This window comes from Microcoleus sp. FACHB-SPT15 (assembly GCF_014849525.1).
Classification (GTDB): Bacteria; Cyanobacteriota; Cyanobacteriia; order Cyanobacteriales; family Coleofasciculaceae; genus Symplocastrum; species Symplocastrum torsivum.
This window is the reverse complement of the sequence record NZ_JACJNU010000037.1, coordinates 1-56,884: the sequence shown is the minus strand read 5'-3', so window position 1 is coordinate 56,884 and position 56,884 is coordinate 1. Positions and strand designations below refer to the sequence as shown.

Below are 56,884 nucleotides of genomic sequence, written 5' to 3'. Positions count from 1 at the left end.
TCGTATCTGTTTATGGAACTGCAACAGCCATACCAGCATTTCTAAGGTCAGCAATTGAGATGCACTCAGTTGGCTCTCAAGAGTTGTGAGATACAATTCGGGAAGCATTTTTTGTTTGAGCGGTTTCGTTAAAAACAATGAACCGCTCTTTTTTACCATGAAAGTTTGAGCGGGATTCTAAAAAACTATGAAGGGAGGGCAAGGTGTACCTTGCCCTCCCTTCCCCTAGATATGATTATCATTCTCGCCAACAGCGGCGGCGAGACATCTATTCTCAACAAGCCTGTCAATAAGCTGATATCTTTGTGTCATTCAATGGAGGAGAAACCTTGATGAATCAAGCTTTCAGCTTACTCGTCACCCCTTCAGCAACCACAGCTTTCGGATTAGCTTTAATCTTCTTTTTCATCCGTCAACTTCTAACGGTATGCCTGATTGTGACAGTTAAGAGGTTATTTCGTCAACTTTCAACGGGCGTTACCAGTTGACGAAGTAAGAAAACTTTACATTCTTCATCACTCTTGACTTTATATTTCTGTTGTGTTGTCTCATTTGAGACGTTTGGTCGGGAGTGAATAGATTAGTAAGTGTGTTCTAACCCCCTTTCTAAGAAGAGCGATAGTTTGGGCACCCGACCGTTACGATTGACATCGCTGGCTGAGGAATGGCTGTCTCAAGTAAGCATAGCTTGGCGCGTCTTGCTAACGGCAGTTGAGAGAATTTCTGCTGCTTGATCTATTTCTTCATCCGTCGTAAATTTGCCAAGACCAATACGCAATGCTCCTTCAATCACGTTATCAGGTAAGCCTAGTGATTGAAGGACATGGGATGGTGTCTCTATACCCGATGAGCAGGCAGAACCAGTGGAGATGGCAAGTTGAGAGCGTACTCTGGCAATGACTGCGCTGTTAGGAATATCGGGGATTGAAATGTGGAGATTGCCTGCAAGTCGGGAAGTGGTATCTCCATTGATGACTAAACCAGGAATTTTGTCTAGCAGTAAGCTTTGAAGTCTGTCTCGCTTGGATGCGATCGCTTTCTCATCCTCTTCCATTTCCAGTTGACGCAGGCGGCAGGCTTCCCCTAAGCCAACAATACCAGGAACGTTCAGAGTTCCAGACCTCATTCCTTTCTGATGACCACCACCAAATATGATCGGTTCTAGGTGATGTCCTTTCCTGACAACTAATGCACCACAACCTTTGGGTCCGTAGAGTTTGTGGGCAGAGATGGCTAGGTAAGTGATTCCCCACTCCTCAAAGTTTATGGGGATTTTCCCCACGGCTTGGGAGGCATCGCATAAGAAAGGGATGTCATATTTTTGAGCAATCTGACCAACTTTTTGAATTGGGTACATATTGCCAACTTCATTGTTAGCTGCCATTACGCAGAGCAGTGAGACTCCGCTTTTGCAAACCTGCTCAAGATGCTCTAAATCAAGTCTGCCCTTTGAGTCAACACGGAGGCTGATAATTTTCGCCAATCCTTTTTTATCTAAGGCATAACAGGTGTCTAAAACTGCTTTGTGTTCGACTGGCGATACAGCAATGCAATGATGTGTCTTGGCACTAGCGTCAGAAGATATGCTGCCTTGAATAGCTATGTTAATGCTCTCAGTTGCTCCAGATGTGAAGACAACTTCCCTAGATGTTGCTCCGACTAACTCAGTAATGTGGAAGGCAGATTTGGAAACCGCTTCTTCTGCCTCATCTCCATATTCATGCTCAATACTACTAGCATTACCAAATGCCGTAGTCATGTAGTGTAGTACTAACTCAGCAACTCTTGGATCAACAGGAGTTGTTGAGTGATAGTCTAGGTATATTAAATGGCTCTTTCTAATCACTTCGCTTCAACATAAACTTCTCTACCGAATTTCCTAAATTCATCATCGAGATAATATAGAGAATTCCGGATTTCTTGACGCAGTTTCTGGGCAGGTTCTAAGCAATCACGTTGGTAATCCATTAATGTTAAATCTAAGTGAGGATAGAGAATTTTAAGGAATCCTGATGCTGACTTGAATATAGCATTTTGATCACGAATTGTTGCATTTTTGTCGAATTTGGTATGCTGCTGTGCGTAGGATATAAAACGATTGTCGTGGCGCAGAGATAGCAAAGATTCGCCAAAAAAATCCATTTTAAGTCCGAATTGATAAGATGTCATTTCTCTTTGAAACTTAGGGATTTTCCAACCAGGAATAATACCAGTAAAGCGGTCTAAAAATGCAGTTTCTGCAAAGAAATTAGGTAGGTTAGCAATGATATTATCTTCATTTCGAGGTTGTAAATGCTCGTCCAGCTCAATATTTGCAAGCATGACCAGTGAGCAATCACTGCTGATATCTGCAAATCCAGAGCGGTTATAACGACCACTAGCTAGATAATTTTTTAGCGGACCAATAACTTCCTCAGGATTGTCAAAAGTTAAGCTCTGGACTTCATCTAAAACAAGAACATCATGGCGACCCAGCAAACCAACTTCTTTAGTTTTACCGTTGATGAAAAGCTGTGCTGAAGTCACTTTGCCGCCACTAATCAAGGCAACTTTACTATTGATATTTTCAAATACGAAGCTTTTACCTGTTCCTTTTGGGGCAAGCTCCATAATGTGGTAGTTAGATTCTACAAGTGGAAGTAACCGAGCCAATACCCAGGTTTTAGATTCTTGGTTATAGCTAGGGTGCTGTGGGTTAAAGCCCATTGAACAAAAGAGTAAGTCTCGCCATTCTTCTGTGTTAAATCTTGCTCGACAGTCGGCATATGCCTGAAGGTCAACTTTGGAACACTGGAAGGGGTCGAAGTCGATTACTTCAACTTTGCCATCAGGTTGCATAGCAAGACTAATTTTGCCCCATACTCCTTGGCGTAGCAGCATTTTGTTACGCTCAATTAAACCAAGCGGAATAGCACAATCTGATAAGTTGAGTACGGGAATTCGAGCAATGGGGTCAGGAATTTCCTTAGATCCCTGCTCCAACCTGACTCGTACCTGCATGAGAGCAATCAATTTGCGAACTTCGCCCTGAGTCAAATCAAAAATAATTTCGTTACGATCGTCCTTTCGAGGAAAGGCTTTTTTGACGAAGGTATTGACCTTTTCTAGCTCAGTAGAAGTCAATGTACCTGAACCCGGTACAATTTTATCCAGCAGCCATTCAGCAACGAAACTAGGCACTCCAACAGCCGTCAAGCCACTTGAAGGTAGCCGAGTTTTATCGATACTCAGATTGCCAAAGACATCTTGAACCAGATTGCTGTTATAGGAAATCATCAATATCTAATCCACTGCTGAACATTTGCTTCACAGTTAACAGAGATTCAGAATCCAAGTTAGCGGCACTAACCTCAATATCAGCAAATTTAAATCTAAGTTCACCTGTCAAGACTAATTGATTTCCCTCATGGTTAGGAGGGAGTTCTGGATAACTAGAAACTGGAACTTGAATAGAAGCTTTTTGTCCTGCTGGAATTTCTACATTCAAAGGATAGCCAGTCTTCAGATCAGGCAGTTCATTGATGTACAAACAAAGCTGTGTCAGAGGTACCGAATTGAAGTTGTCGATCGTCAGGTTCAATTCTCCCGTCTGACTAGGTGTTCCCTCACCACAACAGATGACGTGAACCGGAAGGCGAGCCACAAACTGACGAAGTATAGATACTCCAACGACGACTTCTTCTGGAAATATTCCCCCATGAGAACCAATAATTTCATTTTTCTCAGTGTAGCTAAATGCATTTAGACAAGCTGCGCCTCGCACAATGCTAAGGTCATGAGGCAGTCCATAACGCTCCGCATCTAGGACGACAAAGCGGGGATCATCAGTTTTGCCAATCGCCATCCGTCCTTTAAGATCCAGCCCTTCTGGACAATCGGATAGATGTTCAGCTTCACCTATCATCTGACCATGATCGCTAGCAATCACAATCCTGAGTAGTTCAGGGTTAGGGTGCTGCTTCACACAGTACTCGATATCTCTAGCAATTCCTTCCAAGACGTATGGACGCTGAACTTGATAGAGGTTTTGCCAGTCTTGCTGTGTGTGATAAAGATGGTCAAACTTGTCAGTATCCCAGCAGTAGAGCTTATGAGCATTCTTCTTCAAGTCTCGGTGAAGAGTACCCCGTTTGTAGTCCCGATCTGTGTAACGCTTTCCAGTACCCATCATCGGAAAGCCTTTACCAGCATCAGGTATCCAAGAGGAGTGGCTGGGGGGAAGTTGACTGTAAAGGCTCCACTTAGCGTACTCAGTTTTTGTGGGAAGAATGCTGATGCGAGGTTGAAGAGCAGCTTCAATTGTAAAACTGTTGTTCCGGGTCAGATAAGCCAGAAGTTCCTGATGATCCAGCCATCCTAACCCATCTACAACAACCCATAGAACGGGTTCTTTTTGACAAAGGTCTTGAACGAGAGATGCCACACCATAGTTCAAAATAGAGCTATCAAATCTAATTTCTGGGTAGTGTTTGAGTATCCAACTCACAAAAGACTCAGCTAAATGATCGCTTGCTCTGGGTCGAGATGAGGATGGATTAATGGCGCTATCCCAGCGGCGAAAGGGTAAATATTGATCTGTAACCCACTGCATCGCCTCCTTGGGACTCGCTTCTAGAGCGAGCGATTTCGGCTGGAGCGGCGGTTGAAGGCTATCCAGATCGCTAAGTTCTTGATAGTTAAGGTAGGAGGAGAGTTTTCGTTTTCTTTCCTTGGTGATCCAATTGGGATGGGTTTTAAGAATAGAGTAAGCCAGCGAAGCAATTTGCTCCATCCCAGACTGCTTGTTTGGAACTAGTTCATCTAGAGCTTTGCCTCCGTTGGGGATAAGCTGACGCTCCCAAAAAGACTGAAATTCCCTAACTAGGAATTTGGGTACTGGTAGCCTGTAGCGACCTAGAGCCTTGACTTGCTCTGAGGGTTCAACGACTCCTACCCATTGTCGGAGGAGTTGTAGTTTATCTTCCATCTGGTAATAGCCTGCCAGATCTGGATCATGCTCCACAATTTGATTTTGCCAAACACGCTCTAGAGGCTTGTATGCTTCTGGAACCTGGATAGATAACCAGCGAGCTAGATGCTCAATCGAAGGCGACTCAAACCACACCTGCCGATCGCCCTCAATCAAGTCTGCCAGCAAAGGGGCAACAGGATTTTCTTGAGGATAGGAATCGAGTTTTGTGACGAGTTGGAGGATGTTTTCATCAGTCCACTCTGAGGGAATTGGCACTGAGCCAAACAGCGCTTTTAGGCGAGTACGAGGATTTTGCTTTTCTTCGATGATGGCATCTAATTTGTTCCAAACCCGCAGCCATTCACGAGTCCAATCACAAAGCCGGGTTGCTTGTCGTCCTTTCCCTGTCACCCAGTAAAGATCCTCTGATAGGAAGAAGGACTGCATCCATTCAACTTCTGTCCTAATTTCAATGCATCCAACCGGAGGCGGGTATAGTCCAGTTGGATCGAGAATAACTGCCTTGGGAAGCGATCTGCCTGTACCAAATACGGATGGTGCTGCTACTGTTGGCGGAAGGTGATCGAACAGGGCTGTTTGAGCCTTATTTTCTGCTGCTACTGACTTGACTGAATTAGCAGCCAAGGAGTAGTTTTTAGGTTCAGTCGTAGATGTAGAAAGCTGAGACTCAAATTTCTCAGACTGTTCTGGAGGTGTAACTTCAACGGTAGGTAACAGAGGAATTGGCTCAACAACATTTTGCACATTCTCCGGAAGTTCATCACTAGATTCAAGAGGTATCAGATCAAGAGTTTTTTGAGGTTGGTCTGCACTATCTAATCTGTCAGATATAGGATTACTCAGCAGTTCCCCTGACTCAATGTCTTCTTCAACTTGTTCTTCTGGTTTGCGTAAATTGGTGAGAGAAGCGATCGCCTCCAAAAGCTCTGTTGCTGAAGAGAACCGCTCGGCTCGCTTAGGCGCGATCAACCTGGTGAGCAACTGCGCCAATTCATCACTCAAATCTTCACATTTGGCAATTTCATTGGGATTCCGAGGAAGCTTGCCGATGGGAGGACTTGGCTCGTAAAAGGGATAGCAACCTGTAACGCATTCGTAGAAGGTGATGCCTAGCGCATAGAGATCGCGGTCAATTTTCTCATCTCTCGTTGGCTCAAGCCTAGGTTTGAAATCCGGGGGCATGTACTTCCGAGTTCCAGCACTCACCGTTACTTCATCGCTATCAGACACCGCAATATTAAAGTCAATAATGCGGATGCCTTTTGCGGTTAAAAGCAAGTTAGAAGGCTTGATGTCTTGATGATAAACACCGTGCTGGTGAAGGTGGGCTAAGCCGAACGCTGTTTGTTGAGCAATCTGAACTGATTCTTCTAGAGTGAGAGTTTTTAATTCTAAGAAATGCTCAACATCCTGTCCTTCTACATATTCAAAAATAATAAAGGGAGTGTCATCCTTCAGATGACCTGCAAAGATCACCTTCACAATATGAGGATGTTCTGGGATTTGCCTTAGAGTCTTGTATTCTTGCCGCAGCCGCTCATAAACCGAGCGGCGATCGCGCGTAACAAGCTTTAACACCAGAACAGTCTCATCCAAAGTGTCTAGGACTTTATAAGCAACTGCAAAGCTACCGGGGTGACCCAGACGCTCGATCACCCTATATCGATCATCTATAGGACTATCGACAGGCAGATTCGCCAAATCTAAGGTTTGCAGCGTGGCTAGCGTAGTCAACTCTTTCAGGGCAGCATCAGCACTGGAAAAGCGATCAACGGGATTAAACGCGCAGAGTTTTTGTAGCCAGCCGTCTATCCCAGAGGAAAGGTCAGGCTGTAGGATGGACGCTTTAATTGAGAAGATAGCCGTTTGATCACAGATTTGCTCCGCGCTCTCGAAGGCTTGTTTGCCCGTTAATAGCTCATAGAATACTAGCCCTGCTGAAAACAAATCCGATGCAACACTTGCTTTTGCTGGATCGCGGTAGCATTCTGTCGCCTGATAGACGGCATCAATCTCCAAGTCGTCTACGATATCATGCGCGATGGTGCTGGTGCGATTGCTGATCCGGGCATAGTCGAACCCAATCAGGCGAATCTGACCATCAATGCCGACCAAAATATTATCTGGAGTCAAGTTACGGTGAATCACGCCATGTTTATGGGCATGATCAAGGGCGATTAGAACCTCCCCAATGAAGTCAAGTTTCTGGTTGAGTGGCAGATTCTGTTTCTTGATGTGTTGTCGCAACGGTTGACCTGGAATATCCTCAGTCACCAAGACAAAACAGTCTCCATCCTCAGCCGCGAAGAACTCCTGTACGTTAAGGATGTTGGAGTGTTTAGGAATCTGATAGACAGACTGGAAGGCATTGCTGATAAGCTTCTGTTCAGCCTCACGCTCGGCTCGGTCTTGATAGGGGTCAACGCGGTACACCCGCAAGCGTGCTGTCCAACCACTCGCACCCATCAGCAGATGTCTGGCGCGATATTCCGTATAGCGATCGGTTCTACCGAGTTCTTCTTCAACCTGCCAATCTCGATAGCGAGGTGGAGAGCTTTTAGCGCGTGCTTTACCTTGAATTGCTCGTTTAATATCAGAGAAAAAGGCACGAATATCTTTTAGACGATGGGATGGAATAAAGTCATGGCTTTGAAAGTAGGTGATGCATTTCTCGTTGCAGTAGGTGATGTGATCGCTATCCCTACCATCGAGGTCAATAATGTTCACATCTTCCGCAATCATCAACGTAACGGCATGAACATGAACCCGTCCCAAATCGGGTTTCAAGCGATTAGAGTCTTTGAGTAAAGTGTTTAGGACTTTAGCGATGTTCCTGAGTTTGGCGACGGGGGAAGCATAATACTGGCGATTTTCTGGATACCAGCGCGGTCCAATAATCTCGATCTGGCCATGAGTTCCCTTGACATCCACTACGAACACGCATTGGGGAGCAAGAATGACTAGATCGACTTCAAACGTTTCCTGATTCTGTTTGATTTCCAGGTTGTGGAAGATTTCAAAGGTATCTGGCAAACGGCGCAGGTAGTAAATCGCATCCCGTTCCCCCTCATTCGCAGGCTGACCAAAAGGCGTGATTTTAGCCATTGAATTCCTCCGTCGGGTCTGACAGATAAGCTTCTAACTGACGATACAAGCTCACTCGCTGAGAACGTGGAAGCTGCTGGAACAAGACCTTAATCTGGTTTTCTCGATCCTTGTCAATTTCTGCCTCACATTGATGCTCAATTGATTTTAAGAAGTCTTGATGGCTCGAACTTAACCTCTCAATATATTGGGTTTGGTCACGTTGAATCTTTTGTAACAGCCTATTGGCAAGTTTGCCTTTTTCCACCTCATCTGTCAGATTGCCGAGTTCTGCTGCCTGATTTTCCAGCCCTTTCAGCCACTTTTCTACATCAGTTTGTTGCCGTTTCAGGATCTGAGCCTTAGCTTTCTCCGTGACTTGATAAATGGCATCAAAGCGTTCTTGGAGCGAAGGAAGTAGGGTATCTATGCCCTCATTCCATCGGCTTAATTTCTCTAATTGAGCCTGACAAGCCTCAAGGGTCTTACCACTCTCTGCCTCAGAAATTTGCAGCAGATCGATCAGGAGTTGAAAGTTTGTACTGATTGTTTCATATCGATTGGCTGAGTCTGAGTGAGCGTAGCGTGATGAGTTTTTCAGTAACTCTCCGTGTAATCTCTTGGCTTCTTTTGCTGTCTCTAAATCGTCTAATTTCTGCTCAAATTCTTCTAGCTCCTGGATAGAGATTTGCAGTTTGCTCTGTAAACTGCCCTCTAGCTCAGTGAGCTTTTGTTGAAAACGCTCCCGATTGTGTAGCGTACCTCGCTCATTGCCGATTGCCTCTAGCACTTTGCGACAATCGGCAATCGAAAAACTTTGTTGGCATTGTGCTTCCAAACTTTGCAGTTTGTCTAAATCATCTCTCAATTGTTGAATTTGCTGCTGGAGTGATTGGTAGGCTGAATACTCTGTAGAACCCTCGAAGACAAAACCTAATTTGGCATGATCTGTTTGAATCATCTCTAAGCCTTTGAGGTCGTTTATGCAGGAAAGGCGCTCGTGAAAATCCTCTAGGCTTCTTTTGTGGTTGGTAACTTTGTCTCGAAGAGACTGCAATATTTGTTCAATCTCTGAAGTGAAAGAGGCTGCATCATAAAGTCTACCCTGCGACTCTTGTACCTCTCTGATTCCGTCTTCTAGAAATTGCAGCGTATTTGTCTTGGGTAATTTGTACGTGCTGCGAATGGAGCGGATAATTTGCTCATCTTGTGCTTGTCTTTGCTGCTCTTGATGTTGCTCTTGCAGTTCTCGATATCGAATCTCAAGACTTTGTAGGGACTGCTCAAGGCTGGCTTTTACATCTGTAAAGTCTTCATAACGTGCGATAAAGTTCAGGCGCTGTTGAAGAGAAGCGTTCAGTTTATCGTAGTCTTCCAGCCGTTTTAGCTCTAGATCATAGACCTTAGCAAATCCTTCTGAAACAAGAGCACTTCGCCCTTTGACTTTAAACCCTTCTAGCTCTTGCTGATATTTCTCTAAAGCAATGGATGAATCGACAGACGGAAGAGTGATTTCCATCAATTCTTGGTAGCTCTGGAATGCGTCGGACAGCTTATTTGCCGCTACATCACGGATACGCTCCAATTTACGATTGGCATTGGAGAGCGTTGCCTTGATTGCTTTAACGGCATCATCTTTACTCTGCCCTCTACTTAGCTCTCGCTTGAGGTATTCCAGTAACTTGGTGATTTTCTGAATGCTCTCGTCCTCTGTAAAGCGGTAGCGTCGGCCATTGATTTCCTCCATTAGCTCATGGATTTGATCAGGAGAATCTAAGCCCAAAGATTTTTCTTCCCAGATTTCTACTTGCTGGGTTAGATCATTAAACTGTTGATCCAGCTCTTGCAAGATTTGTTTGTAGGCTTCCTCCTGCTTCACTGCCGGAACAGCATAAGCCAATGCCTCAATTTCATCACGAGTTGAGAGGTAATCCTGCTGACTTGGGGAGTTTCCCAATGCTCTGTACCGACTCTGAATTTGAGATAAGCAATCTTTTACCTTTGCCGCTTCTTTGAGTTCCAGTAACCGACGCTCTGCGGTTTGGAGAGAATACTGCAAGGTATCAGTCAGATGAGGAGGTAAACTCGACACCTGGCTCATTTGGGTCAAAATTCTCTGAACTTCGGCTCTGTAAGTTCCACAGGCTTCTTCTGTTGGCAGCGATTCCGATCGCTCACTCTCAGCATCTACCCATTGCTCAATCTTTTCACCCACAAATTGTAAAGCTTGGGCTTGGCGATCGCGTTGTTGTTGGGTCGGCTGAACGGAAATCACATCATCTCTAATGATGATTGCAGGTGGAGTTGAAAGCAGCTTGGGATAGATCTCTAATAGTGATTCGAGCGGTGCCGTATCACTTAGCTCTGCGGCTGCCTCTACAGGTTGAAACCAATCTCTGATGCGAGTAACGCCTGAATTGACCTGATCTCTAGTTTTTGTGATGGCAATGACTTCGGTTGGATCGGGTTCACCTGCCTCTAAATAGGTTTGAATTACCTGGAGATATTGCTCTGCTTCGCTGTAGTTAATGGATGATTGAGGTGGAGGTGGAGGTGAAATTTTCTTGCGTCGGATCAGTTTTGCTTTGCCTGTGACAATCCATTTTTTGACAAAATCATCTGGTTTCTCTAGGATGTTTGTCGCTGCCCAGTCTTTCAATGACTTAGTTTCTACAGTTACTGATGCGGCACCTTTTTTGCTAGCAGGAGGAATAGTCGCATTTCCTTTCAGAGAGACCTCTTTTCGGTGGTATGATAGCCATCCTGCCAAAAGCATAGTGAAGGTATATTCGCTATAACCATAAGGCGGCGCAGAGAGAGTTTTCCAAATCTGCTGTAGGTCAACTATTCTTTCCGGCTTTTGTAAATCAATTACTTGGTTTACTCCATCTAATTCAGTCATCTTGGAGATCAAATCCCAAGCAGCTTTTATCCGCTCCTGCTTGGGTTCTTGAGCTGAATATCTTTGAGAAGTCTTCTTGAGTAACTTCCAGTGACTGACAAATAGGTCATCAACAAATTTGTAGGTGTTGTCGGGGAAAGGAAATGTTAGATTTTCTGCTAAAAGCTGCCGGGAGACAAATCCAACGACCTTACTACCTGTCGTATGACCTGACTTTAGCTTCTCAATCCCATCAATTGGGGGTACAAAGGGATATAGATTTTTTAGTAGAACGCTAATGACTCGTTGAGGTTTTTCTCGCTCAGCCGGAGGGATTTTGTCTAGTCCAACACAGTGATAGGTACAGGATTTCAACAAGTTTTCAGCTTGGGTATTGACCTGATCTTGCCAACGTTTCAATTGTTCTTCGTAAGCTGCACCTAGACTACGCCGCTCAGTCACCTCTTTATTTTTTAGAAGTTGAATCTTCAACAAAACCTTGGCTAATTCGCCTGTTTCATCAGAGGGGATGGCTACAGCAATGCGATCGCGAATTGCCGACTTTGCCAAGAGAGCATCTACTCTCCGACGAAAATCTTGGAGTTCTGCCTGTGTTTCAGCCAAGATATACGCCAGAAAGCCGCGTTCTTCTGTCTTCCTCAAGGTTAGATCACTATTCAAGTCACGGATAAAACTATCAATGGTGTAGACCTTATACTCAAATTTCCAATCAGCCAAAACAAGTTTATTTGTCTCAACAAAATGTTGGGCAGCTAGAGTTTTACTACCTAGGAATTGCTCAATGTTCGACTGACAAAAGGCAACGACTGGATAGAGCGAGATGTCCTGCTTTCTTTCTTTGATTTGTTCTTCAATTTCTTCCTCAATACCCCCAGGAGTGGGACCTGTCCAAAAGCGATACAATTTCACTTCTGGTTTGTAGTAGATGACATCCCGTGTATTCGCAAGTTGATCGAGGGCTGTTTTTACTTCTAGCACCGATAAACCTGTTAGGCTCGATAAAACTTCTTCATGAGGTTCTCGGTCTGTCTTGGCAAGTTTACCGCTACTGGCATGATAGAGAAACAGCGCTTTTAGGACAAGCGATTCATGCAGATTATCTGATCCAACTACTGCGCTGTAAGCCTCTTTATACTTGCTATAGTTCGAGTCATCGGCAAAGTTTTCGAGGAAGGTATCAACTAGGGCGATCGGATAAATGAAGTTGAGTTTGCTGTCTGCCTGCCCCCGCGTCAATGGTTGATTCTGAATAAACGCTTTGACTTCTTTTTTGATGAACTGCAACGCCGTTCGATCGACAGTAAAGGAGAGATTGCAGAGCAAGTAAGCCGTTAGAGGATGGAGAGGGAAGCAGCCAATCGTCAGGACTTGATGAAACTTGTCGCGAGTCCAGCCTTTCTGTTTATAGAGCGTTATTCGTTTTTCGTAAGCATTGTTTGTTTCGCCGCGCAAGGCATCGTTCCAAGTTGTCCAAAACGACTTCCACTCAGGGGTGTCTTTGTCCTTAATGAGTAAGTTATCCAGCACTAATTCCAAGCTAGAAGCCACTTTTTGGTAGGTACTGCCTTTGGGGGCAAGGCGGGAAACTAGTCGTCGATGATCCTCAAGCGCACCTGCGGGAATACCTATTCCCATTGCTGGGTCAACTTGCGTAAAGCTCAGTAAGGCAATTTTGCCTTTATAGGCTTCACAGATATTGGTGATGTTTTGCAGCGCGGTTCCACCTGCACCAATCGGATCTTTTGCCCAGTTCTGTAAGTAGAAGTTGAGTTCATCAAACAGAATCAGAACACCTTGAAATCGGGGGGTCTCTCCTGAACAGTGCGTGGTAATCAGGTCTTTTAGGATTTCCTCAATGTCCAGGTTAACATTCCAGTCGGGAACAAAGCCTGTGAGATGTTTGGCAAGATTTTTGAGGGTGGGAATCACCGCCGGGTTGTTTTTTTGCAGTTGTTGAGTGATGGAGTTTAAGTCACCATCGGGGCTACCAATACTCTCTAAGTACGTGTCTGCTCGTTCCCGTTGGTCTGCATTCAATCCTTGTAGGTAGCTGAGGGGTTCACTGCAAATATGTTGGGCGACAGAATTGGTAATTCCTTCGGCTTCTAAGGTCTTGAGTAATGATTGGAGGAAGTGCTTTCTGATGTCGCCGGAGCGATCGCCACTCAGACAGAGTACTAGATGTCTGCCGCGTTTTTTGTAAAGCCGCAGCCTTTCGGCAGTGCCGTTAGTCCGACCTGCGGCGTTTTCAATTGCAGTTAAAATCCCCTGGACTTCGGGACTATCTGCGGCTTTGCTGAAGTAGTTGGCGATCGCGACGGCAAAGTGAGACTTGCCCTTGCCGTATTGCTGAACTAGTAAATGAACGTTGGCGTGATTGCGGCTGTCGTAACTGCTTCGCAAGGCTTCTAGCACACCAATGGTCGATTCTTCAGGCTTGTCCTTGTCATAGTTAAAGACAAACCCTTTACAAAGCTTCTGATTTGTCTCCTGCTCCTCCATCAAGCCAAAGTTGACAGAATCTGCGACAATTCCAGCTTCATTAATTCTGACGAGTTGGTTTAGGAGCATAGATTGAGCGTCCGTTTCAGAGAGAGGTGGATGGGATGCGTTTGATGCGAGCTTCAGACCAAGTTTTTGGGGCTAGTTTATGGGGGAGTAGTATCCACAAAAGACGGTGCAGCTTACGAGTGTTTTCTAAACTGCTCCAGAAAAGTGTGATATAGTCACCAGGCTGGGTATTTAGATAGGTAATCAGGCAATCCAAGCCCTCTAGCAGCACGACTGGTTTTACTGCTTGGTCACAGATGGATTTGATGATTTCTAACTCTTCATCGACTTGGTGATGCAGGGTCAAAAATTTTGCGCCAGGGCTAATCCGTTGCACTAGGTTTTCTCGATAGCTCACTCGCTGAGCACCGTTATAAAGGGTGATTTGGCTTAACTCGACAGGGTTAGGGGTATCCCAGAGCAGCAAGTGTACTCGATCGTCGGGTCTAGCATTACGGAGGAGGAGGTTAGAGATCGCTGTCATAGGCTTTCTCCAGCAGCATAAGGGGGTCGTCCCAACGCGGAATAATTTGGAAGGGGGGTACTGCCCGTCGTTGCTCAATAATGTTGTATGTCTCTAGCGTGTTGAGTTGCTCCTGTAAGTCTTCTGTGTTAATTCCTAAGACAGGAGCCAGTCCCATGCCATGATTTAGGACAGATTCAGTGAGAACAGACCGCTCATCTTTGAAGTCACGCTCCCAAAGCTTTGCTAGAAAGTAGCCTGTCAGGTAAGGATTCGGTAGGTTGGGGTGTCCGGCAATGAACTGGTCATCTGCTTGAGTGAGAAACTTACAGTTCGCTAATGCCTGCTCTTCGGTGTATGCTCGTAGAACAATCTTGAAGTTTTTGGTCAGGTTTTTAGGAGTTTCTTGGTCAAAGATCAGGGCACTGGTGTGAACCAATTCATCGGTTGTGAAAGCACGATATTGGGGCAGGAAAGTATAGACAAAATACGTCCAACCGCCCCAGTCAGTAGGATTTTTTGGTGGAGTTTGGAGTCCTTTGTCACCCAGGCTGAGGTAAAAGTGCATCAACCAGTTAGTGACAGGAGACTCTAAGTAGGGATCTTTTGCGAGAACCAGTTTGCCTTCCGGACTCAGGCGATTACTGCTTTTATCAATTAAGCCTGCACGAATTCCCCAACTTTTCATCGGGACAACTTTTTTATTACCTAGACCAGTTTTTTCTATCAAGTCCTCTAGACTATCGTTTAAGCCCTTTTCTTCAGAAGCCGCCTGAATAATTTTGAGCAGATCTTCTTTTTTAAGAGCAAAGGTAGTATGAAAACTGAGTTGTAGTTTAGGCATAACTTGTTTTTGTAGCAAAAATAAAATTAATTTTCCTGCTCAGTCTGGCGAGTTGGTGAACCACGCCTTTTATAAAAGGAAAAGACTTTCCAAAGAGTTGCTAAATAGCTAACTCCTGATCGCTGAAAGAATGGCGATACTGTCTCGCTCGAAGTGCCGAAAGCTTTAGAGGTGTCAATCATCTTTACTCCTTTAAGAAAGTTCGTTATTGACTAAAGATGACACGCAAGACACGGCAATTCATCATCCTCGCTATCAAGCACCTCTTCCAATACCTGAGCTAACGCTCGGTTAGGATTATCTTTCTTCTCCCTCAATATTGCCTTTTCATGTTCAGCGATAATTTGCTCCTTACGGGCAAGCAGTTCTAGCAAAGTCTCCCCCTGAGTCCAGGTATATTGTCTGCCGTCGCTATGCTCTTGCTCATACTCAACAGCCTCGGCAAATAAATCAGGATGTTCCTCTGCTAACATTACCCACTCATACTTCCGTTGGAAGAAGCAGAAAAAACAGCCCGACCGACTGCGCCAACGGTAGTAGTCTGGTAATCCAATCCCACTGTCCTCAAGTAGACGGATGATATCTGCTTTTACAAGTTCCTTTTCCTTGAAGGGAAAGACAGGCTTGATATGGGGCTTAGTAGAAATGTATCCCTCACGATTTTCATCAGCTCGGATACCAATGTAACTGATCGCCTCATCGTCACCGATGAACTTCTCTAGGGGAAGAATCTTCATTTGCTTGGTACACCAGCGCATCTTAGGTGAGGGCAGTAATCCTCCGTATATATCAAGCCAGTGATCAAACCCCCGCTTGGCGCTGAGGTAGTGAATCTTGATACCTAGACGTGCCTTAATGCGCTCAAGATATTCGTAAGTCTCTGGCAGTTCCTTGTGAGTGTCGCAAAAGAAGTATTCCATCTCTGGAATCTCCTTGTGCAGTAGAACTGCCAAAGCGGTACTATCCTTGCCGCCTGATAGACCTAGAATGTGTCTGACTTTTTTCTTGCTCATACTCTTGATCTTGTCGCTTATCCCGAATCTGAGCAAGGTTGTCTTGGGGAACTGAACCCAGAACCCTCTCAGTCAGTCTAGCAACGACAGCTTGCTGTAATTGATTGTCGTACTTACTTAGTGTTCCCAAAATTTCCTCCAGGAGACACTCAATCCGATCTTTTTGCTCATTGTCAAACCAAACCATCCGGTTGGTTTCCTCTCCATCTGGACGAGTGACTGTAATTTTGCGTGCCTCAAACCCCTCACCCTTGGCGGCAACCTCCTTTTGTAGGGCTTCCAGGTTCTTAAATCGCCTAGCAATGTCACTCAGCTTAATCTCAAACCCCGTAACATCTTCATCCGTCCACGATTCAGCAGGTTTATCCGCCACAATCATTACCAGGGCTTCTAACCACTCTGTATCGGTTTTTGTCTCATCCGTTGCTGCCAGCGTGAACCTCTTCAGAGTGCGTTCAACAGATTGCCCCATTAGATAGGTTGCTCGAACCCGCAAATCCTCCCGCAGCTTGGCTTCCTTACTACTAACCCCGAAGGCATCGTGCAGACGTGCCTTACATTCACTCAGCAAGCGGTCATAGGCAGTCTGAATCTCGTGAAGCGCCTGAACTAGCTTTTTCCGTAACGTTTTCGCCGTTGTACCATACTCGCTTTCGGCTGCGTCCGCTTCGCTATCCTCAGCTTCACCCGTACCGATAGGCGGCAACCCACAAGCTAGAGGCAAGGATGTAAACAGAAGTTCATCCGGTTCTTGTGCCTGCTGCAAGGCTTGCAAGACATCATGCGCTTCCGAACTCAGGCGCTTGGTTTTGAGTGTGTAGGCAGGTAGCTTTCTCACAAACTGAAATAGAGGCTTAGCTACCGCTAGCACCGTCACGTTCCGGACTCCCGTAGGTATCCGCATCTTGGGCGATCGCAAAATCGCTTCGAGTTCCTTAAAGACTTGCGATCGCAAACCAGCAATTTCAAAATACTTAACTGAAAACCGCGAAGGGTCTTTCACCAGCAGCTCAAAATGTTCTGCCCCTAAAATTGGGATAAACGTCCCATCCTTATAAACACCCACATCATCAACGTGGTATAGCAATACAGCCGCCAGCAGCACTGGAATCGGTCCCTGCTTAACCCCATAAGGTGGTGCTTCTAAGTACTGGTAGAGTTTGTCTAAGCTCTGCTGTTTGTCCTTCGCTTGCAGACAGAACTCCTCAATTGCCTGCCAAAGACTCCACAAACCAGACTCTTTTTGAGGTGGGTAGAATCCCCACTCTTGTTCTTCAACGCGATAAATTTTCGTCTCCTCTAGCAGGGAATAATACATGGCGACTTCGGGACCATACCCCTCTAATCCCATTCTTTCCTTATCGGAATGCTCCAACATCGCCTCAATTAGTTCCCGCCTTGCCTTAGCACCTTGAGTCGTTAATTCCCGGCGATTAATTAGCTCATTCCAAAGAATCGGAGTTTTGTGATAAACCTCACCACAAACCTTCGACAGCTTTGCATTAAAGTCTGTAACGTGGCTTATCCTTTCACGTTTTCCCCGAATCCAACACACATTCTGATTAACAGCCACATCAAATGCTTGGCTTAAGCTTGCATCAAGCAATCGTTTAGTGTCGAATAACCGATACTGTACTTCGCGCCTAGCAACAGCATCCGTTTGCAGTTGTAAAGCACTCCTTTGGATTTTCTGAAGTGCAGCGAATTCTAGCGCCTGAACTCGTAGGACACCTAGTTTTGTTGCACATAAAACAATTAGCGGCTTGCCATCGGCTGTTTTGGCTGGAGGTTCGCTTGGTAGTTCCTCATCTAACCAGCAAGCAATCAACCCATTAGCATCCTTGCTCTCACAACGAAGTTTGGCTAAATCTTCGGCAGCATCAACATATCGCCGCTCAAAATATCTCAACGTCCCTGTTTTATAGCTATGCCGTTGAGCGACTAAAGGCTTAAGAGGGTAATTTTCAGATAGAAGACTGGCTAAAGGCGATCGCTCTTGCTCGATTAGAGCAGCCACCTCACCCTCTACATTAAAATCAGACCCTTCCCAAAGCCGCAGTTCATCTAGTAACCGACGATGGGTGATAACATTTCGTCTTAACAGGTGATCGATAATATCGTCCCATTTCTGCCGTTGGTCTTCATCCTTGGGTAAATCGCACAATGCCAACGATACCAATTCAGGCGTTGCCTTAACCGCGCCAGTCGTCGTCACTAGGTTTAACGTGCCGATTGTTTTCAAAGCCCTGAGATAATCGTCATCAAGGTGTTTGGCATCGGCAATTAAATTCTGAATCTCCACCCACCGCTGTAAGTTGGGTCTAGATCCCAAACCCATACCTGCCGCTTCAATGAAATAGTCATAGACGCGATCGAGCTTTAGGGTTTCTGGAATCGATCCATTAAGCGTTTCCTCTTCCAAAAAATTCCGAAAAGAATAGGGTTCAGAACTCGTGAGAAATGTGAATAGCGAGCGATCGTTCTGCCCATACTTGGCGCATAACATGGGCAACACCAACGCTGCCAGTGGATGTAAGGGGTAGACAGCACCTAAATCTTTAGAAGTTAGTTCTTCAGCTTTGGTAATACTGTCTAGACTCTCAATCCATTCTTGAGCTTGGTTGGAAATTGCACAATCAAACTGTTCCGCCTCAGATTGATTGATGACCTGACCCATCAACCGTACCATCTGCCCTGCTGACTCAGTGAACGGAATATCCTCAAACCGTCCCTGAATCTTTGCCCATTCATTACGCTGGACAGCAGCTAATCTCTGACCGTAGTCTGTGAACGCCTGGTGCAATATTCCAAGCAAATAGACAGCCGAACCGCTATCTTTTGGCAGTTCAGATAACTGCTGCAATAGATATAAGTCTTCAGCCCCTTCGTTGTAGACAGCAAATTCTAGATTCTTGCCCAGTTCATCAATAATTAAGAAGACATCTGTTTTGGCAGCTTGGGCAACTTCCTGCACTAGGTTGGGAATTTCTCGGCTGTTTACCGTCTCACCACTGGAAATCTCTGCTTCTAGGTCTACTAATTGACGAGCGATCGCAATTTTTGCCTGTTTGGCTGGTGACCAAAATAGCCTCGCCCCTCGTGCCAAAGCGCGGACAATGGTATTGCCAATCGGTTCGCGCTGTGCAGTGACAACAGCACGAAATAAACCTTGGCTGGGTATAGCATCTCTTAAACTACAGTACTCGGCACTATCAGACCCCAGTGCCTTTTGAGTAATCTCTAACGCTGAGGAGCGCATTGAATTATCTACTGGAGCAAAAAGAGAGACGAGATAATGGACAAAAGCCGATTTCCCCGTGCCATACACGCTTGTCAACGTCCAAGCACGATTAGCTTGGGAGTCTGTCAACCCCTTCAAAATTCGTCTGAGGGCATCAACTGACCGTTCGGTGGGGACATATCCTACCAATGCCTCAACCCGCTCTAGATCCCGCTCTAGATTAATCGAACGAGAATAGCGGCGATCGACGCTGAAATATTGAGATAGTGGTCGTTTCATTACTTTGCCCCACCGCGTCTAGTACTAAAGTACCTGTCTAGGATATCCTGTGCTAGTTCATTTGCATTCCTTGTAAAGGAAAACTGAATCAACCCAGCCGAGTCAGATAGTGTAAGGTAGTTTGACCATCGCTCTACCTGCTCGATCGCATCACAGAGCGCACTTTCATTCAGCTTAAAGGCTAAGCCAGGGCTACCCGGATCGAAAGTGAGACTGGAAATAGATATCGTTTTCTGGCTTCCCTTCGAGGCAGCGAACTCTAAACAAGCTGCAACGACAACCTCAGCAGGTAGGTTAGCTTTTGAACCAACCTGAAACGTGTAGCGTTTTGAATCTCCCAGCGTCTGGATGATTCCTAACTCTGTAAAAGGACAATCTATGGAATCCTCGCTGACACCTGTTCTAGAACCTTGTTCCACATACATCCGCAAAATGCAGGTGATGTCTTTTTTCAGCGAAGCATCGACGATACGACTGCCCAGACTGTCCCTATATTTACAAAGAGCCTCAAACAAGTCGTCTGCCGAAAATTCTACTTGGTGAAAGACATGAAATGTAAAATACCAAGCAGCCGCTTCACAGGTAGGCTTGAGCAGATTCCAATGCAGGAGCCATAAGGAAGCTGGGTCTTCTAGAAACTCATCCCAACCGTTTTCATCTAAAAGCTTTTTGCCAAAATCTGACGGGGTACTGTAACGAGCCTTACTAGTAACATCTGGATCATCCTCAAGTACCTTGAAGGCAGAACACCAGTAGCGAATGGAAGTAACCATGTTCTTCCCAACGCCTAAACGAACAGGCGCATCGTCTCTCAGAAAAACCTCTGAATCTCGCTTTGCCCAATCAAAACCCTTCTTCAGCCAACCAAACCGAGGGTGAAACGTCTCGTGACGGGCAAAGACGGGATTGACATCAGGGACTTGAGTAATAACGCCTTCTAAAGGAAGGCTAATTTGTTCCGCCATGAATTCCAGTTTTATAGGCTAAGAGCGCAATCGCCTCTGGCGCTGCGCTTCGCGCAATCGCGGGAGGGATCGGGTGAGACGTGCGATTGCACCCTTCTAAGTCTGGCGAGATATTCGCTTCAAGTCAAACCCAAAACTGGCGCGATCGCTTTAGCGAAGCTCAGCGTTAGTAAATTCTTGTATTATGGCTTTCTGCCCAAACCTGCAAGCTCTCAATGCCCTTTGGGAAAGCATTATTCAGGAAGCCCAGCGATAATACAGAAGAAGCGTTCTCCCGCCTTGATGCCATCTTCGAGCAAAGATTGTCAGCTTTAACTTCTTCAAAACACCGCCAGCAGTAGCATAATAAGTTCCAATCAATGTCAACAGGCGAAATCTAAAGCTGCTGAATCGATGTTCTGTAGTTTTGACCAATTCAGCGAAATTTTTGCGACTTGCCAACGCAGTAAGGTGGGCAAGCTTTTGCCTGATGCTTTATACGTCCACGTTACAGCCCTACAAGCGTTAGACCCTCTCCTGCAAGACTACGAGAGTGAAGCTCGTCAGATTGCCCCTGATGTCGAAGGCGCAACACTTGTCAAGTTCAATATCAGCAAACCCAGTATTTCTTACCTGTTCTATCCAGAGTTTGATGCCAATCCCCATCCGGCTCTACAAACCAGTATTCAGGTTAATTTAACGAACCGTGAAGTAAACCACCGCGACTACAGCAACACGGATAACCCGTTCATTCTGCATCGTAAGGAGACATTCGTTACCCCAGACTACCCCCACTATCAACAGTTTGCGGCATTGACCCGCCAGGAAGAAGCCTTGGGATTGCTGGATAATGCCCGTGCCATCGGGACTCGCTTGGCATGGGAGGAGCGACTCGCACAGTTCAAGGTAACATTTCAGGGGCACAGCTTGGTTCATCGATCGCTTGTCAATTCCCAAACGTCCTCAATCAAGATTGACCGGCACAAAGCCGCCATCAGCCGCAACGATTTCTCCAAGCCGATGCGGCTAGCCTTGGAAACAAGTCTGTTCACGCCAGAAACAACATTTTTTGACTATGGCTGCGGACTGGGGGGAGACATCGAGCGGGTTGCCAAATTCGGGTACAGCAGTTCCGGTTGGGACCCTTATTATCGCCCTGATACACCCCTGAGTTCGGCAGATATCGTCAACTTGGGCTACGTCATCAACGTGATTGAATCCCAAGCAGAGCGACGAGAGGCATTGATTAAAGCCTGGGAACTAACCCGCAAAGTGCTGATTGTGGCAGCGCAAGTTTTGATTACTCAAGGGAACAGCCAGATTGCCTACGGGGATGGGGTAATCACGACGCGAAATACGTTTCAGAAGTATTACGATCAGGAGGAACTGAAGCTCTACATCGACCAAGTGCTGGGCGTTGATGCGGTTCCAGTGGCTCTGGGTGTCTACTTCATTTTTCGAGATGAAGCACAGGCGCAAAGTTTTAGAGCATCTCGGTTCCGATCGCGTGTCTCGGTTCCCAGGATTCAACTGGCTAGCAAGCGATTTGAGGACTACAAAGAACTGTTGGCTCCCCTGATGGCGTTTGTGGCGGAGCGAGGGCGACTCCCAGTTAAGGACGAGTTGCCACAAGAGGAAGCCTTGAGCGCTGAATTCGGCAACTTGCGCCGCGCCTTCCAGATTGTTCTACAAGCAACAAATCCTCAAGAGTGGGATGAAATCACCGAACGTCGTCGTCAGGATTTGCTGGTTTATCTTGCCCTTTCCCACTTCAGCCGTCGTCCCAAACCGCGAGATTTAGCTGCCGATGTTCGCAACGATATCAAGTGCCTTTTCGGTAGCTACCACCAAGCCTGCACGGCGGCTGATATCATGCTGATGAGTGTGGGAAATTTAGAGACAATTGGGGAACGCTGTCAAAGTAGCCCCATCGGTAAGAAGCTTCCCAATTCTCTTTGGGTTCATGTTTCGGCGATCGAAGCTCTTGACCCGCTACTACGTCTGTATGAAGGCTGTGCTTCCCGCACCATCGGTCGCCCAGAAGAGGCAACAGTTGTCAAGTTTCACTTTCGCAAGCCTAAGATTACTTATCAGTTTTACCCGGACTTCGACACCGCTCCTCATCCTGCACTGTACACGAGTATGCAGATCGATTTGCGGGATTTGCACGTTCACTACCGGGACTACGATCCAAATGACAATCCGCCAGTGCTGCATCAGAAGGATTTGCTGGTCAAATCAGACTATCCCCTCTACGAGAAATTTGCCAAGTTGAGTCGGCAAGAGGAGGATTGGGGGTTGCTCGACAATTGGAAGGCAATTAGCGATCGCAACGGTTGGCTGAAATGTTTGGAAGAACACTGTGCCGAGTTGAGGGGGCATCGACTCGTTTGGCGCAAGGATGCCGATCCGTATCAGGTAAAGTTAGTCCGTTCTGCAATTCGGGCAAAGCAGGCAGAGCGGAAAAGTGAGGAATAGCGATGCTTGACTTAGTGAAAATCCAAGCCATTGCCCAATCCTACTCACCACAGAAACTCTTTGCCATCGTCATATGGAAGCTTCAGCTAAATGGTGAGCTTTGGAAATAATGTGTGAACAACGTAAAATTGTCGCTTACAGCACAAAACCAGTGAATTAAGTTTTTTTGCTTTGTCCTGAAATCTATCTTAAGCCTGAGTCTCATATAGAAAGATTTGTATATTTGCTGTTTTAACAGCAATTTTAGGCTGGCAAATAAACTGGAGAGATTCATGGAAGGGCAGACGGAGCTTTTTGTACTTGCCTCGCCTGAGGTTGAAGATATTTTGGCGGACAACGGAATCAATTTGGAAGATCTTCTAAAGCGTGAAGGTTGTGCAGTTAAGGAACATAAAGGACAAGATCCTGCCAAGCTTGGTTCTGGGGAAAAGGACGTTGCAATAATAATATTGGCATCAGCAGCACTTGTAGCAGCTCTTACCCCTATTCTTTCAAAAGCAATTCAATCTTTAACTTATAAAGATGTTGTAGTTTATGAAACTGTTTTAGTTCCAGTCGAAGATTCTGCTGGAAACGTTGTTAGAGACAGTTCTGGTGAACCAAAGATGCAATGGATAAGACGATCAAAACTTTTGGAATCTACAAGAGACAAAGGACAGCAGGAAATAAAGATTAAAGCACTTGGCTTTGAAATAGAGATCACAAATACCGCTGCTTAGAGGTAATGGAATGCGTAGAGCTTTTGTAGTGGGATCGAACGGGCCTACTAACCTTAGCCCTCTAAGGTATGCTCGTAAGGATGCAGAACGTATAAAAGCTTGTCTTGAAGGTTCTCGCTGCGGCTTTGAGGTCATGTCTCCACAATTTGGAGCAAAACCGTTTGAGGTTCGTGAGCAGCTTTATGAATTTGCTGAATCGTGTACTTCAGAAGATACCTTTGTATGTTATTTTTCAGGTCATGGAATTCTTGAAAAAGGAGCACTTTTTCTCCTGTGGGACAATACAGAAATCAATCGGCTTGGTACTACATCAATACTTGTTTCGGACATAATACAGGCATTCCGTTTTTGTAAAGCCCATAGCACATTGCTTATACTTGATTGTTGTCATGCAGGTGCTGCTGTAAATATGACTGGGTTGAGAAATGCCGTAGGTGAGCCGATTGAGGAGCTCATTCATCCTAATAATCACTTGGTACTCATGGCAAGTGATCGCTTGGAAAGAGCACGCGAACTTGAAGAATTAGAAGGAGGTTTTTTAACAACAAATATTTGCTCTGCACTTGGAGATAAGTTTCATGAAGCTGATGAAAATAATGACAATAAACTATCGATTCAAGAGCTAATGCAATGGCTGACAGAGAGAGCAAGGGAGCATAATCGTCAATTTTCAGATAAACGTGTCCCTTACCCTTATACATTTGGGCAAGAGCGAGGAAACTTCTTTTTATCTAGAGATGATTCTACGTGGACTCCTTACGAAATTCCCTGGGCAGATGGAAGTACTATGGTTGTTCTTCCAATTTATCCCCAAAAAGGAATGGCTTTCTGTATTGGTAAGCATCCAATAACCAATGCCCAATACAAGAAGTTTGTAGAGAGCAGACTACTAGGTAAGGAGCCAGTAGGAAAGCATTATTATGAACTCAATGAAGTTAAAAGTGGATGGCAAGGACCTTTCTATCCTTGGCAAGAAAAAGATTTTAGTGAACCCGAAAAACCTGTTGTCTGTGTTTCATATGAAGATGCAGTTGAATATAGCGCTTGGGTTAACTCGTGTGATCCTTACAACTATACTGAAATTCCGTTTACAAAGCTTTGGAACTTCGCTGCCTTAGGAACTGAGTATCTAGGGCTTGATCCAAAAACTTGGGTTAACCAAACTCCACAATCGCACCAACAAGCATCTTCACCTGCTCCGATAGATTTACTAGGATATCGCTGGAATAGTAGGGGAGTCTCAGATATGTTCGGAAATGTCTGGGAGTGGTGTACAGAAGCAGATCCTCCAGCATTAGGCGATGACCCATCAACGAAGGTTGCAGTTCGAGGAGGAAGTTTCCTTGATTACCTCTATAGGTCTGCACCATTTCTATCGGCATCTAACTTATTGGATAATGTAGAAACACGTCATTCTGATCTAGGTTTTCGTATTGCTGGTAAGGTATATGTCAAAGATCTACCTGAAGAGATAAAGTTACAACTTGAATTATGTAAGAAAATTTCAGCACTAAACACCTAAACCCTGACAGGCCAATCACAAGGCGAACGCTCGGTAAATCAATAATCCGAAAATCACAGGCAGCACCGAGGCGATCACTTTAAGGACAGGAAGCGATCGCGCCTCGTCCCCGAAACAGAGAAAACGTGATACTTATTCGCTGTCAGTTCCTCCCAACTTCTCTATCAACGTTTCCCAAATTTGAATTTGCCGCTCTAATTGCTGGATGCGATCGCGTTTGAGGATTAGGGGATGCGATCGCTTTTTTTGGGAAGGGAGGCGCGATTTTCGTCAGAAACGGAATGCTAGTCTCCGAAGTGTTTAGTACTACACTCCTCTGTAAGTTGAATCCTTTCTGTTGTTGCCCAAGCTTCAACAGAGAGCCTGTAGTGCTGAAATCGACTCATCTGAATTTCAAGTACCTACCTATTTTTATAGTTTGCATCTGTTCCAACATCCTCTGGAGCGGGAACTCTAAGTCTGTAACTACAGATTGGGAGATTCTACTTATATGGCTCTTTTTATCACGAAGTCAAACTTCATGAGCGGTCTGCAATGTCAAAAGCGCCTCTGGCTTGAAGTGAAAGAGCCTAATCGAGCAACTGCATTAGCTCCAGCACAACAGCGAATCATTAATCAAGGCAATGAGGTCGGGCACTACGCCCGTCAGCAGTTTCCAGATGGAAAATTGATTACAGGAAACAGCTTAGATGCAATTCAAGAAACCCAGCAGGCAACTTTGTCAGGAGCCTCTTGCCTTTTTGAAGCCGCCTTCGTTTTTGATGGTTTGCTCATTCGATGCGATATTCTTCTCCGAAATGCTACAGGAGATTGGGAACTGATTGAGGTCAAATCTTCCAGCAAAGTTAAAGATGAACACATTGAAGACGTAGCGCTCCAAAAGTATGTCTTAATAGGTGCGGGAATCAGCCTGAACACAACAAAGTTGATGCACATCAATACCCAAGACTGCTTTTATCCGCATTTATCTAACCTTTTTACACTAGAGAACATCACATCAAAGGTCGATAAAACTCTCAAGAAGATTCCATCACTCCTGCAAAACTCTAAAACAACCTTAGCTAGCGATATCGAACCAGAGTTCACAGTTGGCAAACATTGCGACAAACCCAATCCTTGTCCCTTTAAAAACTCATGCTGGCAGGGAATTCCAGAAGCCTCCATATTCACCATTCCCCGTCTTCACGAGGAAAAATTGAAAGACTTAGTCCAGCGAAAAATCTTTGACCTCCTGAGCCTGCCTACTAACTTTCCACTCACCGAGAATCAGCGTATCTACGTTGATTCTATTCAGACTAAACAGCCGATGATTGATCAAGAGGTGATCGCCACTAGCCTCACAAACCTAGAATATCCCCTCCACTTCTTTGATTTTGAAACTCACAATCCTGCCATTCCCAGATTTAAGGGGCTAAAACCCTACGAGCAATTTCCTTTCCAATACAGTTGTCACGTTTTGCAGGAAGATGATAGTTTAGAACACTACGAATATCTCCACGCTGATGAGTCTGACCCAAGACCATCTCTTATTGCCGCCTTAGTAACTGCTATCGGTCGCGTAGGCTCTGTAATCGTTTACCATAAATCCTTTGAGAGTAAATTGCTGAAGAAGCTCGCTCTAGATTTTCCGAGATACAGACAACAACTAGAATCAATAGCTAACCGACTTTGGGATCAAGAAGACATCTTCAAAAAGCACTACAAGCATCCGGCATTTCTGGGAAAAACATCCATTAAAAAGGTTTTACCCATTCTTGTTCCTGACCTGAGCTATGACGATTTAGAAGTCAAACGTGGTGACGAAGCCCAAGCTATTTGGGACGAGATGATCAAAGCCTCAGAACCAAGGCGAAAGCAGAAGATGACTGCTGCTCTTAAGGCTTATTGCAAACTCGACACTTCTGCAATGGTCGAAATCCATAAAGCTCTGAGTGCAATCGCCCGTTAAACCTATGAAACACTAGGACTCTATATTCTTGATTCTTGATTCTTTAATCTAGGTTCTTCCGGATTTGGCTCTGGGGTTTGAGTTGGAGTTTTGGTTTCCGTCTTACTGAAAATCCCCTGTAACAAAGGGTTGTCACCTAGAACCGAGCGTGACTTATTCTTACTTACTGCCATTGGTATACCTCTTCAACTAATTCACGATAAGCCTTTGCCCCAGTGCCATTTGGGTCGTACTCAAAAATCGATGAGGAGTGCTACGTGAGCCTCCCGTAACTTCACTGTCTCTGGAATCACGCTTTTGAACATTTGGTCGCCAAAATGATTCTTGAGCGAAGCAAAAACCTCTTTCGAGAGGTTGTTCCGACCATCAAAACGGGTCGCCAGCACCCCCGCAATGCGAATCGGGTGGTCTAAATGCTCTCGAATTAAAGCCAGCGCTCGTTCGATACCCCTTATCCCCAATAGTCCCAGGTACGCCATGTCTACTGGGATAATCACCCCATCCGAAGCCATCAGCGCGTTGACCGCAAATACTCCCACATTCGGTGGACAATCAATGAGAACAAAGACGACAATCAATCAAAGGAAGCGCAACAGAAGGCGAGAGCGAAGAAAAAGAGATAAGTAAACAGCATTGATTCGATGAGTGAGGCTGGCGTACCACTCAATTACCCTGAGTGAAAAACTAAGACGCTATCAAACGAGCGATCGCCCTGTGTGTCCCCAGCCTTCACCCAGCTTTGAGGAAAAGCTCAAGGCTTTCCCCTCTGCCGTGCGGTCTGTTGCTGAGTCACTGGCACTGAGGAATAGGGAAAGGGCAAAGTGTTATATCGTACAGTCCCTTTCAGTTAATCGGGGGGTAAGCTCATGAGTGAAACACCGGAACGCTATGCTCAAGACAACGGTGAACCGTTCCCAGATCAGCAGCTTGCAGAAATCCACTCCACAATTCGGCAGCTTGAAGAGCGTGATTATGAGTTTTCCGAGCGCTCAAATTTACTACTAGACCAAATCACTCAAACCAGCGATAGCCTCAACAGCTTGGTCAAGACCATAAATAACTATGTTGTTGAAGTCAGGGCTGAGCGGGAAGCCGAGCGAGAGCGCTTAGGACTTATAGAAATGCGCTTGGATGCTGAGCGGGAGAGAATATTAGCCTGTGAGGAACGGTTCAATATTATGCAACAGAACATTGAACGCCTTTTGCAATATTGGAAAATCGTTACCCAGGTAATGGTAGTGGTAGCAATGACTAAAGGCTTTGCTGTTTAGCGATCACCTTTCACCTGTTCCCCACCCTCTTTAGTGGGGAACACTAAGCCAAGTTTTCTTAAACATCGCTTTAATCTTCATTCTTAACAGCACTAAGAGCTTCACTAGTTAAGACTAGCGCACTCTTAATTTCCGCTCTCATTGCTTTAGCTTTTGTCCGAATCCCCTCCGCCTGTTGTTGTAACTGCGTTACGTGTGTGTTGATTTGATTGATGTAATTCAACGATGACTGTATTTGCTGCATTTGAGCTTCTATTGCTCTAGCATCCAGTTTCGAGTTGAACGCTTGTTGAGTGGCTAATTGCTGCCGCACGATGAGGAACTGAATCGCAACGGCAAGCAGCTCGTGTGTGGTCGCTACCCAAATTCCATACTCACATTCTCCCAATGCCCATATACCAATTTCCTGTGCCAACCCCTCTTGAGAAGAACTCAGGAAAATTGCCGTATTCGCTTGATGTATCGCCATCGCTTTCGTTAAGCGCTTGGAAATCAATTGCCGACCCCAACGTTCAGAAGGGCGGTTTCTCGCTTCAATGATGATGGAAATCTCTATTGTCGCTATTGAGTTGGCAGTGAGCTTGAGGAGAATATCACCCGGTCGGTTTTCTTTAGCGACATAATGTACTTCAGCTCCACAGACCTTTGACCAATCCTGAAGTTCCACAACAACAGCTTCTTCATAAGTGATGCCTTTGACAAGCGTTTGCTCTAGTACTGATGCGGTAACGGCTTTGTCTCGAATCTCACGAGCGAGTTTGTCTACTTCCTCTGCTAAGGGTTTGACGGCTTCACTGACAACACTGCTTACCGTTTGGGCTAAAGTACCCTTGTCTGTACTCACATTCTTTATGGCTGTGTCGAATGCACCTTGAATCGAATCAGAAAGTTTGGGGTTGAGTAAATCCCGAATGGTTTTAAGGGCGTTACCAAGAACAGAAGTTTCCTTAGAAGGATCGATATCTTGTGCTAAGAGAGTTCGGATACTATCGACCTGCATGGTAAGGACAGTCGCTGTCTGGTCAATCTGGGTCTTAAGAGGTGCCAAGACTTGACCATTTTCCGCACCGATTTGACTCAGCAACTCCTGCTCGAAGGACTGGGCAATTCCTCTAACGGCTTGTTGAAATTCAACCAATAGAGATTGCATCCGTTGTTCGACAAAGGTTGTATCTTGACGGGCTTGAGCAAATTGTCGGCAGGCGAAACCCATCTCAAAAATCCCCACAAGAGCCGCTTCTTGTTGTGAGTGAGGGAGCTGTCTCAAGTAGTATGCTGCTTCTGGATGACGGATTTCTAGCTCACGCATGAGAATGTGGTCATCAATAATCTCGACAGTAGTGGGAGGTTGATTACCGTTACGGATAGAGAGAAAGGTCATAAAACTAGGTATAGTGTTGCAGCCATCAACTCAAAGAGAAGGCTTAGACAAAGAATCTTTTACTAACGATAAAGCCATCTCAAAAGCTGAAGATGCTACTAATCGAACGCCTGTTATCCTGACAGGATTTTGATGAGAGGGATTGACAGGATCGTTCGATTTGAGTAGGTTCTCCTGATAGCTAGCTACTCAAGCTTGATGGCTTTTCTCTAAGTGCAAAAGATAAATTGTCAAGGGCTATTGCGTAAGCCTGTTGTCATGACAGGAAAGATTGGTCTTATTACACACGCAGAGGCATTGTTTAAGGTAGCCAGTTAATTCCTGCCGACTTCAAACAATGGCTACCAATAAACCTCAAGTCCTTGCCTATTTACATACTCCCGTTTATGAGCGTTTAGCCGAGTTCAAGCAGGAGCATGGCATTCAATCTTTGTCACGAGCTGTAGAAATAGTTCTTTGCGACTACTTTGGGATAAAAGCACAAGGGGTTTTGCTTCCTGTTGGTTTGGAAAAATCGAGAAACTGTACCGATAAAGATGAAATCAGTTTGGAGATGAAAGTAGCCGTTTTATCTTTAAAGTATGAGTACCTGCGCGACGCACTAGCTAAACTAGCCAACGAACCGAACACAACACTTCAACAATTCAGTGCTACAACCTCCTCTGTACTAACTCAACCTAATCAAATAGAGTTCAAGCCAGCAGACAGGACATCACTGCCATCTTCTTTCGTGCTACCTAAAGGATTGTCAACTGAGGTTGTCAAGAAAGGGTTAACTGGAACCGCCTTGGCTAAAAGACTCAATTCCTCTTCTTCAACTGTTAGTAATAAACGCTCAAAACCTGATTTTTGTGAGTGGTCAATGGCATTAGACCAAGATGGTATTGCTTGGGAATATCGTTCTGCTACTCGGAGATTTCATCCCATTGAATTGAAAAAATAAATAATGAAATGCAGGCTAGCTTGTCAATGATTAGTAGTAACAGCGCTACATTAAGTAGCTGTTTTTTTAATTTCAACTTAAAAATAACCGAAAAGCTAGAGGGAGCTGAAACAACGGAAAATCGTTGAGTACGAGTTCGTACTGAAAAAAGTACGAAGCTAGGAGCTATAAGTTTCGTGAAACAACCGTCTACTATGGATTATAAGATTTTTGACGCTTATATTTATATAAGACTTTCATATTTAAAGTTTTATATAAAGAGCATAATTTCGTACTTTTTTATTTTGGTGCTGTTTTAGTCACTTACTAATATTATACAGAAACTCTTAGATTTCAATCAGCGTCTCACACTCGAATTAAATGATTACATTAATTAGCTATAGACTATCTCTCTTCATTCAGTAAAATAATTTATTAAACTAGCAACTCGCTAAGTACAAGCAACTCTGTTCAATCGTCTTCACTAACTCTAAATCAACTCTTTTTTTAGCTAAATTCAGGACAATATTTTGACTTATACAAATATTTTAATTGTTGAGTAAATAATTAGGAGCTTTATAAGTAGTTACTTACTTTTAGTAAAATACACCAATTTGATAAAAAGAACTCTACCTATTCAAGGTAAAGTTCTTTTTATCAAGACTTCTTCAACATTGAAAAATTGATTACGGTTCTCTAATCATTTTCATTCTCGTCCTCTTCTTCCCACCAGTTATCCGAGAAGTTATTAAGCCGATCTAATGTGGTCATGATCTGGGCAGCGTATTCGTCTCCCTGTGTCTCACTGTGTCCCATCAATTCGGCTAAAGCTTTTGTATCACCTCTAAGCTTGCGAATGTGCTTAGCAGCAATGTGACGAAGTGCATGAGGATTGGTCCAACACGGCTCTCCATATAACATTGTTGTAGCTTGGGCAATAGCTGTCGTAACTAGTGAATACACCCCGTGCACTGAGAGAGGCTTTCCAAAGCTCTTAGGATAGGTTTTCCCCATCATAAAGAACAAGCTTTTGTGTTCTGTTAAATTAGCTTCAGCAGAAGACCAAGCCTTAATTCGTTTTTTCAGACTAAGCAAGCGTGTTTCTAAGCTTTTTATGTACTTCTGTATGTCCTCCAATTTTCTCTCGGTAACTCCCTGTTTAGCCATCTCGATACGTTGTTGGAGCCGCTCAACATCCTCTATCTTATAACCAGCAAACTCTAACCAACTTTCTTTTGTTTGTACTGCCTCAAAAGCCTTTGGTCGCAAGATGTCAATCCAAGCATCTAAATCAGCCGTAAGAATATTTGGTAGCTTGTATATTCGATCTCTACCTGTCCTAGTCTTGTTTTTGTGGTGAGTAATTCTGGCTTCATAATAGGGATGTCCTTTTTCATCTTTTTTTCTTAATAATGTCTCTCCAGGTTTAAGTTGCCTTATCTCCTGTTGTCTTACAGGTAAGAAGACCAAGATTTTGACGATGAGGTAGACTTGCCAGCTCCGAATAATTTCTAAGTTGGAGCGTTTGTTACCCTTTATACGTTTTCCCGTGAGATGACTGACGTAACCACAATTCTCTGCACAGCAATCCCGCAAATATTGAATTACTTCTCTTAATTGACTATGGGTTAATTCCTTATTCTCCCACTTTGACTGCAAGTATTGCCTTTTCTCATTTTTGTAATTCTCGTTACAATAGTTTTGAAAACCTTGTAAGTTCCTAATTAGGTCAATATCTGACCAGTTACGTCGTTCGGATTTGTTGTAATTGAGCCATTTAGCAACAGCAATAGCAACGCCAAGCATTGCTACACCGCTTGAATGACAGCATTTTCTTTCTTCAACTAACCAAGAGATGTAATTTTCTAAAAGTTCTATATCTGTTATTAAGTCCAACTCTAGTGATTCGATTGAGTGATTTTCAATATGAACATACCACCCTAAGAAACGAACAATAATATTTAATTCTCTTTCAAGAGTTGATTCACTAATTATTGTTATTTTAGGTCTTTTAGACTGCTGTCTACTTGCCCAACTATTTTCCCGCCTTACTTTTTTGCTTCCTGTTAGACGGAAATCTTTATAGTCATCAAGTTGCTGATCTAGGTGAGGAGGAAACTCTTCTAGAGGTAGTCCATAATACTCTCCTGCTGAACGCCTATCCCTTTCGACTTTCTTTGGACGCGGTGGAATGAATTCAGGCATTTGTTGCGGAAACAGTTCTTTCCACCAAATCTGTTGAGGTAAGTACTCACCAAATCGCCCTACAGCGGAGCGATAGTTATGTTTGGTACTTGGCTTAACTAGTCCTAATGCTACTGCCGCTTCAAACTGCTGGTCAAAGGCATTAAGTAGGCAAGCTTTTAAATTTTCTTTCGGCGATGGGGGATAAATCTCTAAATTTTCCTCCTTACTGGAGCTTTTTTCAGTAAATTTCTCCAAGTGTTTCATCAACTTTTGTAGCGTTAGCTTGTCACAAAAATTGGCAAATTCGTTTGACTTCATGTCTTTGGTTTTGAATCCTGAAGCTTCTAGAATATAAAGCTTGAAAGCAATTTTCAGGTACTTTGATAGATTGGGGTTTTGAATATGCTTCTCCCATTTGTAAAACAAGGACGCTAAGGTGTGCTTGTCTTGCTCTGTTATAGAATCTGGCTTCATCAACGGCTCCTTTTGAAGATTAACTAGTTGGGTTATATGCCTCGTTTCCTCTTCCTCAAATTACCGCTCTGCCTTGATATAGCCTTGAAGAACTTCTGTTATTGCAACAGAATATTTCCTCTATTTCTAGATTTTTAAATCTAAAATACAGAAGAATTACCTGCCAAAAGTTTCGGCAGAATTCCACAAGTTTGGAAATATAGCAATAGTCAAAAATCTTAGGACAACAATTCACAAAGGTGCTGTTTAAGGCATCTATTGCCAACTTGTCCTAACAGCTTTGGCGACTGCTATAACCCTCTTTTGTCAAACTGAGGTGAAAGATTGAAGAATTTTCGTGGGCAGAGACAACGTAAACTCCTCAAATTTCCCAAAAGTGACAGAACAGGGATAATTTGCATCCACTCAATTAAGAGTCAGAGGTTAGTCTCGCCAAGTAAAAACAGTTTGACACAAAATAGTAAGCACAGCTCTTCGTCTGTAGTATTTCTATATAATTCGTGAACAGAACTGACCTCAACCCTGCTCCTTGTAAAGTTCAGCTTTCACGTCTTAGATACAAACCCGATATAGAGCTAAAATTTGACGGCTAACCAGTTCTGAGTCATTTGAGGTAGATCTGAGTGATTCAAATCTGCACACCTCAACGAAAGCTAGCGCTAACAAGGCATTAGCTCAATGGCTTTGACGTTATAAATCGACTGTCTCTTGCTGATCGGGTTCGCTGTTAGCCTAAAATCCAGTTCCTGGCTCTTGACACCATTGTTGAATCTGCTCCGGTGTCAAGTGGTGAGCATTTTTCCATAGCACATGAATCTCTGCTAACTTGCGGCAGTGTTTTTCCGCACATTCCCGATAGCCAGTCGCCGTGCGATCACAGAAAAAATGTTCCACACTGCTAACCGACAGACCTAAGATAACCGCCAACTCCCCATAGGACAGCTCATCATAAATTTGCAAAAACTGAAGAGGAGAAAGGGGTGTGGGGTAGTGCTTGTAAGCTTCGAGTAATGCCCACTGGTGTTGCGTTGGGTACATTGGCTATTCCTGTCTTTGTTGCAAGCCTGTTCCTTGTTGAGTGGATTGACCGTTTGGAAATGGCTACATCATTAGCAAGGCATCATCCTCAAAGAGCCAGTCACACAAAATTCCTAGTTCCTTACGTGAATCGCTTTCCAGGTCGAGTAAGAGTAAGTAATGGTATCCCGTCGCCTGTACGGTAGCGCTAGCAGCAAATACGTAACCCACTACACGTCCGAAGTCGCCTGAAGGGACTTTGCCAAACTTCAATGTTTGATCAAGCTGAAATTTCGGCAGCGGGAGTTGGGCAGGCAGGGTTGGAAGCAACGAAACTTCTGGAACACTTATTTTCTCGCTGAACATAAGGAAAGCTCCTGATGAGTTACTGCCATGCAAATTGCATGAGGGGAGTTGATCACCGATAAACGTACACTTTCAAGTGCTTTATGCAGACGCAAGATACTGTAAGAACTCGATGTTCCTGTTCTTTGTACGCAAAAGCTTGGGTGAGCCGTATTGCTGTTGAATCGGATTGAATAACCCTGCACTCACGATATAGCCATCCTTGCAAAGACTGCAAGAAATACTTGCAATGATTGCAAACTATTTTTGGTATCTACGCCGGGGTTTCGCCTCAAAAATCTCGCGCAGATGCTTAGGTTCGTTTTCAAACTGAGTCCAGAAAGCATGGATCTCTGCCAGCCGCCGTTGATCGTCTTCACTCGGTTCTATGCGGTGAACTCCCCTAGAAAACCAATGATTAACTGTACTGAGGCTTTTGCCACAAAGTTTCGCCAGTTCTTCACGCGACACATCCCACAGGGACAAAAACTCTTCAGGAGTCATTTGGAGAGACTGATAGCTTTCCCATATCTCCCAGTGTCTCCGTGTAGGTACTCTCACCACAATCCTTCCCTAACTTCTGCTTGCAACCATTGCAATAATTTTAGGTTGAAGGCTGAGTATAATACAATGTAAGGCTAGGGCTTATCTGTATAGTTTGGAGACTAATTGCGATCACTGCAATCTCAAATACAAGAACTCAACGATATAATTGCCTTCCACTAGCCTAGAGCTTGGAATTCAAGCCGTACAGGATAGTGAGGGCGCAAACGACATCTCCTTTCATGCAATCACGCTCCTGACCTATACGATTGAATTTGTAGTGAGAGAAAAAACGGCTTGTGCAACAATACAAAATCCTTAAAGCATTAAGCTGAAAATATTGCCGTCACGCACTAACGATATCTACTTGAATCATGGCATGAAGAGGAGATGGGACACTTACCGAACCCATACTGGTCATTCGCCGACTTAAAAGTCAAGAGAGAGGGTCAAAAGCTAGTTTTAGAGGATTTCCAGTTCGTGCAACGGCTGCTCAAACTGAAAAAGAAAAGATCTACGAAGAAGCGATCACGTAGCAAGGGCAAATCAACTAAAAACTCGCAAACTTCCGCGCTTTCATTCCCAAACTCAAGTTACGGGGCTTCCAGCTTCCGAGGTGTTTCAGGTGATTCAGTTTCATGAAACCGTGGCAGCTTGATGTTCGTACTCCTTTTCGGATGCGGAGTACTTAGTTCCCGGTACCTGCTTGGACTTCAACTGAGAAGCTGCCATTGCAATTAACTCGCATAATTCCTCCTGATCCATCTGAGTTAGTGTCAGCTGCCAGCAGAAGCGGTGGTATACATCAGGCGGCAATGAGTTCACTACTTGCTCAAAATTCCCCAAAGTTATTTCTCTCTTTCCGTTGCGGAACTCAGAAAGCTGTGATTCAGAAAGTCCAGATAACTCTGCAAGCTTCTTGCCACTCAATTTGGATTCCTTAACCGCTAAAAAAAAGGCTTCTCTTAGTTTCCGTTTCATGGAAATATCTTAGCCACAAAATTAACGTCTGTGGTAATTTTCAACATATTATATTTACGAGCTTGGTAATTTCCCTAGAACTAGTAAGGGAAACCAGGCAAAACCATACTAACACCCATATCAGAGAGCTTTCTATGAACTACCCCGTTCCTAATCTAGCCTGGGACTGCACCGAAATTTGGCACGAGCACCAGCAGTTCTCAGCAGAGATTGAGCCGTTACTGAAGTATTGCAGCATCAAAGGTGCAACACCTTTAGACGGCTCTCTAGCACTGCCAAAGAGCTAAAAACTAAAAAATCAGCCGAACCTTCAGAGCTTTAGAAAGCACGACGGAGTAAGTTCATCGATTACACTCACCATGATACAGCCAACATTTGTCCAAATCCCTTTGGAGTTAATCAGGTATGTGCGATTACGTAAACTCAGCGGTAATCAGTACGACCTATGGCTCTACTTGTGGGAACTTGATCCATTTGGTGATCGCTGGGTTGATATTCCCCCACCTGCTGAAGTTGCCAGAATTCTGAACGTAAACGAGCGAACTATCCGGCGCTCCGCCCAAAGATTGGAAGATTTAGAGCTATTTGACTTTCAGATCGAGAAGTGGAAGTGCCGGAATACAACGGCTTCGGTCAAATTAAAGTCAAGCCCAACGGACAAAAATGTCCGAGCGCGGACAAAAAGATCCAAACGCGGACAAAAAGATCCAAATGTCAGCAACGGGATCGAAATGTCCAAAAATAGACAAAATGATCCAAATGTCACTCCAGAAGCCTCACTGGATAAGGATTATGGCTCCTTTCAGACTTATACAGACTTTATACAGACTCTCTCAGATGACGAAAGAGAGAAATTTTTAGAGTTGGGACTTAAGAAGGCGGCCGAGCTGCCCAAACCGCCAACGCTCCCTAAGAAGTGGATCGAGCGAAATTGGCAAGAGCTGAGGGAAGAGTTTTTTACCGCATCGTCTCAAACACCAAGCCAGGTTGACCCTGCCCAATCAGAACGAGAGCAGCAAGAACAGATAAACGCAGCCCGGAAAGAACTAGCTGAACTGCAAAAACGACAGCAGAGTTGGACACAGCAGGGTCAGGGGGCAAGAGGGTGATGAATTTTTCCTTTGCCAACAACCTCCCACCTCAAAATGTTGATGCTGAGGAATCGATTCTCGGAGGCATTCTGCTAGACCCGGAAGCCATTAGTAGGGTGGCTGAGCTTCTTCGTGCGGAAGCTTTTTACATCAATGCCCACAAAGAAATCTACAAAGCTACCTTAGTTCTCCATAACCAGGGTAAGCCGACGGATTTGATGAGCGTCACAACCTGGCTTTCTGACCATGAATTATTGGAGAAAGTTGGCGGTCAGAGCAAGTTAGCCCAATTAGTTGAGCGTACCGTATCAGCGGTCAATGTTGATCGCTACGCAGCGCTGGTGATGGATAAGTACCTCCGCCGTCAGATGATTCAGGCAGGAAACGAGATTGTTCAGTTGGGTCACGAGACATCAATAGAGTTAGAAACTGTTCTAGACCAAGCCGAACAAAAGGTTTTCGGCATCAGTGTTCTGCATACATCAGAACGCTACCAACTGGAAGACACCTCAGAAATGGGTATCTCTTTGTTCGCCAGCATTGAGACTGGGAAAAGGGCAGGTGAGTTGGTGGGCTGGTACGACCTTGAAGCGCTAACTGGCGGTGTTCACCGCAAGACACTGAGTGTAATTGGGGGTGCGACCTCAATGGGAAAAACCCAAGTCATGCTGGGGCTTGGACACGCCATTATGACTGAACTCAACCAGCCAGTTTTGTTCTTCTCCTGCGAGATGGATAAAGACTCAATTAACCAGCGACTCCTCGCTCGTCTTTCAGGCATCGACAACAGCCGCCTGTTTAAAGGACCACTGCCTGAAGGCGTAAAAGAGGATGAGTGGGAGTTGCTAGCGCAAGCAATACGTATATTTAGCAATTTGCCCTGGATGGTCTATGACGAGCCTAACCCGTCGATTTCCACCATTCGCTCCGTTGTCAAGCAGGCGATTTTAAGGCAAGGGCAACTGGGGGCAGTATTTCTCGACTACGTGCAGATGCTTAGTTTAGGTTCAGCGGAAAAGAACCGCAATCTGGAACTGGGGCAGATCACGCGAGAACTAAGAGCGATCGCTAAAGATTTTGACGTGCCTTTCTATCTTGGTTCTCAGATTAATCGGGAGGTCGAAAAGCGCAATAACAAGCGCCCGACGAAGGCTGACTTAAGAGACTCTGGGGAGATTGCAGAGGTGGCAGACGCGGTGATTATGCTTTACCGCGACGCTTACTATAGCAAAAATTCCCACGACAAAACGATTGAGTTCATTGTTGACAAAAACCGGATTTACGGAAAAGTTGGCACGGCAAAGATGTTAGTCAGCCTGGAAATATCCAAATTTATGCCCATTGCTGGTCTTGGAGCATGGGAGGAAAATAGCGATGCTTAGTCATTCTGGGGTGCAAACACCAGCTAGACAAGATGCTACAAATTCTAGGGGATTTAAGGAGGGCGAGGGTGTCAGAGTCAAAGCTGATGCAAAACTTCCTAAAAAACTCTCATACGCCTGTTGCTGCACTGGAGTAGTCGCCCGTATTGGAAAGCTAGTCTTGGTCAAGCTCAACGGAACCCAAAATTTTGAAACTCCTTGCATATTGGCAAAACCCGAATGGTTGGAGAACTTGCCTGGGCAGACTTCTATAGCGGAATCGGTACAGGTTTCCCCTCAAAGGCTTGTGCTTAAGACTCAGGGTGATTGCCAACAGCCAGTAGAAAAGCCCAGGGGACGTAGAAAATGCAGCCCTAATAAAAAGCCAGCCAGCGGTTCTCTTGTTAGGTGCGTATCGGTCAAAAAAGGCAAGGAGTACAGCACTTGGCAGTACAACTATGATGTCCGCGACCCTGACTCTAAACGACGTTGGAAGACAATAAAGGAAGGAGTACCTAAGTATAAAGTCCCTGCGATCACAGATGCTATCAAAGCAGAGCTATCCATTCCAGAGATTCTTGCTCTATTAGGCAAAGAGCCAAGGGGGCAAATCAGCTGCTAGCCGTGAAATTCTAGGGGAATTATTCGGAGAGGTGCGATCCCGCTCACCATTCAAATTCTAGGGAAAATAGCATTTTATATTTCCCCTAGAAAGTTCCACCACTTTTATCGTTGCCTGTAAGGTGAGTTCCCACACAAGACTTTGAGCGAACCTGCCCCATGCGCGAAAGCATCCGATAAGTACGCTTATGAGACGATAGTATGAGAACAAAAACCCCTGGCGGTCACCAGGGGTAAGTTGATTTGAAAAATCATTTCTATGCTTACACATTATCAAGAGGCTCTAGCCTCTGTGTTTCGGTTGACTGACTGTCAAACCGACGACGAACTCATTGGGCTTTGGTTACATGGAAAGTCACCCCACACCAGAGAGGCTTACAAGCGTGACATCGCCTACTTCCTGGCTTTTATCGAGAGCAAGCCACTGATTCAAGTCAAAATGGAAGATGTGGCGGCTTTTTCCGAGGCGATGGTGTGTCAGGGGTATACCATCAGTTCGATTCGGCGCAGGTTGTACGCAGTGAAGTCCCTGCTCTCGTTCGGACAGAAGGTGGGCTATTTGCTCGTGAATGTGGGCAAGCCGGTGGATCTGCCAAAGGATAGGGAAACACTAGCCGAGCGGATTCTTTCAGAGTCAGAGGTTCTCAAACTCATTGCTTTGGAACCCAAGGAACGCAATAGACTAATGCTGCGATTTCTGTACGAGACAGGTTGCCGCGTGTCGGAGATGTGTCAGCTTAAATGGAAACATTTGAAGCCTAGGGAGGGGAGCGGACAAGTCACTATCTTCGGCAAAGGTTCCCAAACCCGAAATGTGCTGCTCACTCAAGCGCTGTGGGACGAGTTGCAATCCTTTCGCAGAAAGGCATCAGCTAATGCCCCGGTGTTTCATAGTAAGTCTGGGCGACACTTATCTCCTCGCAACGTATGGGATATTGTTAAAGCAGCTGCCAAAAGAGCAGGGATTGAGGGAAATGTATCAGCGCATTGGTTGCGCCATTCCCATGCTTCTCATGCTTTGGAACGTGGTGCCCCGATTCATTTGGTGCAAGCGACGCTCGGTCATGCTTCTGTTGCAACAACAGGTATGTACCTACATGCTCGACCGCAGGACAGCTCTGCCCGTTATTTGCCCAGGTAATCGATATATCAAAAACACTACCGCCGAACCCTACTCTCATCAAGCCCTTGACGGAACAAATCCAGTCTCTCATTACCTTCCAAGTCTCTGGGATTGAGCTGAGATAGAGACTTCGCTGCATTTACCTGCCGCTCAGTTCTGAAATGTTCCTGACTACACTGACACTGGTCATAGATTAATGGCTAACGATTATTGAATAGCGATCACTTAAAGAAGAAGGAAGTCTATCATCATGTCCGAGGACGAATGACACCCGCCCTCCCTGTTCTGGCATAATTTTGTGGTTAGTGCAATGCTGCGACAAACCAATTACCATCCTCTTCGAGAGTAAGTTCTTCTTTGTAGTGTTCCCACCCGTACATCCGAATTGAACAACTCTCCCCAATCAATTTATTGATTCTTAGTCCGACACCCCCCTGCTCTTTTACACCCTAACGTAAGAAAATAGCTGTCCAAATTAATCTCATAACATCTAGCAAGAAGTCGGATAACATTATCCGACTTGCAGCAAGCAACAGTTCGGATAACGTTATCCGACCAAAAACGAGTTACGCTTAACTCCATCGTTGTTGGAGGAGTCAAAGGAATGTCAGTGAAACTCTGTGTTGTTAGTAACGCTGGGGGAAGCGGCAAAACAACCCTTTGCGTCCATCTCGCTTACTTGATGAGCAAGCGCGGTTTTTCTGTAGCCTTGATTGACTTAGATCCGCAGGGTTCTCTGAGTTTATTTTGTGGTCTAACTCCACCTCACCCAGAAAAAACAACGGCTGCCGTGCTGCGGGATAACTTCAACGGAGAGTGGCCGTTAGTTAAATGCTGGGTCGAACACACAGATAAAGTTGAAGTCTGCCAAGGAGGATTGATTCTTACTCAAACCACCCAAGAGATCGCCTCACATGCTCGTGGGTCTTACCTATTAGCTGACCGATTACAAGACTACCCGCTGCTTCACAATTTTATAATCTTTGATTGTCCGGCTACACTTGGTCCCTTGCCACTCATTGCCTTGGCAGCAAGTACCCATATTCTTGTACCCGTTCAGTTAGAGCCGAAGTCAATCCAAGGTTCAGCCAAGCTTCTGGAATGGCTCTATCTCTACAAAAAACAACTGCGTCTCAAACCCGAACCCGAACTAATTGGCTTTATCCCCAACCAGTATGATGCTAAGCGTGCAGCACAACGTCAACTTTTAGAATCACTCCCGGAAAAACTTGCTCAGATTAATATTAAATGCTTTCCTGCCATTCGAGACTCTGCTGAATTTGTCAACGCCAGCGCTCAAGGGTTACCTCTGCCTCTATATCGACCAAGCCATCCAGCTAGTCGCGACTTAAAAAAGATTGCCGATGAACTTAGTAAATTAATTGCGAAAAAGTAAGAGATTAGAGACCATGCCTGGACGTAAAGAAATCGTGGATATGGATAACCTCTTCTCAGGAGCCGAGCAAATCCACAAACTCGAAAAGGCTGAGACAGAGATTGTGCGATTGAAGGAGGAGATAGAGCAATTACGGGAGATTTCCTCAACTGATCTGGAGACTCAGATAGAAACGTTGCGCTCACAGCTAAAGTCTCAGTCAGGCGTATTAGAAATTCCCATTGCACAAATTTGTCCGAACCCATCCCAACCTAGACAGACTTTTCTTGAAGAGAGTATTCAGTCAATGGTTCACTCCCTCTTGAGGGACGGACAACTTCAACCTGTCATCTTGAGCGAGCAAGGTGAGCAGTACCTCCTATTCGATGGGGAGCGCAGATGGCGTGGCGCTAGGGAATTAGGTTGGGAAACCTTAAAGTCCGTAATAATTCCTAAACCTGAAGCCCTACATCGACAAGCTTTACTAACTTCCCTACATCGAGAAGACCTCAACCCCCTCGATAAAGCAGAAGCCATTGTTCTTGAAATTGCCAACACGACGAAACTCAAAAGTGAGGAGATTGTGCGAATTCTCTCAGCGGTCATCCGCCGACTGACGAAGCAGGGAAAGCTGACTGAGCTATCGGGTGTAGTGACGGCATCTCATGCTTCTCAAGAGGAACTTGTTGGCACTCTCAATCTCAGTGAGTCGGAGCAAGATATTATCTCAGAGCTGCTGGCTCTGCAACTGAACCCTGCCTCGATAGATGCAAATATTTTTCCAATGCTAACGCTCTTGTCCGATTTAAAAACAGCTATTCGAGAGCAGGGACTCAAAGGCTCCCAGGCGATGGTGCTACAGCAGCTATCAGCGAAAAATTTAGAGGTTAAACCCAAAAAAGCAGATACTCTTCGCCAACAAGCTACAACCAAAGTTATTCAGGAGAAGTTATCGGTTGCTCAAACAAGATCGCTAGTTCGAGAAATTCTCAAAGCCCATAAAACTTCATCTACGGAAGCTGGCTCCCCAACCAAATCGGTGTCTACTGTGGCTAAAAGTGTTCAGAAACTCTCATTAGAGCTGTTGACTACGCTCGAAACTTCTAAACTAGAGGACTTGCAACAACTGTTAGAGAAGAAGTTAGAAGATATTGGAGAAATCTTGAAGCAGCGCTAATCTTCATCCCTTAAGGAATCAGTACAATCTTTCCCTAAGCACTTGATTCCATCACAGAAGTATTGTGATAGTCAGGCATAGATAAATAGGAACCACACAAAGTCCTGATAAAGTATTAGTATCGTTAGCAATAAAGACTATGTTGCAACGTGCCGAGGTGGCTGGGGGTGGGGCGCGATCGCTGTAAGCTATCAGCGTTTTATCCTGGCAGCTTTGATTGCAGAATACTCATACTTAATCTCTTGCCCTATGCGACATCGATGTTGTGTCATCTCCGTGTATCGTTATTGGTATACGAGTGAGATATCATGGATGACTGCTCACATTAAGGGGGTGACAATCCCTCTTTTAAGGAACAGCAATGCTTCTTTACATACATAAGGAATGCGATCACCTTCCTGAACAGCTTCTGTCACTCTCCGAGTACGGCGGGACTAAAATTTGTTCTGCATAAGAGCCTTTCACTAGACTTCGTTGACACACCTAAAGAAGAATTGGACGCACTACCTTCAGTACTTCATGTTTAAGTTTTTCAAATAATGTCATGGGTTGAGTTTCAATTGAAACGTACCCTGTCATTCCGGGTTTCATTAAATTTTCTCCATTGTTCTTGATAGAAAGTCGTACTATCCAAACAGGCTTAACTTGGTTTTCCTCCTGTTGTGACGCTGAGGAAATATATTCAACTTTTGTTGTATGAGGTTGAATCTCACCTTGCTTGTAAAACTTCACCGTGTCCCCTTTTTGAATGAACTTTTCATCCTCTTGGCGAATTTGGGCAATTACGGTCAGGTTGGACAAATCAACAATTTCTAGTAGCTTTTCTCCGGCAGGTTGAAATCGATTTGTTAGTCGATCTAAATCTTCTGTGATTACAGTTCCTGTCGTTGAGGCTGTTAAAATTAACTGTTTACGCTTTTCTTCTTGTCGTTTAACTTCTGTTTGTAGCTCCGCAACTTGGCGACGACGATCAATTACTAGAATATTTGCTGCTTGGAGGCTTTCCTCAACTGACTTTCTAGCAGCACGGGCAGCACTGAATTCAGCTTCTACTTGTCTTAGTTTATCTTGTAAGTCTTTTTCAATACGCTTGATTTGGGCTTTGTTGCTAGCTATTTGACTAGTAATTTCTGAAACTTCTCCAGAAATGATGTTGTATTCTCGCTGGAATTCATCTAGCCGTGTTTGAGGAATAACCACATCACCAGCTTCCTGATTAACAGCATTAATTCGATTAATTTGCTGCTGAATAATGTTTGAATTAGATTGAAGCTGAATTCTCTTTTTTTCAAGTCCTGTTATCTCGCTTTCTAATTCTTGAACTTGAGGAAGAGAATTCTGATTGATACTAGCCGCTTCTTGAGAACGTTGTGAGACTTCTTGTTGTGTGGTTTGTTCTCTAACACGAGATTCAGTCAGTTTAGCTTGTAAGTCTTCCACCATTCGTAAGGAATCTTGTATTGCTGATTGAGCTTGCCCTAGTTCAGTTTTGGCTTTTGCGATCGCATTTTCAACCTCTTCACTCTCAAGCACAACCAGCTTTTGCCCTTTACTCACTTTCTCATTGGGATTTACATAAATTTCTTTAACAACACCTGCGACGTTCAGTGTGACATCTTGACGAGCATTATAAGTAGAAGAAATATTCGCCTCACCACGTACTGAATGAGGTAGCTGAGGAACAAATCCGACGTAACCTAATCCAGCAACAATTGCTCCCAAGATTATTAGTTTCTGATGAGACTTTGTTGATTTAACAGCCGTTATTGGAGAAGAAGCCTGAGTAACAGGTGGGACTGCCTTCTGGATAGAAGGTGGAACAACTTTTAAGGACTGTCGGTGAGTCGGATGTGAGGAATTAAAATTTGAGGAAGTCATTTTGGTAAGATCTCTGTATTGTTTTCAGTAATCAATGAGTAGAAGGAAGGAGCCAAAGGGTAAGGAGCGTTAACCAATTAACTATTCTTTGAAATTGTATTATTGGGAAAGTAAAAGTAAATTAACCAAAGTGTTAGGAGTGTGAAAGCAAGAGTGGGGATATTAGTCAAACCCCAGTCAGTGACTCGATAGAAAATAAATCCAAATACACTTAAGAGATAGATAAAGCTCAAAGGAGCATAAGCAGCGAGAATTAGTGCATCACGAGGGCTTTCCTGAATTGGTTTTCGTCGTAATAGGCTGGCATACAATCCAAAGCAGCGAGTTCGCAAATTGTTAATTCCTGTGAGAGCAACAGCTAAATAGTAGCCATCAAACTTGGCGAGAGGATTAAGATTAAGAGCAACAGTAAATAGGGCAGCTACCATGAGTAAATAGCTTGTCGTCGCTAGCCAACTGCCAGAAACTGAGATGTTCCACAACCACAAAGCAAACGTAGCAATCGTCAGTTGACAAATGACACCAGCAGCTATGACTAACACTCGCTGACGACGCTTTACTAAGCGATAACTATCGGTAGTATTTGTATAAGCGGCTGGAATGAGCAGCATGAAGAGTAGACCGACTTCTGGAACAATGCCGCCATAATGTTTTAGGGTGAAAGCATGACCAAGTTCATGTAGCGTTACGACTAGCATTGATAAAAGGCAAAAGGGAATTATTAAAGAGCTTCCATAAGCGGTAAATAGCTGCTGTCCTTTTAGAAGAATGTCGGCCCGTTGGGATAATCCAATAATGCTAGAGAATGCGAGAAAGAAACATAAAGCGAGAGCAAAAGGTTGAGTCCAAATCCAACGCAAGCCATTAATATAGTTCGTAAGCCAAGTGTCAGGATTAAAGAGGGATATCTTGAATGACAGTAGCTGCGAAGGTGAGAATTTCTTTTTGGGTGGTGTTGGTAGTGTTGTTCCCTCAAGCATGGCGTTAGCGGCAAGGTGTTGTAAAAGCGATCGCACGTCTGTCAAACTGACGTTATGCTTTTGGGCAATTCCCTCTAGTGGTAGTTGTCCCAACTCATCAATCACGGCTTTACTACGCTCATCCATTTGCAGATAGGTAACATCTTCAGGATTGCTGAGAATCCAGTACCCAGCGGGATGAGATGTCCACTGCACACAAGCTTTAAGACAAGGAATAGAGGTGGTAGCAGATTTTGGTTCAGCATCCGCCAAGGCTAGGACTCCAAGAGTAATTAGTTTTTGTAGTAGCTTGAGTACAAAGTGGGAAGAAATAGTATCTCCTAGCTTTCGTTGACAGAGTTTTTGAACTTGCTCAACTGTCAATCGTCCATTGAAGTACCGTAAAGTATAGGCTTCTTCTGCTGAAAATAGATGTTGAAGATTTTCCTCTACGGCTTGCAGGATATATTCATCTTTGTTTGGTAGTTTGGTTAGTTTCCAGTAGGTACTAATATCTGGACAAATCCAGTCGTGAACATTTTCCGGTTTCATTGCTTTGTTCTTGGTAGCGCCAGTTCAAATGAGTAGCTGTGAACTTCTACCTCTCTCTCCGGAATGAAAACCGAGTTTTATGCAAAGCTGGATTTGTTTTACAAAACTTTACAAAAATTACGCATGATCTCTGAATCTTAGGTAAAAGCGAGGCAACCACGGGGGATTGCTCCTAAAGATGGGGTTTATGCGTAAGTTGTGCTTTATATAGAGGCGAACACCCAGTTACCCTACAACAAATTTCTTAGACCTCCTGCATGAATCATTAACTGCCCCCTAAATCCCCCAACTTTGGGGGACTTTAATTCTTGTTCCCCCAGAATTGGAGGGCTAGGGGGGCGAAAATTCCATTCGTGCAGAAGGTCTCTTATCCGTTGAACTAAAACGAAGCTATCTCGTAATCGTGGTAGGATTAACCACTTAATACAGGTTTTTTGTCTATTTTTAGTTAAATTGTGGCAGCTATCGCGAGTTTGTGAAAACCGATACTATTTTTTATCAACTCTTTCAGAGTTTTCCCAGCATCTTCTTTGAACTGATTGGACAACCAGCAACGGATAGTAGCAGTTACCAGTTCACTTCTTTAGAAGTTAAGCAACGCGCTTTCCGTTTTGATGGTTTGTTTCTTCCTGTTGTCGCATCTATGGAATTGCCAATTTATTTTGTTGAGGTGCAGTTCCAAAAAAAGCCTAGGTTTTACTCTCGCCTTTTTGCGGAAATCTTTCTGTACTTCTATCAGTACGACCACAATATTGAATGGTACGCCATAGTTATCTACCGTCGTCGCAGTATTGAAGTACCAGCACCTCGGCAGTATAGAGAGTTGATGGAGCAACGGGTGCGACGAATTTATCCTGATGAAATTGGCGAAGTAGCAGAGGAGTTTATCGGGGTAGGTATTGTGCAGTTGGTGGTAGAGTTCAAGAAGAAAACCCCGGAAGTTGCCCGAAATTTAATCAACAAGGCACGGCAGGAATTACCTGATCTCGTCATCCAACGACAAATTATAGAATTGATAGAAACAGTCCTTTTGTACAAATTTCCCAAACTGAGTCGCGAGGAAATAGAAGCCATGCTGGGATTGAGCGAACTAAGGCAAACCAGGGTTTATCAAGAAGCTCTTGAAGAAGGGCGTGAGGAAGGGCGTGAAGAAGGGCGCGAGGAAGGACGTGAGGAAGGTAAGCTACAGATTAAGCTAAAAATGATACCACGGCTACTCCAACGAGGATTGAGCATTGAAGAGATTGCGGAGCTTATCGAGCTAGATGTTGAAACTGTTATGGAGAAGGCACAGGAGCAGTCAGAAACACTCTAGAGATAAGTTTGGAACTAGTGGTTAGGAGACTTGTGACGAAAAAGCGATCGCATTCAGGTTTGATGGAAATGCGATCGCTTAACTAAGTTGTGATTCTGGAAGAGCGATCGCATTTAGCTTAGGGTGGAAATGCTATCGCTTAACTTGAAACAATTAGTCAGTCATTGCAAGCCGATACATTATGCCTTAGGAACGATGACGAAGTTAGTTGGCCAGTAAGAACCAGGGGAAATAGTACGAGTTTTGTAAGAAAAGCTTAAACCGGATTCAGAAATTACAATTGACCCATCTGCATTAATTTGCTCTACTACTGCTACGTGACCATATTTTGGATCAGCTTCACCTACGCCAGCTTCCCATACAGCAATACAAGGAACCGATGGTGTATTTGATAAAGTAGCACCATTTCCAGCCGTATCATTCCACATACCAGCGTTACCCAGCATAGTATCCAAAGCGGCTTCGCTATAGCCTAACTCCATCATGCGACCGTGAGCATACCAGGTACAGTTGCTCCCTTTACTAGGGAATGGGTTGTCAGAAGTATACTCAGGCAGATTCCGCCATGAATTTTCAAACTCTTGTTTTGTATAGATGTTGGGATCTGGAGATGGAACAGGCTGTGGCTCAGGATTAGGAGGAGGTGTAACAGGGTTACCTGTGCCAGACTGATAACCAAAAGGCAAATAGAGCAGTTGTCCTACTTGAAGATGAGTTGTATCCCAATTAGTCAAGGGTGTGCCATCTTCCTTCAGTATTTCAGTCCAGCGGCTGGCATTTCCGTTCAGTTCATTGAACGCAATGCCTGAAGGCGTGTCACCTGATTTCACGTAGTAGGGACGATAACCAGTAGTTGGAGGTAGTTGGTCAGGACTGCTACCAGTGTCAGAATCGCTAGTACTGTTAAGGACGTTGTAGTAACGTTCAGCCATCTGAGCAATTTCACTGGCTCGATCTGTACCATTAACAATACGTCTGGCGTTGTAGAAGTCTATGTTTGAGCCACTGATGTAGTCACTCAACCCTACTCCAGTAAATGTGCCATCACGCATTCCCTCAACAAGAATCTGAGCAGCAATTTCTGGATCGGATGCTAATTCGGGCTGGTTCACTAAATCGATACCAAGCCGCCTAGACCAATTGGTATAGTTAGACCGACCTGTGATTTGCACATAACCTCGTCCCTTGTAGCGCACACCATCTCCAGGTTGCGTATTTCCCAGATCGGTTCTCCCTTCATAAGCCTCCCCAGATGCCAATTCTTCCATCCATTGTCCTAGATGGGATTCATGTTGTGCAGTAGCCAGAATATAAGCTATCTGTGCTGGCTCAGTGACTCCAGCCGCTTCACACGCAGCAAGAATGACAGGAATTGACTCTCTGGCATATCCCTGTATTGAAGATGGCGCACAAGCGACAAGCCTTTCTATAAGCTCGGCATCAGACTGTGGTGGTTGCGGTTGTGTGGGTGGAGTTGGATTCGATACCGCTTGAGGAATCTCAATAACCTGACCCACAATAATTAGGTTGGGGTTAACAATACCGTTGTGTTCGGCAATGAATTGATAGCCGGAACTATCGCCTAACGTATTAAGGGCAATTTGGCTGAGTGTGTCATTACCTTGAATGGTGTAAGAAACCCATACATAGGAATTGCCATTGTACTCAAATGTTCCTGTAGGCAGCGGTTGTGGTTGTGGCTGTGGTTGCGGTTGTGGCGCTAAAACCTCCACAGGAATCTCAATACTATCACCTACATAAATTACGTCAGGGTCAGCAATGCCGTTGTGCTCGGCAATAAATTGGTAGCCAGAACTATCGCCTAGCGTATTAAGGGCAATTTGGCTGAGTGTATCACCATACTGAATAGTGTAAGGAACCCAGTCATAATATTTGCCGTTGTACTCCTCTGATACTGCTCGTTCAGTAGGTATGACTTCACCCTCACCACTCCAAGAACCAGTAGTATCAATAGGGGGAGCAGTATAGCTTTCCGGCCGCGTTGCCTTTGCTAATTCTACCGCTGCCACTATATTCAACAATCCGGCTCCCGTCCGAGTATCCCAATTAGGAGTATTCAGGTCGGTGGCTGTGGATTTGAGGATATCAATCACTTGCTCGTAGCTCAACTCTGGATTCGCTGCCCAGACTTGAGACGCTGCACCCGTTACTTCAGCGGTTGCGACAGAAGTTCCAGCCATGCCAAAATCATCACCAGCAGTGAATTGCACTGGATTCTCCGTCGTGCCACCTTCAGCCATGATGTCTAAACCATAGCCGTAGCTAGAATAATCTACCCGATCAAATCCCTGTGCTGCTGCTACCGAAGGGTCTACATTTTCGGCTGAACCGACGGTGATGATGTTGTCAAACTCTTGAGAGGCTTGACCCAATACTGACATCACATTTCCATCGTTACCAGCCGCCGCAACAATCAAAACATTATTCTGACGAGCATATTCTAGTGCGGCTCGTTCTTCTGGCGTAAACTCGTAGCGGGTGGTTTCAGTGCCATCTGGGTTTATTTGCGTCAAGTCGAAGCTGAGATTCACAATTGCATTCGGTTGTCCAGATTCCTTTGCCGCATCGACAAATTCAACTAAAGAATCTGCCCATTGTCCAGAATCAACCGCACGACCTACCCAAAGTGGCGCATCATTATTCCCACTGTCGATAACGCCTACAATATGGGTGCCATGCTCACCGACCTCACCAGGTTCTAGTAGTGGATTCGCATCACCATCTACCAAGTCTTGCCCTAAAGTAATGCGCTCGTAGTCAAGATAAGGGTTATTTGCACTAAACCCTGTATCAATCACACCGATTAATGGTTGATTCTCTTGAGGAAAGTCATAGCCATCTGGTTCAGCAGGGTCAAATTCATCTGTTGGAGGCGAGATTACGAGATCAGCGATCGCTTCCTCAGGAAGAGGTTCTAAAATCGTAACTTCAGGTGTAATGTAAGGCTCAGCATAAGAAATTAACGCTTCACCCATATCCGTGTCGCGCCAATCTTTTGCCTCATCTAGTGCGCCATCTGTAATCAATTGATCCATTGTGGCGGCTTCGGCAGTTGCGCCTCGGACTTGGAAAACAATATCGTTGTAGTCTTTATCCGAACCTGTATCAACCCGCATATCTTCTAGAACAAAGGTACTGCCATCGCCTGTAACATCAGCAAGTTGTCCTAGGTGAAAGGTATCGTTCGGGTTAGCGGTTGCCATTGAAAATACAGGCAGCTTGTCGCCTACGCCATGTCCGTCAAGGACTTCCTGCACCGTACCATTCGGCACAAGCATAATGCCAAACTGAGTCCCCTTCGCCATTGTGAAGGTTGTCACGCCCTGGTAATTACCCGCATTATGGTCGCCCTCTCCAGGTAGGACACCAGAAAATCTTGCGCCTTCTGTGGGGTCGCTGATTACCACATAGCCTTGTTCTGGAGAATTACTCAAGGCACGTTCAGCCGCTTCTTGAGCAAAGGTATCTGAATTTGGGTCTAATCCCTCCAAGCTAAAGATGGCTAACTCGCCTTGATAGGCACCACCGTCATAGAGGAAATCAATGCCAATTTCACCCGACTCGCCTACTGTGAAGAATCCTGAATCATAGGTTGAACTGGAAAGGTCGATACTATCTACGACTTCAGTTGTTTGGAAAATTTCTGGGATTTCAACTTCGATGTCTGGGAGACTATCAGCGCCCAAATCCGTAACATCATCCGTGCTGTAATCAAGATCTAGCGGGTCAGGGGTAGAGTCTGTTACGTCCATCCACCCTAGTGTGGGAAGATCTGTATCTAAAACTCCGCTAGGTGTGAGGATTGGTTCAAGCTTGAAGATTTTTAGTGGTTTTGGTGCTTGCTTATCTTTAAGTTGAGGTGGTTGGGTAAGAGAACGCTTTTTGGTAAATGCATTTAACCAATCCATTGGTATTTCTCCTGTGAGATCGTGGATAAATATCTAGAGTTGAAACGCATTCAGATGAATTTCTGTGTTGCGCTACTTCTCTCTCCAGGGATGGATGTGATTTTTATGCAAGTTAGAATTTTCTTTACAGAAGTTTATAAACAGGGCTGCGATCACAAAGCGCTGACTTCGGCGTAATACCATTTCACTTTTAATGTGATACAGATAGACCCCCCCAACCCCCCTTGTTAAGGGGGGAGCAAGAAAATCATCTGTATTAAGCATTTAGGGAATTGGTATAAGCGTTCAGTCGAACGCGGCAAGCATCAGATCATGAGTACAATACACTTGCCAAAAAGCGATCGCATTGTATTTGAGAATCTTTGTAAAGATCAGCCAGTTATGCATAATCTCTGCGCTCAATACTTGAGAGAGAGATAGAAGTGCAAAATGTACCTCAATGACCTTTGGGTCTAGTGATGAATAAATCAGACAATCAGGGACTAGATGAGCAGCTAAAACAGCTAGCCATAGAAGCTCAAAGCTACCAACCCGGCGCGAAACAACGGCAACTAGCACTAACAAAACTCGTTAAAGGAATTATGCGATCGCCTAAGCTCTATCGTCCACCTCCACATCAGCTTCCGCCTAACTTCGTCGGTGCTTATAAAGAGATTTATGACGAGGCAAAACAAGAGCTAATGCTTCATATTTGCCAAAACATTAATGAATACGATGCTGAACGAGGTTCTGTATTAACCTGGGTTAATCTTTTAATGGGGCGGCGTTTTTTTAATAAAGCAATCAGTATGTTTAGAGATAGAAGAGATCAGCGGGTTTTGAACCCGATCCCCTCACTTGATGACTTGGATACTTTTGAGCCAGATGAATTCATCTCTCCTGAAAAATCGTCTGAAATTGATGATCTTCAACACTACATTGAAGAAGACCCTGAAGGCATTTTCAAGCAGCATTGTATTAGAGAACACCCACAAGCCAACTTTCAATTTCTATTATTACAAAGACTTGCTGACAAATCCTGGCAAGAGATATCAGAGGAAACGCAAATTCCTGTACCCACTCTCAGTACGTTCTATCAACGTAGTATGAAGAAGTTTGCATCAAAGCTCAAAGATTATATTTTGGCATGAAAATCACTCAACTAGAGGCAGACTAAACATGAAAACTCCAGCAGAATCCTTAACCTTTACTATTCCACTAGGAGAAGAAGCTCATCATCTCGCACAAGAGTTTCGTCTTCGCCAGCGCTCTAAAGCTAAAGCTAAACAGGTTTATCTAAACACCTTGGCAGTCTATGCTGTGAAGTTTTACTTACAGTGTATGGAAATTAAAACCGACTGGGAAAAGAGTGATAGTTGGAATCCAGTCATGCAAACCTTAACGGATGTTGCAGATTTAAACATTCCTAATCATGGGACGTTAGAGTGTCGTGCTGTACTCCCTAATTCAGAAGTCGTTGAAATTCCTACAGAATGGGAAGACAGAATCGGTTATGTAGCCGTGCAGCTTGAGCAATCGTTGAGAGAAGCGACAATTCTAGGATTTGTTGAGACAGTAGCGACAGAAAAATTGCCTCTTAATCAACTGCAATCAATAGAAGTATTGCTAGAACACCTTAGTCAACCGACGCAACCGCAATCAACTCAAGCTCAAAAAAACATCGTACAATTAAGCCAGTGGTTACATAATGTCTTTGAAGAAGGTTGGCAGTCAGTTGAAGCCCTTTTTAATCCTCTATCGGCTCAGCCAGCTATTAGTTTCAGGCAGCTTTCTTCTATGAGACCCAGTATTTTGAAACATTCCAAAGAAGGGATAAAAAGAGGCAAGCTGCTAGATTTAGAAAGAGAGAATAATAAGTTGGCTTTGTTCGTTGGCGTGACACCAACTACCTTGACAGAACTCTCAATTTCAATAGAAGTGTATCCGACAGAAAACCAAACGCATTTACCCTCCGAATTACAACTACTGGTACTAGATGCTCAGGAAGAGGTTGTAATACAGACGCAAACTAGGACTAAAAATGAGTATATTCAAATTGAGTTTAGCGCTAAGTCTGGAGAACAAATTAGTATTAAGCTAGTGTTGGGACGTGATAGCTTTATAGAAACGTTTTTAGTCTAACTAACAAGCGTAGATACCTTGGTGCTATTCATGGGTAAGTTAGTTGTCCTGAGGTTGGATGGTGATTTTGAACAAGGGTTTCGGGTAATATTAACAATCCGAGAAGAAGGGTTGCCGCCAAATGTAGAAGTGACCGGTTGTTTGCCGAAAGATTCACAACTATTCACTCACTTACAACACCACTGGCAAGAAAAATACCGTTGCTTGGGAGCGCCTTACCGTATTAGTAATATAAAAATTAATTACGGTGGTTCGGTTAATGATCGAATTCAGGACTGTAAAGAATCAGCCCAAAAGTTGCGATCGCATTTTAATGCATGGCTTGATTCTGAGGGATTTCGCCTTCTGGATAAGCGTTTACGAGAACAGTTAAACCCAGATGAAACGATTCGCTTTCTGATTCGTAATGAAGATAAAAACTTGCGTAAACTTCCCTGGCAAGGATGGGATTTTTTTGAGCGATATTCAAAAGCAGAATTAGCGTTTGGTGCGACACAATTTGAAGGTATCAAACCATTAGCTACTCTTCCCAAAGCTAGCATTAAAATTTTGGCGATTCTCGGTCATAGTCAGGGTATTGATGTTACGGCTGATCGACGATTGTTAGATAGTTTACCTCATGCTGAAACAACATTTTTGGTCGAAAAGACACGTCAAGAAATCAATGATAAATTGTGGGAACAAGCTTGGGATATTATCTTCTTCGCCGGACACAGTGAGACAGAAGGGGAAACAGGACGAATTTATATTAATCCCACAGAAAGCTTAACAATTGAGGATTTACGATACGCCATCAAAAAATCGGTTCAACGAGGCTTAAAAATTGCCATCTTCAACTCTTGTGATGGTTTGGGATTAGCACAGCAGTTGAATGATCTACAGATTCCCCAAATGATTGTCATGCGGGAGTTGGTGCCAGATGAAGTTGCTCAAAGGTTTTTGAAGTATTTTCTGGCAGCGTTTTCTAGCGGTGAGTCTTTTTATTTATCTGTACGGGAAGCCCGCGAACGATTACATGGATTGGAAGATAAGTTTCCTTGTGCAAGTTGGCTACCTGTAATTTGTCAAAATCTTGCTGAAGTACCGCCGAATTGGAACGATTTATACAAAGTAGCAGAATTGCCAATTACAACTGAATTATCTCCTCCTCAACCTAATTCTCTACCAATAACAATACCTGAATTAGTACCTATTCAACCCAATTCTCGCTGGCAGGGTTTACGAAGGGTACTAGTGTCGAGTGTGATTGTAACGAGTATTATAGCGGGAATGCGATCACGTGGCATCTTCCAAGCCGCAGAACTTAAAGCATTTGATTATTTAGTGCAACTGCGTCCAGCGGAACCAATCGATGAACGTATATTACTAGTAAAAGTTACTGCTGACGATATCAAATATTTAGGTGGTGAATATCCTCTACATGATCGAACAATGCTTCGACTGTTGAAGAAGCTAGAGGAGTATAAACCGCGAGTGATTGGCTTAGATATTTATCGAGATCGTGCAGAAGGAGAGGGGCGTGAGGAGTTAGTTAAGTATTTGCAGGAAAAAAGCGATCGCGTAATTTCTATCTGTGCAAATTCTTCTGAGCAAAATCCTGCCGTTTTACCTCCTCCTGGTATACATAATCCTAATGTACGCTTAGGTTTTAGTGATGTTATCTACGATTCTGACACTATTGTACGTCGCCATCTCCTGTCTATGACTCCACCAAAAGATGAGCAGTCCTCGCTTAAATCCTCTGCACCTTGTCCAGCACTCTATGCTCTCAGCGTTCAGCTTGTATTTCGCTATCTAGAAGCAACCGGAGTATCCTTTAAATTTCATAATGAAAAGCTTTTGCAGATTAACAATACTAGGTTTGAAGCATTACGCCCTAATACTGGTTTTTACCAAAACGAGGATACAAGAGGCTACCAAATACTACTGAATTACCGCTCTAAAACTCTTGAGAAAGTAGCTGAATGGAAAACATTGACTGATGTTTTAAACACTGAATATGTTCCTGAATCACTAAAACATAAAATTGTTATTATCGGTGTTACTGATCCAACGGTTAAAGATAACTTTAAAATACCTTATAAAAACGATTTTGATACACCCTACAGTAATGAAATCCGAGGATTACAACTTCACGCCCAAATGGTGAGCCAGATATTAAGCGCTGTTGAAAATCAGCGACTTTTATTATGGTTTTTACCTCAATGGGGAGATATCCTTTGGATTGGGATTTGGTCATTGATTGGAGGAATTATTACCTGGCGTTTTCAGTTACTACTGCGTTTAGGCTTGCTTGGAGTTGCGGCACTCAGTTTGCCAGGAATTTGCTTTATTTTTCTTTTAACAAACGGTGTATTACTACCACTGGTTCCTGGATTACTTGTATTACTTGCAACTAGCGGAGTTTTAGCAGCTTATAAGCAGATAAGGAAGTAATAATAGTTAATAATCTTGTTCTAAATCATGAATATGATGAAGACTATCGGAATTGCGATCGCATTTGCCTTTACTAACAGCATTAGTTGCCTCACTTTGACACAGGCACAACCAACTACCATCGAAATTGCAGATCTACCGATTCCACCTGATACAGGAACACCAACAGGGCGAGGTTCAGGAGCAACCCGTGGTCCTTGTCAAGAACCAAATCGTCCTTTTACTCCCTTGTTACCCCTAACTGAGACTGGATATTCAGGCTATACATTGAGTGAACATCCCACGTTTTGGTTCTATGTTCCTTATAAAATTGAGAATGTTCGTTCTGGAACTTTTTTACTAAAAGATCAAGACGATAATGCGTTGTATAAAACAACGTTCACACTTCCAACAACGCCAGGATTTGTCAGCGTTCAAATTCCTACCACTGCCATGCCTTTAGAGGTCAATAAACAATATAGCTGGATTTTTGAACTGTATTGTGGTGAGCAAAATCGGTCTGATCTTGTTCCTGTTTCTCAAAGAGGAATAGTAGAAAGAATTGATAGCATGAGTTTTGAACAGTTAGCTACAGCGACAGCAGCAGAGCGCCTCAATCTATACATAGATAACAACATTTGGTATGATGTTCCAACAGATTTAGCTGAAATTCGTAGCATTCCTCCAGCTTGGCTGAAACTTTTAAGAGCCGTGGGTTTAGAAGAACTAAAGCAAGATGCGATCGCAGGTTCCGTTATCCCCATTGAAAACTAAGGCTCTTCAGTACTTAGTATGCTAAATCAACAATTAAGATGCCAATTAAGCAAGCATCTAATTCGGTAATTTTCAAAATGTCTAAAACCATAAGCAGAGCGTTTAATCAACTT

General features: G+C 44.3%; 40 protein-coding genes. 19 read left to right on the top strand and 21 right to left on the bottom strand.

The genetic code is table 11. The features are described from left to right. Nucleotides 1–332: 332 nt before the first annotated feature. A complete protein-coding gene (locus tag H6F98_RS12830; RefSeq protein ID WP_192219084.1) occupies nucleotides 333–488 on the top strand; it encodes a hypothetical protein in 156 nt (51 codons plus the stop codon). 185 nt (nucleotides 489–673) lie between these two features. Here the strand turns inward: H6F98_RS12830 and H6F98_RS12825 are convergent, their stop codons facing one another. From H6F98_RS12825 to H6F98_RS12780, 10 genes are read right to left on the bottom strand one after another with little or no spacing between them, the layout of a single operon-like run. Further along, entirely contained in the window at nucleotides 674–1,846 is a 1,173-nt protein-coding gene (locus tag H6F98_RS12825) for a cysteine desulfurase family protein (RefSeq protein ID WP_313929855.1), read from the bottom strand. After that, the gene (gene brxL / locus H6F98_RS12820; RefSeq protein WP_192219083.1) at nucleotides 1,843–3,276 is read right to left on the bottom strand and encodes a BREX system Lon protease-like protein BrxL; all 1,434 of its coding nucleotides are present in this window, start codon (nucleotides 3,274–3,276) and stop codon (nucleotides 1,843–1,845) included. Before brxL ends, H6F98_RS12825 begins: the two co-directional genes overlap by 4 nt. After that, nucleotides 3,263–8,077: a methylation-associated defense system protein kinase MAD6 gene (locus H6F98_RS12815; RefSeq protein ID WP_192219082.1), complete on the bottom strand. Its 4,815-nt coding sequence runs from the start codon at nucleotides 8,075–8,077 to the stop codon at nucleotides 3,263–3,265. Before H6F98_RS12815 ends, brxL begins: the two co-directional genes overlap by 14 nt. Further along, nucleotides 8,070–13,529: a hypothetical protein gene (locus H6F98_RS12810; RefSeq protein ID WP_192219081.1), complete on the bottom strand. Its 5,460-nt coding sequence runs from the start codon at nucleotides 13,527–13,529 to the stop codon at nucleotides 8,070–8,072. The genes H6F98_RS12815 and H6F98_RS12810 overlap by 8 nt, the downstream gene beginning before the upstream one ends. Before the next feature lie 16 nt (nucleotides 13,530–13,545). After that, nucleotides 13,546–13,992, bottom strand: coding sequence for a hypothetical protein (locus tag H6F98_RS12805; RefSeq protein ID WP_192219080.1), 447 nt, complete (start codon nucleotides 13,990–13,992; stop codon nucleotides 13,546–13,548). Continuing rightward, nucleotides 13,976–14,815, bottom strand: a complete 840-nt coding sequence (locus H6F98_RS12800) for a DUF4007 family protein (RefSeq protein ID WP_192219079.1) — start codon at nucleotides 14,813–14,815, stop codon at nucleotides 13,976–13,978. The genes H6F98_RS12805 and H6F98_RS12800 overlap by 17 nt, the downstream gene beginning before the upstream one ends. Nucleotides 14,816–14,841: 26 nt before the next feature. Further along, the gene (locus tag H6F98_RS12795; RefSeq protein WP_192219078.1) at nucleotides 14,842–14,997 is read right to left on the bottom strand and encodes a hypothetical protein; all 156 of its coding nucleotides are present in this window, start codon (nucleotides 14,995–14,997) and stop codon (nucleotides 14,842–14,844) included. A gap of 30 nt (nucleotides 14,998–15,027) precedes the next feature. Further along, nucleotides 15,028–15,828, bottom strand: coding sequence for a phosphoadenosine phosphosulfate reductase family protein (locus H6F98_RS12790; protein WP_192219077.1), 801 nt, complete (start codon nucleotides 15,826–15,828; stop codon nucleotides 15,028–15,030). After that, entirely contained in the window at nucleotides 15,776–19,348 is a 3,573-nt protein-coding gene (locus tag H6F98_RS12785) for a hypothetical protein (protein ID WP_192219076.1), read from the bottom strand. Before H6F98_RS12785 ends, H6F98_RS12790 begins: the two co-directional genes overlap by 53 nt. Then, the gene (locus tag H6F98_RS12780; protein WP_192219075.1) at nucleotides 19,348–20,313 is read right to left on the bottom strand and encodes a DUF4007 family protein; all 966 of its coding nucleotides are present in this window, start codon (nucleotides 20,311–20,313) and stop codon (nucleotides 19,348–19,350) included. The genes H6F98_RS12785 and H6F98_RS12780 overlap by 1 nt, the downstream gene beginning before the upstream one ends. Nucleotides 20,314–20,655: 342 nt before the next feature. On the opposite strand from H6F98_RS12780, the gene H6F98_RS12775 reads away from it, so the two are divergent. From H6F98_RS12775 to H6F98_RS12765, 3 genes are all read left to right on the top strand, one after another. Continuing rightward, nucleotides 20,656–22,770 carry a DNA phosphorothioation-associated putative methyltransferase gene (locus tag H6F98_RS12775; protein ID WP_313929856.1) on the top strand — a complete coding sequence of 705 codons (2,115 nt, stop codon included), beginning with the start codon at nucleotides 20,656–20,658 and terminating at the stop codon, nucleotides 22,768–22,770. A gap of 272 nt (nucleotides 22,771–23,042) precedes the next feature. Then, nucleotides 23,043–23,489: a hypothetical protein gene (locus H6F98_RS12770; protein WP_192219073.1), complete on the top strand. Its 447-nt coding sequence runs from the start codon at nucleotides 23,043–23,045 to the stop codon at nucleotides 23,487–23,489. Between the two features lie 10 nt (nucleotides 23,490–23,499). Continuing rightward, nucleotides 23,500–25,011: an SUMF1/EgtB/PvdO family nonheme iron enzyme gene (locus tag H6F98_RS12765; RefSeq protein WP_192219072.1), complete on the top strand. Its 1,512-nt coding sequence runs from the start codon at nucleotides 23,500–23,502 to the stop codon at nucleotides 25,009–25,011. Between the two features lie 142 nt (nucleotides 25,012–25,153). On the opposite strand, the gene H6F98_RS12760 is transcribed toward H6F98_RS12765, so the two are convergent. Then, a complete protein-coding gene (locus H6F98_RS12760) occupies nucleotides 25,154–25,366 on the bottom strand; it encodes a hypothetical protein (protein WP_192219071.1) in 213 nt (70 codons plus the stop codon). Between the two features lie 165 nt (nucleotides 25,367–25,531). Here H6F98_RS12760 and H6F98_RS12755 point away from each other — a divergent pair, with 165 nt between their 5' ends. Then, the gene (locus H6F98_RS12755; RefSeq protein ID WP_206759649.1) at nucleotides 25,532–26,959 is read left to right on the top strand and encodes a DUF2779 domain-containing protein; all 1,428 of its coding nucleotides are present in this window, start codon (nucleotides 25,532–25,534) and stop codon (nucleotides 26,957–26,959) included. 233 nt (nucleotides 26,960–27,192) lie between these two features. Here H6F98_RS12755 and H6F98_RS12750 read toward each other — a convergent pair whose 3' ends face one another. Then, complete coding sequence (locus tag H6F98_RS12750; RefSeq protein WP_242058510.1) at nucleotides 27,193–27,537, bottom strand: ParA family protein; 345 nt, start codon at nucleotides 27,535–27,537, stop codon at nucleotides 27,193–27,195. Nucleotides 27,538–27,825: 288 nt separating this feature from the next. Here H6F98_RS12750 and H6F98_RS12745 point away from each other — a divergent pair, with 288 nt between their 5' ends. Beyond that, the gene (locus tag H6F98_RS12745; RefSeq protein ID WP_192219069.1) at nucleotides 27,826–28,230 is read left to right on the top strand and encodes a hypothetical protein; all 405 of its coding nucleotides are present in this window, start codon (nucleotides 27,826–27,828) and stop codon (nucleotides 28,228–28,230) included. A 70-nt stretch (nucleotides 28,231–28,300) separates the two neighbouring features. Here the strand turns inward: H6F98_RS12745 and H6F98_RS12740 are convergent, their stop codons facing one another. After that, nucleotides 28,301–29,611 carry a hypothetical protein gene (locus H6F98_RS12740; RefSeq protein ID WP_192219068.1) on the bottom strand — a complete coding sequence of 437 codons (1,311 nt, stop codon included), beginning with the start codon at nucleotides 29,609–29,611 and terminating at the stop codon, nucleotides 28,301–28,303. 337 nt (nucleotides 29,612–29,948) lie between these two features. On the opposite strand from H6F98_RS12740, the gene H6F98_RS12735 reads away from it, so the two are divergent. After that, nucleotides 29,949–30,554, top strand: a complete 606-nt coding sequence (locus H6F98_RS12735; protein ID WP_192219067.1) for a hypothetical protein — start codon at nucleotides 29,949–29,951, stop codon at nucleotides 30,552–30,554. Between the two features lie 675 nt (nucleotides 30,555–31,229). Here the strand turns inward: H6F98_RS12735 and H6F98_RS12730 are convergent. The 5 genes from H6F98_RS12730 to H6F98_RS12710 form a co-directional block, all read right to left on the bottom strand. Continuing rightward, complete coding sequence (locus H6F98_RS12730; RefSeq protein ID WP_192219066.1) at nucleotides 31,230–33,194, bottom strand: hypothetical protein; 1,965 nt, start codon at nucleotides 33,192–33,194, stop codon at nucleotides 31,230–31,232. 732 nt (nucleotides 33,195–33,926) lie between these two features. Continuing rightward, complete coding sequence (locus H6F98_RS12725; RefSeq protein ID WP_192219065.1) at nucleotides 33,927–34,232, bottom strand: hypothetical protein; 306 nt, start codon at nucleotides 34,230–34,232, stop codon at nucleotides 33,927–33,929. Between the two features lie 63 nt (nucleotides 34,233–34,295). Next, on the bottom strand, nucleotides 34,296–34,577 hold the full coding sequence (locus H6F98_RS12720; RefSeq protein WP_192219064.1) for a hypothetical protein: 282 nt from the start codon (nucleotides 34,575–34,577) through the stop codon (nucleotides 34,296–34,298). A 240-nt stretch (nucleotides 34,578–34,817) separates the two neighbouring features. Then, a complete protein-coding gene (locus tag H6F98_RS12715; protein ID WP_313929854.1) occupies nucleotides 34,818–35,117 on the bottom strand; it encodes a hypothetical protein in 300 nt (99 codons plus the stop codon). Between the two features lie 618 nt (nucleotides 35,118–35,735). After that, nucleotides 35,736–36,080 (bottom strand): helix-turn-helix domain-containing protein, encoded by a 345-nt coding sequence (locus H6F98_RS12710; RefSeq protein WP_192219063.1) that lies wholly within the window; start codon nucleotides 36,078–36,080, stop codon nucleotides 35,736–35,738. Nucleotides 36,081–36,214: 134 nt separating this feature from the next. On the opposite strand from H6F98_RS12710, the gene H6F98_RS12705 reads away from it, so the two are divergent. The 7 genes from H6F98_RS12705 to H6F98_RS12675 all read left to right on the top strand — a co-directional run bounded on the left by H6F98_RS12705 (nucleotide 36,215) and on the right by H6F98_RS12675 (nucleotide 42,828). After that, the gene (locus H6F98_RS12705) at nucleotides 36,215–36,367 is read left to right on the top strand and encodes a hypothetical protein (protein WP_192219062.1); all 153 of its coding nucleotides are present in this window, start codon (nucleotides 36,215–36,217) and stop codon (nucleotides 36,365–36,367) included. Nucleotides 36,368–36,487: 120 nt separating this feature from the next. Beyond that, the gene (locus H6F98_RS12700) at nucleotides 36,488–37,189 is read left to right on the top strand and encodes a hypothetical protein (RefSeq protein WP_192219061.1); all 702 of its coding nucleotides are present in this window, start codon (nucleotides 36,488–36,490) and stop codon (nucleotides 37,187–37,189) included. Next, entirely contained in the window at nucleotides 37,189–38,553 is a 1,365-nt protein-coding gene (dnaB, locus tag H6F98_RS12695; protein ID WP_192219060.1) for a replicative DNA helicase, read from the top strand. Before H6F98_RS12700 ends, dnaB begins: the two co-directional genes overlap by 1 nt. Further along, a complete protein-coding gene (locus H6F98_RS12690) occupies nucleotides 38,546–39,154 on the top strand; it encodes a hypothetical protein (protein WP_192219059.1) in 609 nt (202 codons plus the stop codon). The genes dnaB and H6F98_RS12690 overlap by 8 nt, the downstream gene beginning before the upstream one ends. A gap of 258 nt (nucleotides 39,155–39,412) precedes the next feature. Next, nucleotides 39,413–40,294 carry a tyrosine-type recombinase/integrase gene (locus tag H6F98_RS12685; protein WP_192219058.1) on the top strand — a complete coding sequence of 294 codons (882 nt, stop codon included), beginning with the start codon at nucleotides 39,413–39,415 and terminating at the stop codon, nucleotides 40,292–40,294. A 586-nt stretch (nucleotides 40,295–40,880) separates the two neighbouring features. Next, on the top strand, nucleotides 40,881–41,672 hold the full coding sequence (locus H6F98_RS12680; protein ID WP_192219057.1) for a ParA family protein: 792 nt from the start codon (nucleotides 40,881–40,883) through the stop codon (nucleotides 41,670–41,672). Nucleotides 41,673–41,685: 13 nt separating this feature from the next. Next, complete coding sequence (locus tag H6F98_RS12675) at nucleotides 41,686–42,828, top strand: ParB/RepB/Spo0J family partition protein (RefSeq protein ID WP_192219056.1); 1,143 nt, start codon at nucleotides 41,686–41,688, stop codon at nucleotides 42,826–42,828. A 483-nt stretch (nucleotides 42,829–43,311) separates the two neighbouring features. Here the strand turns inward: H6F98_RS12675 and H6F98_RS12670 are convergent, their stop codons facing one another. Continuing rightward, nucleotides 43,312–44,706 carry an HlyD family secretion protein gene (locus H6F98_RS12670; protein ID WP_192219055.1) on the bottom strand — a complete coding sequence of 465 codons (1,395 nt, stop codon included), beginning with the start codon at nucleotides 44,704–44,706 and terminating at the stop codon, nucleotides 43,312–43,314. 77 nt (nucleotides 44,707–44,783) lie between these two features. After that, a complete protein-coding gene (locus H6F98_RS12665; protein ID WP_192219054.1) occupies nucleotides 44,784–46,217 on the bottom strand; it encodes a M50 family metallopeptidase in 1,434 nt (477 codons plus the stop codon). Nucleotides 46,218–46,692: 475 nt separating this feature from the next. Here H6F98_RS12665 and H6F98_RS12660 point away from each other — a divergent pair, with 475 nt between their 5' ends. Beyond that, nucleotides 46,693–47,532, top strand: a complete 840-nt coding sequence (locus H6F98_RS12660; RefSeq protein ID WP_192219053.1) for an Rpn family recombination-promoting nuclease/putative transposase — start codon at nucleotides 46,693–46,695, stop codon at nucleotides 47,530–47,532. A 179-nt stretch (nucleotides 47,533–47,711) separates the two neighbouring features. Here H6F98_RS12660 and H6F98_RS12655 read toward each other — a convergent pair whose 3' ends face one another. Beyond that, nucleotides 47,712–51,461 carry a S8 family serine peptidase gene (locus H6F98_RS12655; protein WP_192219052.1) on the bottom strand — a complete coding sequence of 1,250 codons (3,750 nt, stop codon included), beginning with the start codon at nucleotides 51,459–51,461 and terminating at the stop codon, nucleotides 47,712–47,714. A gap of 458 nt (nucleotides 51,462–51,919) precedes the next feature. Here H6F98_RS12655 and H6F98_RS12650 point away from each other — a divergent pair, with 458 nt between their 5' ends. From H6F98_RS12650 to H6F98_RS12635, 4 genes are read left to right on the top strand one after another with little or no spacing between them, the layout of a single operon-like run. Next, nucleotides 51,920–52,591, top strand: coding sequence for an RNA polymerase sigma factor (locus H6F98_RS12650; RefSeq protein ID WP_192219051.1), 672 nt, complete (start codon nucleotides 51,920–51,922; stop codon nucleotides 52,589–52,591). A 28-nt stretch (nucleotides 52,592–52,619) separates the two neighbouring features. Further along, nucleotides 52,620–53,582, top strand: a complete 963-nt coding sequence (locus tag H6F98_RS12645) for a DUF1822 family protein (RefSeq protein ID WP_192219050.1) — start codon at nucleotides 52,620–52,622, stop codon at nucleotides 53,580–53,582. Between the two features lie 30 nt (nucleotides 53,583–53,612). After that, the gene (locus H6F98_RS12640) at nucleotides 53,613–56,018 is read left to right on the top strand and encodes a CHASE2 domain-containing protein (protein ID WP_192219049.1); all 2,406 of its coding nucleotides are present in this window, start codon (nucleotides 53,613–53,615) and stop codon (nucleotides 56,016–56,018) included. Between the two features lie 33 nt (nucleotides 56,019–56,051). Then, nucleotides 56,052–56,771, top strand: coding sequence for a DUF928 domain-containing protein (locus H6F98_RS12635; protein WP_192219048.1), 720 nt, complete (start codon nucleotides 56,052–56,054; stop codon nucleotides 56,769–56,771). Nucleotides 56,772–56,884 lie beyond the last annotated feature (113 nt).

Bases quoted from the DNA above. Each gene is read 5' to 3' on its own strand.
- H6F98_RS12640 (WP_192219049.1), top strand. From the start codon at position 53,613: ATGGGTAAGTTAGTTGTCCTGAGGTTGGATGGTGATTTTGAACAAGGG.
- H6F98_RS12765 (WP_192219072.1), top strand. From the start codon at position 23,500: ATGCGTAGAGCTTTTGTAGTGGGATCGAACGGGCCTACTAACCTTAGC.
- H6F98_RS12730 (WP_192219066.1), bottom strand. From the start codon at position 33,194: ATGAAGCCAGATTCTATAACAGAGCAAGACAAGCACACCTTAGCGTCC.
- H6F98_RS12795 (WP_192219078.1), bottom strand. From the start codon at position 14,997: ATGATTGACACCTCTAAAGCTTTCGGCACTTCGAGCGAGACAGTATCG.
- H6F98_RS12650 (WP_192219051.1), top strand. From the start codon at position 51,920: ATGAATAAATCAGACAATCAGGGACTAGATGAGCAGCTAAAACAGCTA.
- H6F98_RS12680 (WP_192219057.1), top strand. From the start codon at position 40,881: ATGTCAGTGAAACTCTGTGTTGTTAGTAACGCTGGGGGAAGCGGCAAA.
- H6F98_RS12810 (WP_192219081.1), bottom strand. From the start codon at position 13,529: ATGCTCCTAAACCAACTCGTCAGAATTAATGAAGCTGGAATTGTCGCA.
- H6F98_RS12740 (WP_192219068.1), bottom strand. From the start codon at position 29,611: ATGACCTTTCTCTCTATCCGTAACGGTAATCAACCTCCCACTACTGTC.
- H6F98_RS12655 (WP_192219052.1), bottom strand. From the start codon at position 51,461: ATGGATTGGTTAAATGCATTTACCAAAAAGCGTTCTCTTACCCAACCA.
- H6F98_RS12690 (WP_192219059.1), top strand. From the start codon at position 38,546: ATGCTTAGTCATTCTGGGGTGCAAACACCAGCTAGACAAGATGCTACA.
- H6F98_RS12800 (WP_192219079.1), bottom strand. From the start codon at position 14,815: ATGCCTAAACTACAACTCAGTTTTCATACTACCTTTGCTCTTAAAAAA.
- H6F98_RS12745 (WP_192219069.1), top strand. From the start codon at position 27,826: ATGAGTGAAACACCGGAACGCTATGCTCAAGACAACGGTGAACCGTTC.
- H6F98_RS12670 (WP_192219055.1), bottom strand. From the start codon at position 44,706: ATGACTTCCTCAAATTTTAATTCCTCACATCCGACTCACCGACAGTCC.
- H6F98_RS12725 (WP_192219065.1), bottom strand. From the start codon at position 34,232: ATGTACCCAACGCAACACCAGTGGGCATTACTCGAAGCTTACAAGCAC.
- H6F98_RS12780 (WP_192219075.1), bottom strand. From the start codon at position 20,313: ATGGCGGAACAAATTAGCCTTCCTTTAGAAGGCGTTATTACTCAAGTC.
- H6F98_RS12635 (WP_192219048.1), top strand. From the start codon at position 56,052: ATGATGAAGACTATCGGAATTGCGATCGCATTTGCCTTTACTAACAGC.
- H6F98_RS12790 (WP_192219077.1), bottom strand. From the start codon at position 15,828: ATGAGCAAGAAAAAAGTCAGACACATTCTAGGTCTATCAGGCGGCAAG.
- H6F98_RS12770 (WP_192219073.1), top strand. From the start codon at position 23,043: ATGGAAGGGCAGACGGAGCTTTTTGTACTTGCCTCGCCTGAGGTTGAA.
- H6F98_RS12830 (WP_192219084.1), top strand. From the start codon at position 333: ATGAATCAAGCTTTCAGCTTACTCGTCACCCCTTCAGCAACCACAGCT.
- H6F98_RS12665 (WP_192219054.1), bottom strand. From the start codon at position 46,217: ATGAAACCGGAAAATGTTCACGACTGGATTTGTCCAGATATTAGTACC.
- H6F98_RS12755 (WP_206759649.1), top strand. From the start codon at position 25,532: ATGAGCGGTCTGCAATGTCAAAAGCGCCTCTGGCTTGAAGTGAAAGAG.
- H6F98_RS12710 (WP_192219063.1), bottom strand. From the start codon at position 36,080: ATGAAACGGAAACTAAGAGAAGCCTTTTTTTTAGCGGTTAAGGAATCC.
- H6F98_RS12675 (WP_192219056.1), top strand. From the start codon at position 41,686: ATGCCTGGACGTAAAGAAATCGTGGATATGGATAACCTCTTCTCAGGA.
- H6F98_RS12735 (WP_192219067.1), top strand. From the start codon at position 29,949: ATGGCTACCAATAAACCTCAAGTCCTTGCCTATTTACATACTCCCGTT.
- H6F98_RS12645 (WP_192219050.1), top strand. From the start codon at position 52,620: ATGAAAACTCCAGCAGAATCCTTAACCTTTACTATTCCACTAGGAGAA.
- H6F98_RS12720 (WP_192219064.1), bottom strand. From the start codon at position 34,577: ATGTTCAGCGAGAAAATAAGTGTTCCAGAAGTTTCGTTGCTTCCAACC.
- brxL (WP_192219083.1), bottom strand. From the start codon at position 3,276: ATGATTTCCTATAACAGCAATCTGGTTCAAGATGTCTTTGGCAATCTG.
- H6F98_RS12785 (WP_192219076.1), bottom strand. From the start codon at position 19,348: ATGAAACGACCACTATCTCAATATTTCAGCGTCGATCGCCGCTATTCT.
- H6F98_RS12685 (WP_192219058.1), top strand. From the start codon at position 39,413: ATGCTTACACATTATCAAGAGGCTCTAGCCTCTGTGTTTCGGTTGACT.
- dnaB (WP_192219060.1), top strand. From the start codon at position 37,189: ATGAATTTTTCCTTTGCCAACAACCTCCCACCTCAAAATGTTGATGCT.
- H6F98_RS12805 (WP_192219080.1), bottom strand. From the start codon at position 13,992: ATGACAGCGATCTCTAACCTCCTCCTCCGTAATGCTAGACCCGACGAT.
- H6F98_RS12705 (WP_192219062.1), top strand. From the start codon at position 36,215: ATGAACTACCCCGTTCCTAATCTAGCCTGGGACTGCACCGAAATTTGG.
- H6F98_RS12815 (WP_192219082.1), bottom strand. From the start codon at position 8,077: ATGGCTAAAATCACGCCTTTTGGTCAGCCTGCGAATGAGGGGGAACGG.